The organism is Roseburia inulinivorans DSM 16841 (assembly GCF_000174195.1).
In the GTDB taxonomy this organism is placed as follows: domain Bacteria; phylum Bacillota; class Clostridia; order Lachnospirales; family Lachnospiraceae; genus Roseburia; species Roseburia inulinivorans.
Genome location: NZ_ACFY01000052.1, coordinates 1 through 57,671 on the forward strand (window position 1 = coordinate 1; position 57,671 = coordinate 57,671).

The following is a 57,671-nucleotide window of genomic DNA, read 5'->3' on the forward strand; positions in this document are numbered from 1 at the left end:
AATGTTCTTCCCTGGCGGCTTTCAGAAGATCAAGCAGTCCTTTTTCCTTGATCAGCGCAATGCCCTGCCCCTCATCACCAAGCACAATGAGATTATCTCCGGGCTTGATATCGAATATCTTTCTGGCTTTTGCCGGGATCACGATCTGACCTTTCTCACCTACTTTTACCATGCCGAAAATGTGTTTTCCCTTCGGTGGAACTTCTAAGCCAAGAGAATCCTTTTTTTCATAATTGATCAGGTCATCCACCGTCACGCCAAAGACATCTGCGAGCCTTTTGCACCTTTCGATATCCGGCAGGGATTCCCCTGTCTCATATTTCGAGAGTGTCTGTCTCGACACACCGATCTGATCTGCCAGTTCATCCTGTGACATATGATTTAGTTTTCGAAGCTGAATGAGATTTTCTGCAAACATTATTTTTTCTTTCCTCAAATTCCACAGACGGTCCACCGGAGCACCGGAATACGGCGGATGATCTCATAAGCCAGATATGCACCGGCAAATCCCGCTGCTGCCACAAAAAGATAAAGAAGCACTGCCGGCAATTTTGTATACATGGTCAGATAATATGCTGTCATCGCAATGAAAAGGTAATGGAATAAATAAAGTCCCCATGATTTCGCTGCCATCCATCTTGTCAATGTGTTGGAAATATCCCCCATTTTTTCATGAAAGCCAAAGCTGCAATAACCGCGATCCATGCAAACAGGCTGCATAGCGATGTGTCTAAAACTGAATGCTCGGCGTATGGTCTGCCCCAGTATAACACTGTAAATGCAGCCGCTAAAATTACGGCACACACCGCAAGCGGCAGCCAACATTTTTCCAGACGATCCATCACTTCATCATGAGACAAAACAAAATATCCCACAAAAAATCCAGCCCCATAGATACCGAAACGGTATACCACAACCACTGGTGTGTTCAAAATCTGAGCTGCGCCCCAGATCACAATTGCAAACAGCACAAGAAATGGAATGTCCGCTTTCTCTCCCAGCTTCCACCATCTGTCTTTTTCCACTCTGCGGATCCATACGAGCAATACCGAAAAAATCCATAACATCTGGATATACCATAGCGGTCCTATGCCGCTGACTGCCATGATGATAAATATAACCGGTTTTGGAACTGCTGCCATCTGCTCTAATCCACCGCCGATCAGCAGATTGTAGTATCCTAAAATCCACCAGAACACCCAAAGCCCAAGGGTGGATGGAACCAATAATTTTCCCGTCCTTTTTTTTATAAATTCTTTTTCTGAGCGATGTTCCAGCTCATACCTTGCGCTCATTCCTGATATTACAAACAACAACAGCATAAACCATGGGTATACGATATACTGAAATGCATCCTGATATTGCACATCCGAAAATGGTCCGATCACTCCAAATGTTTCAATTCCATTGAACATATAAATAATATGATACAAAACCACAAGCACAACTGTGATCCATCTGATATTGTCTATGTATAACTTTCTCATATTTTTACCACCTTTGCAATTATTTTTAACATTATTATAAATTGCAGAAAATGGAAAATCCACCAGGTATACTTAACAATACCGGATGGATTTTGTTAAAAACGAGGGCAGTTTTTGTTATCTTATAATTTTTTCATCATCCAGTCCGCAGACGCATAATGTCCATCCGCATATTTCATGTTATCTGGAAATGTGCCATATTTCTGGAATCCCAGTTTTTCATACAATGTAATTGCATTTTGATTATCCGAGATCACTTCAAGCTCCGCCTGTTCAAATCCAATCTCTTTTGCTGCTTTCAGCACTGTTTCCATCATGATTTTTCCAATACCATATCCGCAGAATTCCTGATATAAAGCAATTGCCACTTCGCATCTGTGCCGATATCTCTTATAGTTTCCAACCGGATTGAAAGAACAGTTTCCGATATGTTTTCCATCCAACGTTGCAATTAACATTAAGGATCTGTCCGAATTCAGGCAATTATTGATAAACGCTGTCTCCTGCTCCTGTGTCATGATAACTTCTTCCGGTTCCCGGATCAGATATGGTGTTTCCGCTGTGGTGACTTTTAAGTACGTGATTAAATCTTCTGCATCTTCCGGCGTTGCATTTCTCAGTACGATCGTCCGATTACTTTTATCCTTGATTTCAATCGGTCCAAATTTCATGTCCAAACCACCTTTCCAAAGTATCCTTTGCACCATTATGATATCATACAGCATAAGATGCAAATCTTTCCCCCAAAATTTTCACTAATTATAATTTTATTATTTTACTCTACAAAAAAGTTGAAGTAAACAGCCAATTTTTCTTGCTTCCAATATAATTTCTGTGTTACAATGACTAAAAGCATATTTTACAAAATCTTCATGACATTTTTGTCATCTATATTCTAAGAACGACAGATTAACCCAAAATAATCTGCGTACTTCATTCGTATCTATGCTTTTTGTTACCCATCAACAATTGAAAAGCAGGAGACGAAATGAACTTGGAATCATAAACAGTTGTTATTCTCCTGCAAGCAGAGAACCGTTTTAAACATAGGCTGTTCTGCCACATATCAGGAGGAAACGATTATGGCAAAATGTAAAAGAAACCGTAACAGGTCAAAGAGAAACTTCACCGTTAAAACACCGACAACAAACCGGAACTACAAGGACACCATTTTCCGGATGTTATTTTCTGACCGGAAGAATCTGCTCTCACTTTACAATGCGGTCAATCAAAGTGATTTTATCGAGTTTTACAATGGTTCAACTGCGATATCTGACCGTACAGAGCTTCGGCTTTCCTCAGCATTTGAACATCTGTCAGGTAAACCAAAGCTCGAATTAATTGTTACTGTTTTGAATGTCAATGAAGGACACAATGCAGAGTTGATGCAGCATTGCAGTATGTTAAAAGAATATGCACAGTATGTTGCCAGAGTGCGCCACTATGCGTCAGACATGCCTTTAAATCAGGCTGTAAAACGTGCTGTGGACGAATGCATCCGGGAAGGGATTCTGGCGGAATTTCTTGCCCGAAACCGAAATGAGGTTATCAGTATGAGTATTTTTGAGTATGATAAAGAATTGGAAGAAAAGAAGTTACGGAAAGCTGAATATGAATACGGTTTTGCAGAGGGTGAAAAACATGCGGCAATTGAAACCGCCAAACGTATGTTAAAAACTAACAACTTTTCCCTGGAAGAAATTGCTGCTTTCTCTGGTGTATCTTTGGATGATATAAAAATTCTCAAAGCCAATCAATAGTATAGCAAAGCTACAGGGGCACGCAGATTCACGCCGCCCCTCTCTCTTCAGAGGGATATTGTCAAGTGTGTATGTAAGATTTTATGAAAGTGTTGCCTGTGCAGGGGATTTTCCTGTCTCTGCAGTCTCTCTTGTAACATCATCAAGTGCTCCAGCTTTGATTGGCTTACCAATTTCCCAGTTAGGATCAGCCTTTTTTGCGGCATCATAAAAAGCCTGTCTGTAAATTCTCTCATATTTTTCAAGGGTGTACCCGGCAGCCAGCCTGTCCTTTTTGGACATTTTGCGATACAAATTGTTATACACATCTGTTCGTTTTGTTGTATCACCATTGCATACACCATTTTCACGCAGAAATTCTTTTTTTGTCAGTTCATACATTTCTTCTTTGCTGCTATCCAGAATTGATATGATCCTTCTTCTCGAATTCTCGTTGTCATCTGTCACCAAAAGTCCTGCCAATCCATTTACAGGATTAATATAATCTCCATCCTTATCATAATGACTCATCAGATTTTTTATTCCCTGAATATTGCCATACATCGCACCATTTCCGGCAGACATCATCTTCTTAACAGCTGCTTTATACTGTTTACTGTTCGTATTAATTCCAGCAGCTTTTAGCTGTGATTGAACAGAACTGCTATTAAGTTGTGACAACTGAAAACTACCTATTGCATTTACTCCTGATGTTCCAAATGATTTCTGAAATAAAAAAGCATAATCCGTTATCCTTGACATAAAACAGCCTCCCTATTTTTTAAACTTTTATCTTTTAACTTATCGGAATACTACTTTTATCTAGAGTAGTAGTAATTTATGAACTCAATGCTGCTACCAGCGATGAATATCTTTCCGTTCTTTTCTTAATATCATCTTCACTAACACCATAATAAAGATACAAATCCTTTGAAATCTTCTCAAATTTTTTCATTACTTTCCTGTTTCCAGAATAGGATATACCAAATATATTCCAAATGTAATCAATCTCCATTTCAAGAACATCATCACCTATTCTTATTTCATATAAATGAAAGTTCATAGGAATGATATCATCTGACATTTCGGCAATCATTTCACCTCGAGCCTTTATTTTATTCAAATATTGTCTGACAGATTCTTCATTAGAAATATCCGGCTTTGGAATATCCTTCATTTCTCCTAAAACTTCCGGCTTATGCTGTAAAATCAAGCTCTCCCTCAAATTTATTCGTTGTTCAATACATTTTCTTTCCGCCACATTAATTTCAACTAAATCATATTTATTCAGTGCATATTGCACCAATTCATTCAGTGTATGTGCACCTGCAACTATTTTTTTCTCTGCTCTTTTGTGTTTATGTTTGTAGATGGCATTTCGTATTTTAACTTTTAGAGATTTTTTCTGTATTTTGCCAGCTATAAAAATACTGGTTGGACCATCGGCACCACCTATTATTGAAACTCCACTTTTACTTTTTTCTATCATAAGTTTTCATGTTTCTCCACAACGACACACTTTATCACATTTTCTGACTGCGAAATACCTTTCATAAAACATCAAGCGAATTATATACTAAATCTGCAAATCAATATTACTTTGTACCAGAGTTTTCCGTTATTATGTAACGATTTTTCAATATCTTCCCTTGATACATTATCCAACAAACTTGCCGAAAACGGCTTCCCTAAATCCCATTCCGGATCTGCTCTTTGACCGTTGCAATAAATGCCTGCCTGTAAGCCGTTTCATACTGTTGTAGTGTATTTCCTGCGGCTAATCAATCTTTCATAGACATCTTTTTATAGAGATTATTATAAACATCGCCTCTTTTTGTCGTATCGCCATTTTGAATTCCATTATTTTGCAGGAATTCCCGCTTGGTCAGCTCATACATTTCTTCACGACTGCTTTCTGGAATAGAGATAATTTTGTGTTTCTGTGCAATATTCTCATCGGTCTGATATTTGAAAATAGCTGATGCATGACATCGGAAAAGTCTGCATCTTCATTTAGGTATTTCAGTGCCAGATTTGTAGCATTCACATTGTTTCCATTCTTCTTTTGTTCTGCATATGTAGCCGCAGCTTTCTTCATAATGCCAGATAGTTTTTCTTCATAATTATCCGGCAAAGACAGTTCAGGTGCTTTCTGTCCACCAAATAATTCATTAATCTTTAACTGGCTTTCACATCCATTTGCTGTAAAGCCCAAGCTGTCTGCAATACGATCAAATGCCTGATTTAAAAATGTCACGTCTTCTCCCTTTGATACCTTATGGTACTGTAGCTTTCCCTCCGCATTGGAACCATCGCATATGTAAATATCCCGACTGTCATCCTCATACGACTTTTGCAAAGCGTTATACTGTCTGGTGTATGCATCCATCCGGATGGAAATCAGGTCATCTAATGTATAATTCCCCTTTGACTGCTTGATTGCATCAAGTGAATTCTGCATATCCTCTCTCATTGCCCAATAGAAATCATCCTCTGGATTCAGTTTCAATTTCGGAAGAATTTCTCTCATCTGCATCATTTCTTCCATATCAATACGTCCCGGCATGCTCTGTACTCTTCCACGTAGTGCCGCCATACCTTCCTTTGACAGTTCCAGACTGTCAATTCTAATTTTCCGCCCTTTTAATTCCGGCACCGCATCCTGCATCTGTTTTGATTTTTCTCCATTGTTTACAGTTGACCAATCGAGCAGATTCCATATATCAAAACTGTTTCCTGTATTACTTATTTTTGTCATAACATTATGCTCCCTTACACTTTTATATCAAAGTTCCTATGCCAAAGCATCAAATGCCGAAACTCCATTTTCTGTCACTCCTATAGAAGTTGAAGTACCTAGCAATTCCACCATTTTTCCTGTCAGGTCATCTACATCTTTTCCATCAATTTTCAGATTATATTGCCGTTCTTCCTGCTCCTGTTTTTCGGCACGCTGTTTTTCCAGTCTTTCCTCTGTCTCTTTCTTTTCTGCTTTCCTTTTCTCGAGTCTTTCTTCAAGTTCTTTCCTTGCTTTTTCTGTTCCCGGATCAACTTCATCTTGAGTACACATTACAGAACTCATGCTATCATATCCATTTATAGTAATACTATAACTCAGTATCTTTGCTCCTCTTGCTGCCACATAAGCTCTTGACTGTTCTATTGTTTTTGGTATTAGCGATAAATTGTACTCCAACCATTGTTTTGTCTTTTCATCTCCCATAGCCTTTGACAAAAGAGAACTGTTTATATTTACGGAATAATCCCTGCTTCGTAAACATTCGTATTTTTGTGTTAAATAGTTCTTATATTCATGAGCATTCTTATATGTCCTGCCCGTTTTGTTTCCAGCATTTTGTGTATTGCCATAACTATTCGTATATGACGCATATGTTCCTATTCCTGTAACCGCCATATTAACATATCTCCTTTCATTATTTGGAGTCCTTCCAACTATGCCACCTGTTGGATTTCTCTCAGAATCAATATAATATTGATTACACTCTAGCTTCAAACATACTTTGGCTAACACCTTTCATCCACATATTCTGTGCTGCTCCATATCCTTTTTCCTGCCCTATATCATACAATCCACTGCTGTCAAATCCTATTTTCAATACTAAATCATTTTCTTTTTTCCAGCCATTCTTAGCATATTCCAACCATCTATTAGAATAAAGTTCATACCCTGCGCCATTTTTAGCCTTTTCCTTAAACAAGGCAAGTAAATCTGTGCCATCCTCTGCAATAAAAGTACCATTTCTATATGTCGCATTGCGTGCATCATACCCTGTTGTCTCATACACTTCATGCCATAAAGAATATTGGTTCGCCTTTTTCATATTTGCTTGCGAATTAACAATTTCATTGTCTGCATCATGCATACAAATCCACGCATGTGTCCATATATTTTTCGCATTATCCCCTTCATTCAGTAATGTTTCTATCTGCGATAATGTATCTCTATCTGCATTTCCCGACACCGTTAGTTGATATGTATATGGGTCAATAGAAAATACCAAATCTGCCTGTTTTGATATTGATATCCCATTCTTTGAAAGTAGATTTGAAATTTGCTGATTTACAACACTTCTGGCATACTGTTTTTCCCTGTCAGTATTGCGTACATAACCAACACTTCTTGAACCACCTGTATATACATCCTTGTAATTCCTTAATGCATAATCATACCGTGCAAATCCACCCACAGGTTTTCCTCCGGATTGTAACATTCTTTTCTCTGTACGGTAAGCTATGGAACGCTGGTCTTCTGTCATATATGAGCAAAAGTTAGGTGAAGTCACATCACAATATTTCGATATGACATATGCCATTGGATCAGAATGCGACATATTTTCTTTGTACATTTTATCATAATGCTCCCGCAAAACTTTTTGTACGAAACGATCCTCCTCTGTAAGTCCATCATATTGATATCCTACAGTTGTACCGGCGCTGGAATTATTGGGCAGCTTGTTTAAATCCCTGCCCGCTGGAATGTTATTATAATAGTCAGAATTATTTACAGTAACCATATTATCCCCCTGCCTTATATAAGTCTTATAATCTGTATCATGTAAATCATACTGAAACCCTATCGATAAACTTTTTTCATTTTATTTTCCACATTTTTTCTTCATTATTCGGAGTTCTTCCGACTATGTCACCTATTAGATTTCTCTCAGCCTCAATATGATATGTAATCCAAGTTCTCTTTTTTTCCTATGTTCAAATGACTAAGCACTATTTATACTTACTATTTGCATTTGGCAAATTAAGATATGTATCCATACTTTTCGTCCAAAGCAACGATAAGTCAAACCTTCCCAATTTGTTTAAATCTTCTATGCTTTTTTTGAACATTGCGATAAAATCTCTTCTGTCGTTAAGTCCCATATTACCAGCTTCAAGCGGCAGAGACGTGAAACCTCCCTGCTTTTCCACTTTGTAATGTGCCTCCAATGCACGCATTTCGACTACTGTAGCATTTGATGGATTAACATCATTGATATAAATTCTTTGCTCAAACTCTTTCCCGTTTTCATCCACACCTTTCGCTAACACCACAGGATTTTCATCCGTCGAATCATCCGCATATTTAAGACAATAAGAAAGACCTGTACCATTACCTCCTGTCCACAACATATTATCTGTTGTGAATATCTGGTATACCTTTGGTGTTTCAGCCGTATAAAATGTCTTTTCCGCAGATGCAGGGGCTTTCATATTATTGCCTTTTTGTTGGCGGTACATTGAAGATACCGTATTTAGACCAGAACCAATGTGCATACTTCTATTCCTCCAATTTCAATATCATTTTTGCATCATGCATAAAATTATTCTCCTATTTTAGATGCCAACACTGTATAAAATTCTTTTTCCTGTTGCAGATATGCTGCCCTTTCCTCTGTCATTGCTGCCAATGGATTTTCTATTCTCTCCAATATTTTGTTGATAGCTGCCAAACAGCTTTCTTTCGTTTCTCCAAAAATATTGTCATTACCACCTGTCTGAAAATCCTGCTCCACAGATAGCTGCGTTAATGTACTGGATAAATCAGTCTGAAATGGATTAACCCCCGTTTCTTCTAATGTTTCCTGCCACGCCGCTTTTACACTCTCCGGTACTGTTTGAAGGTAATAATCACTAATATAAGCAATCTGTTTTTTGGTTTTTCGTCTGCAAACTGATAGGTTCTGTTATTCGCTTTTAACTGTTCATATGCCGTCTGCGCCTCACTATTCGCTTCTGACTCATACCAGCCATCTTTATTTTTGCTATATTTCATACCATTGACCGTAAAATCTTTGGAAGTGTCTATACCCAGATAAGACATAACATCCGTAATTCCTTCTGTATACCGGGCATATTCCTCCTTTGAATGTGCTACAGTAGTCATTGTCCCACCTGCATTTCGCAGCATGGATGCCAATGCATCTGCCATTCTCTGTGCTTTTACATAAGATTCTGTATCATACGGATTATCTCCACCAGAAACCTCTACTCCATGCGTCGTAACCGTAAGCACATGACCTCCATTAACACGAATACTTTGTCCTTCTGCAATATTAACAGAATTATTCTGTCTGCTAAGTGAAGCACCTTTCGCCAATTTTATTGGTGTTTTTAACGCTTGTGCCAGATCCTCTACCGGATTTAGTAAGTGCTGCGACATCGCCCCGTTATATGCTTCCTTATCTTTAATAACTGTATTTTTATAATTAGATGTAAGTGCTCTTGTATTGGGATTAATATAACTTGATATTGATTGCATCATCTCAACCTCCTACATACTTCTACGCTTCAATGCCAACAACATGGCTACTTTGTTTTTTAATTTCATTATCTTTTCTCTCCTTCCATTTACACAGTAATATTTTCATTACCTATTTCAGTTTTTTAGGTCTTTTAGGCTGATGCAAAATAACCGGGCAATAGCGAGAAGCTTCATTTCCATTCTTCTCTACCTCAAGTTTTACAGCTTTTTGCATTAAGCCTAATAACTCTTTCTTAATATTATTACTCATCACATTTCACCTCCTGTCCCGTTATTTTTCCCAGTGTTAATAAAATTGCACATAAAATCATTCCAAAGCTCATAAACAGAATATATTTTTCTACCATTCCAAGATATGTAAGTGCAATAACAACTAGCAATTCCACAAATACTGTTATTCTGGCAAGTTTCTTATTTTCCTCGAATTCTTCCTTATTCCAATCCATGCCAGGATGATTTACTGCTCCTAATACAAAAATAGCCATTGCCGATACAAGAAAAATAATCATATTTATCTTCATATTATTAAGAAGATATGGGTATATCAATTTTATATATATAAGATAAATACTTACCGTTCCAATAAAACAGCCTCTAAAACTGTTTGCATGATACCCACCTGTGCACTTTCTTAAATTTGATAAAGATATAGTAAATAAAACAGTTTCAAAAAAATATCCTTGAAATAACGCTATCATATAAATAGCCGAAAATCCTATTATCTTTTCAACAATAAGTTGTATGGAATATGAATAAATACTCTCTTCGCTTTCTTTAATCAGACCATCCATATACATGTTCTTTGTCAACATATTTGCAATATATTCTGTCATGACTTCATCATCTCCAGTTCACTTTATCTTTTTATTCGTCATTTCCTGTCTAATTCTGTATATCCATTGCAGAATTGGAAATTTTAAAGCAGAATTGGAAATAAAAAAAGTAGATACAACTATAAATCGCATCTACTTTTCCTGATTATGTATTAAAATTGCAACCTTAAAATTATCATCATCATGTTTTATCACGCAGGAACCGTCATATTTTCCAACGGTTTCCTTTATATTTTCCAGTCCGATCCCATGTCTGTCTGCTTCCTTAGTTTTTGTTGTTATGTATCTTTTCCCAACGATTACCGGGGTGACTGAAAATGTATTTGCAACAGACAGGACAATCTGATGTTCTTCTTTTACAAATTTCATTTTTATGATTGGTTTTTCGCACTGCTCACATGCTTCTATCGCATTATTTAATAAATTTGACAATATCAGAACAATATCCTCATCTTTTATTCTCAAATCCGACAGGTCATTTACCTTTACAACAAATACAATGCCTTTTTCCCTTGTCTCCTGATACTTTGAGTTTAATATTGCATTGACAATTACATTATTTGTATCAATGAAATCTGTGTGCTGCATGATTTCATGATTGTATTGCTTCAGATAATGATTGATCTCGTCTACTCTGTTTTCACTGGCTAACGCTGCAATGAGTGCAAGCTGGTTTTTATACTCATGTTCTCTTTTTTTCTGTTTATCATAATTTTCTGAAATCGTCCGGTACATTCCGGTTTCATTTTTAACCCGCTCCAGCAATAAGCGTTTCTCTGTTATCTGTACTTCCCGCTTCAATATATCATTGATCAGGCAAAAAACAATAATATTCATCACCAGCAACCCAAACGCGATACAGATCAATATATTTTTCTGATGATCACTTTCCGGAATTTCAAAATTTGTCAGAAGTGCAATCAGGACAATGATTGTATAAATCGGAAAGATTGTAAATCTTACCCATTCTAATGTGGTAAGCATTTCCGAGGATTTTTTTACAACATATCTTCGCAGCACCATAATAAAACAGACCTGCAGCATCTGGCTTAAAATTCCTAGCATTGCATTTATCAGTGGTTCCGATAAACGTTCCATCGTAATTGTCGGAAAACATTTAGACAGCATTATAATAGAAATATAATCCGTCACAAAACAGATTCCCTGATATAACAAAACAAAGATTGCTGTTTTTATCCACCGCTGTCTGAAACACAAACACATAAAAAGCGTTCCAGTCACAATGATTGCTATTTCTTTCAGTATAATGTCACCATCCAGTTTTACGGAAATAAAGTAGTCTGCCAAAATCATAGCTCCGATGACAGCATAGCGACACCATTTACCCGACAGGTCTCTTTTTTCTGAAAAAGTCCCGATAAACATCACACACAATATTACAAAAAGCACTGTATACAGCACTCCAAAAATATGCATTTCCATTAAATTTCACCTCTGTAACAAGCAAATTCGTTTCTTGTATCTAAAAATCTCGCCTTTGATATTGCAAGACTTTTTCCATTTGAAAGCACAGCCCTGTAACGCTCCACACTTTCTACATATTTCAAATTTACCAGATAACTTTTATGAATCCGGCAAAAGCCTTTATTCTGCAGTGATTCTGCTACATCATCCAGTTTCGTATATATTGTATAATGAACTGCATCTTCACCCACCATGTAAAATATCAGTCGATGCAGATTGCTTTCTATATAAAGAATATTTTCCAGACTGATTGTTGTTTTCCCCTCCTGAAAATCAAAAGTCATTTCGTTTTCTTCATAATCCATTTTTTCAAGGATTGTATCCATACACTCTGTCATTGCTTTTTCAAGGCTTTCATGATCCTTTATGAGATACCTTACTGCATCCACCTTGTATCCTTCCAACGCATATGTAATAAAAGCCGTCACAAAAACAATAAAAACATCTTTTGTTATTTTCCGTATTTCCTTTGCTGTCTCTATTCCATCAATTTCTTCCATATTCACATCAAGAAAAATAATATGATATTGGGAAATTGCTGACTTTAATGCTAATAATTCTTTTCCAGACTCATACATGTCAATCATACATTCGCAGTTTTTCCCTGCCATATATTTTAATATAAGCTGCTTTTCGGTTATTCTAAAATATTCTTCATCATCGCATATTGCAATCGATAACACCGCATTCACCTCCTCATATCATAGTCCACTCTGTGTGTATATCGGCAGGTCATCTACATTTTCATATATTATCCCATAATTATTATCCGTGTCTTGCAGTAAAGTTCAAGTGCTATTGCAGAATTGGAAATTTACGAGCAGAATCAGGAAATATTTTGCACCATATCGGCACTTTTTATAATTGCCGATATGGTACGATCATCAAAATTATTTTCACCTTTCCCCTCTATCACGCTTCCTTGTGCTCTGTCTGCCATATGCTTTCGTTCCATGGTATTTCTTTCTGGCTTCCAGTTCCTCTAAGAATTCATCATATACACTCATCTTATAACGGATACTCTTCATCTTAGCCGCATCATATCCCATCCTGTTCTTATATGCTTCAAATTCCTGTGAAGTATCATCTGTTGGCGTTGGGAGCTGTCTGACACGCTCCTGTATGGACATCTTCGTATAATCTGGTGGTATCTCCTGCTCTTCTTTATGGGAAGCCGGTTCTGTCTGTTCTTCCGCTGCTATTCCCTGCCACTCCCGGTTAAATTCATCAAACGCAGCACCATAGAATACTTCCTCCTCGTCATCACGAATGTTCTCTTTCTCACAGAACCGGTCAAAGCCCTCATATACACTGATATTCCCTTCTGTCTTTTCATATTCCTTTTGAACACTCCCTGCTGTATCTATACTGACACTTTCCTTAACATCAGATATATCCCATTCCGCATAATCATCATATCTTCCAGATTCCTGTTCAATATCTGCTTTTTTCCTTCTTTTTCAGATATTCAGTTATCCCTGCGACAGTAAATCTTGCACCAAGCCTGCTCTCTCTGACCGCCATCGGCTTTCCTTTTTATCCGTCCTGTATTTCAGGGCATAGGATATGGTATTGCCCCGGAGCCGAACATCCATCAGATAATACTTCTTCGCATAATCAATCACATCCTGCAAAGTCTTATTCTTCGGTCTGTTCATGGCATTTCGCAGAAGCACCTTTATCTCCTCCCGAAACGACAGCTTATCCCGCTTTTTCATCTGATATTCTGCAAAGTTCTGACGTTCCCTGTCTTTGTCCTTTACATAGTAGCTGTCACGATACGAATGTGTCAGTCCATATTCCCTGCACTGTTCCCCGAAATATCTGCACATTTCCTTCAGCTCTGCCGGTCCCCGTCTGAAGGACTTTCCATCTTTTACATTGCAGTTGCTTACCAGAAAATGCACATGTGTATGTGCTGTATCTGTATGCACTGCAAACAATACTTCATATCCTTTTGACCAGAAGAACTCCCTCGCAAAATCTTCTGCTATTTTATATGCCTGCTCATAGGTCAGTCTGTCATTATCCTCCGGGTGGAAGGATATTGAAAGCTTCTGTGCCAGTATCTCCTTCTGCTTATATCTGCTGTACTTTTTGTCATGCATCTTTCTTGTCATAAGCAGGCTGTTTGCAAAGTTATCCCGGTTACTGCCGAAAGCTTTATACAGGTGTGGTTCTGTCTTTACCACACCATCTTCCACCTGTTCTTTTCTTCTGCCCAAAATCAGTACCACCCGTCAAATGGGTGGTTTGCTCAGCGGCTATAAGCCTTTGTTACCGGCCAGCGCCTAAAGACGCTGGCTTTCACTTTCGTTCAAGCTACTAATGCCTTTGACTCGTCGCTGCCCTTAAAAGGGCATTTGTATTACCAGCAACCCTTAAAAGGGTCTTCGTATTCTTTTACACTTAATTTATCCAAAGCTATATCATGTTTTTCCTGCTCTTGGATATATTTCTTTATTGTTGCTTCATTTAATCCTACTGTACTCACATAGTATCCTTCTGCCCAGAAATGTCTATTTCCATATTTATACTTTAAGTTTGCGTGCTTGTCATATATCATTAGTGCACTTTTTCCTTTTAAATATCCCATAAACTGTGATATACTATATTTCGGTGGGATACCTACCAACATATGGATATGATCTGGCATTAAGTGTCCTTCTATTATTTCCACACCTTTGTATTTACACATCCATTTTGTATGTGCCATAGAATTTGTTTGATTTGCCATTAAAATCACCTTTCCTTTCGTTAAATAGTAGCCTGAACAACTCTATTTTAGCGGAAAGGTGATTTTTTTGTATAACAAATTTGTTGCACCACCCGCATAACAGGTGGTTTATTGTTTCGCACATCTCCATTTCTCTGTTGGGAGAAACTCCGATGCACTCAACAGGCTAAAGCCCATAACAAAGACGGCAAATCATCAACAACTTGTTGACGACTTGCCGTCTTATTTTTAGATCTTTTTGGTTAATAAAGCTTACGCCATTGCAGGCTCTTTCTTCTTAATAATCGCTTCAACTTCATCAACACTCACACCAACAGCATCTGCTATCTGATTTGGTGTATAACCTATTTTATACATATTCATCACAATTTTAGCAATTGCTTTGTCTTCAATACCCTGACTCAGATTACACATAATGCTCACATCCTCTCTAAATTCTTGACTGATTGGAATATTATATTCATGTTCTATAATATCCAATTTTTCCTGTTCTTTCAGTTCACTTGAAAGTAATGCTCCAATCAACCGGTGCATTTCATATTTTTCATCATGCTCCGGAATCTCATTTGTGATTCCTATTAACACAATGTTTAACAGGTCGAGATTACCTTTCCAGTTACATGGTTTTAACATCTCATCTTTTGTCAAATGGATATGGCTTAGGCTGTTATCATCCATGTTCATACATATCCATATGCTCAATACCTGCTTAATGTCATCGTAGTTAGTATTTACAAAATCTCTTTCCTTTTGTGACGAAATCAGCCTGCTCACATAAAAGATTGCCCGGTTTAAAATTTTATATTCCGTCGGCTCATCCTTCTGAGCCTCTATATTCACAATAATCTGCGAAAGCCCATTTTTCATACGGACATAAAAAATGATATCAAATCTGACTAATCCTTCATTAATTTCAGCATTTTCCGTATTAAGACCTACTATACGCTGTCCTGTAGCATCTGTTTTTTCCATATTTGCTAATCCCGGCTCAACCGGAACAACGCTAATACTCGGTTCGCCTTCGATGTATTTCACAACATCTTCCGGCTTCATTCCTTTAAATTCATCGACTGTTTTCACCAGAATATGTGCTAATATACTCTTCTGTGCCAGTAACCTTTTAACACGAGTATCATATTGTGCCTTATCTCCTGCTGCATTCACAGCATTTGCTATTTCTGTATTCAAGTCAGCATCCCTCCTTTTGTATTGTGCATAACACTTCTAAGATTCCGCAAAAGGCTCTCTGCCTCAATATCATTATAAGCGAGGAACTTTACGGAATCAACTGAATTTTCTATGAACTTTTTCATATGCCAATACAACATCTGCAATCTATCATTCACCACAAATGAGCCAGCCGCCTATGTTGTGTTATATCCGCGAACAATGAGCCAAGCTGACACGCTGGCGTGTCAATTTGGCGAATGTCGCGAGAGTCAAATGCTTGCATTTGACTAGCAGATGGAGGTTTCCGCTAAAAACACTGTTTTGGGAAATCTGACATCTACACTTCACAACATATCACTTCCCTCTGGGCTGTCCGGGAGATGATACTTCTGTCAACACTTCCTGTTTTTCCCGAAAATAACATCATAATTTACATTTTTATAAAAGATATCTTCCAGATCACCGCTAAGTGCCTCCCGGTTGCCTAACATCCACATCACCTTTGCGATGACAGATTCCAGAGTCATATCATAAGATTCCAGAAAACGGCAATATTTTTTCATATCGTGTCCCACTTCATAGACCGTCATATCGCTGCCCTCGTGTGCGACCTGTGTAGACATTACCACAAGACGGTTCGGGAACTCCTGACAAAGCTTATAAAAATCATCGGCGATCGATTGCGGGATACCACCCACCCCAAAGCTTTCTACAATAATACAGTCGTAATTCTCAAAGACACTGCGCAGAATTCTCGGCTTGATTCCCGGGATCATCTTGATCAGATACACATTTTCATCCAGTTCCTCATAAAACTGTACTTCCTCTTCATACGGAACCGGTGGAATGTAACGCATGATATTGCCATCCTGGATCATGGCGAGACATGGAAAATCAATGCTGGAAAATGCATTGTAGCTTTTTGAACGGACTTTCTTCGCCCTTGTTCCTGCAATGACTTTTCCATCAAAAACGATCTGAACCCCTTGCGAGTTTTCATCGGATGCATATAAAAAACTGTCAAGCAGATTTGATTTTGCATCGGTGATCTCAAGGTCGATCGGTTTCTGTGCGCCGGTGATCACGATCGGTTTTTTTGAATTCTGTATCATATAGGAAAGTGCCGCCGCAGTGTATGCCATTGTGTCCGTACCGTGGGCGATGACGAAGCCATCGTATTTTTCATAATTTTCATGGATAGTATGCACCATCATTTTCCAGTGTTCTGGCTCCATGTTCGAGCTGTCCAGATTTAAAAGCTGGACAGCATGAAAATCACAGATATCTTTCACCTGTGGAATATACTGCATCAGTTCTTCCGGTGAGATCTGTGGTTTTAATCCGTTGTCTGATTTTTTGGATGCAATTGTACCGCCTGTTGCGATGAGTAAGATGTTTTTCCTGGGTGACATGTTAATCATTCTCTCCACTCTTTCATCATATTTTTAATCATCAGCTTTTAACAATTTCTGGATATCGGCAAGCAGCATATCCACATTTTCCTCTTTCGTTGCCCAGCAGGTACAGAAACGGACTGCACTGTGTGTCTCATCCATACGCTCCTGATAAGCAAAACTATATTTCTTTTTCAGTTCCGCAAGCACAGCATCCGGCAGGATTGGGAACTGCTGGTTGGTCGGCGAATTAATATAGAATTTCACTCCCATTTTTATTAATTCGTCCTTTAACTTTTCTGCTAATCGTGCTGCATGTGCGGAAATATCAAAATACCGGTTTTCCTCAAACAAGGTCAGGAACTGGATTCCAAGCAGTCTGCCTTTCGCCAGCATACCGCCACGCTGTTTGATATTGTAACGGAAATCCTTTTTCAGTTCCTCATTGCGGATCACAACTGCCTCTCCAAAAAGTGCTCCCACTTTTGTTCCGCCGATATAGAATACGTCTGTGTTGGCTGTGATATCAGAAAGTGTCAGATCATTTTCCTTGCACATCAGTCCATAGCCAAGTCTCGCCCCATCCATGAAAAGATAGAGCCCACGCTTTTTGCACACCTGATAAATTGCTTCCAGTTCCGCCTTTTTATAAATCGTTCCGATCTCTGTCGGATTGGAAATGTACACCATTTTCGGCTGTACCATATGTTCAAAACTCTCGTCTGCAAAATGTGCATCTGTGTACGCTGCGATCTGCTCAGCCGTCAGCTTTCCATCCGGTGTTTCAATACACAGACATTTATGACCGCATGCCTCCAGAGCGCCTGTCTCATGGACATTGATATGCCCTGTTTTTGCCGTGATCACTCCCTGATAATGCTTTAATGCAGCTGAGATCACAGTGACATTCGTCTGTGTGCCTCCCACCAGGAAATGCACATCCGCACGCTCATCCCCACATGCCTTCCGGATCAGCTCTCTCGCCTGTCCGCAATACTCATCTTCTCCATAGCCTGCTGTCTGCTCCATATTGGTTTCAACTAGCTTCTCTAAAATTGACGTATGGCATCCTTCTGTGTAGTCACTGTTAAATCGAATCATTGTTTGTCCCTCACTTTATCTTTCTTTTCAGCTGTCAGACACAGCTTAATATCTTTTCCTGTTACTTTCGAAATTTTCATCCATGGATATTGTTTCTGAATTGGAATCGCGTATCCCTGCTCTGCAAGTGTCTTGAGATCCGCCGCTGTCACAATCTTGTCGGCATCACATTTTAAAAGTTCTTTTGCATAGTCGACTCTGTGGCACACTTCCCGCAGTGGTTTTCCAATCGCATGTGCCCCCATGACAATGACAACTTCATCCATGTAGGGAAACAGAACCGGCTCATGCTCCGCCGGAGCTTTAACCGGCATATGTGCGGAACCGTCCGCCTCGATCAGAATCTCATCTGCCAGATATAGCAGATCCTCCATCAGCTTTTCCGGCAGCATTCCAAACTTTTCCGTGCCGGGGATCAGGCTCCCTGCGACACAGCAGCCGTATGTGTCAAGGACAGACTGTACCCGCTCTTTCAGTTGCTTTTCTGCTGCCCTGCGCTCCTGCCAGACGGACGCTGTAGCTGATATTACGCTCTCCTGCCCGGTCTGCTCATACGCTGTAAATATCTCCTGCTCCTGTGGCACCATCATTTTAGTTGTCGTAAGGATCAAAACTCTTTTTCCCTCTGCGCGCAATGTCTCGGCACGCTTTCGGATACTTGACGTCTTTCCTCCGGCTCCGACATATGCCGTCACTTTTCCACGGTTTTCCGCTGCAATATCCTGCATCGCCCTGACTGCTTTCTCCACCTCTTCTGTCGTATTAAAACAGGAGAAACTAAATCGTACCATGCCCTGTTTTTCTGTGCCAAAATGGGTGTGCATCAGAGGTGCACAGTGTACCCCCGCCCTTGTCGCAATCCCATAATCTTCTGCAAGGCAGTCACTGACATAAGCGGAATCAAGATCCGCCAGATTACACGATACGATCGCTGCCACCCGTTTTTCACCTCCGTAGAGGTGAATGCCCGGAATTGTTTCAATTCCTCGCTGAAACTGTTCAGCTAACGCCATTTCTTTCTCATGGATAGCTGCGATCCCGGTCTTTTTGATCCAGTCCAGAGCAGCATGGAGTCCTGCGATCCCATGTCCGTTCAGCGTTCCTGCCTCCAGAGCAGCCGGCAGCTCCATGGGATGTTTTCTCTCAAATGAATGTACGCCGCTTCCACCGGATAAAAGCGGTTTCACACACACTCCATCTGCCAGTGCGATCCCACCGGTTCCCTGCGGACCAAACAGTCCTTTATGCCCGGTAAAACAGATTGCAGAAATATGATCCTGCTCCATGTCGATTCCTGCAGCTCCTGCCGTCTGGGAGGCGTCTAAAATAAAATATAGATTATATTTTTCACACAAAGCTCCAATTTGTGCGATATCATTTCCATCACCTGTCACATTGGAAGCATGCGTACACACGATTGCTTTTGTTTTTTTACCGATTGCCTGCTTTATTTTTTCGCAGGAAATTGTTCCATTTTTCTCACAATCAACGATTGTGACACTGACGCCCTTCTCCTCAAGCTCATAAAGCGGACGCAGAACACTGTTGTGTTCCATCTCAGTAGTGATCACATGGTCGCCCGGATGCAATAATCCTTTCAGCACAATATTTAAGCTCTCGGTCGCATTCATGGTAAACACCACACGCTCTGCCGCAGAAGACTGTTCCCCATCTTCCATATGAAACAGCTCTGCGATCTGTTTCCGCGTCTGAAAAATCAATCTGGATGTAAAAAGAGAAGCCTCATTCGCCCCTCTTCCTGCATTGCCTATATAAGAAAATGATTCTTTTACCGCCTGTGCAACCTCCTCTGGTTTCTGCAAAGTAGTTGCGGCATTGTCAAAGTATATCATTGCAACCGTTCCTGCCTTTCCCTCTGTCAGCTTCTCTGAATACCTGCGTTATTTCCATCACTCTGGAAGGATTACCGCATGAAGCAGTGCTTCTAACACACCTCCTGCAATGCATCTTGCCTTATCCGAGATTGTAAAACAGTTTTCATACTCGGATTCTCTCGGATCAATGTCTGCAATTTTAAATCCTTTTGTCACCGGATAACCGTCCCGGATGAGTCCACGGAGAATCCCGGAAATGGTGGCTCTCACAGCAAATGCACCGTCTTTTTTCTCCTGCCCGGAAGCATCCTTCCCCTGCGTATCCGGATAAATGAAGGCGATCACTTCGTCTTTTTGCACGTAATCGGAAATCTTTTTTTCTCCATATAAAATACCTGCGCACTCCGCATGAATCACGCGCTCTTTCGCAACACCTGCGATAGCACCCGGAATCCCGGTATTCGGAATCGCATTTCCCTCATAAATAATTCTGCCAAGCTTATGTCCGCGCATTGTCTCAACAACCGCATGCACGTCCACCCCCGCCGTAAATCCGGGACCTAATGCAACCGTAAACGGTGCCATATCCATTGTAGTCCCAAGATTTTTCTTTGCAAGGATTCCGTCGACCACTGCCGCCGGTTTCACCTCCCGGATCACCGCTCCGTCCGGATCGATCATCAACGCAACTTTCCTCTGCTTCAGGAGTTCATATGCCCGTGTCAAATTCTCTGCAAAATAACATGTAACGCCTTCCACAGTGTAACTTTTCTCATAGACCGCCTCCGAAAATGCAACCTGACGCCGGATTGCAGACGGATTTGCAATTTCGGTCACCAGAACCGGATAACCGCTCTGGTGCAGTTTATAAATTGTGCCCGTGGCGATATCCCCGCCGCCGCGGACGATAATGATATTTTTTTTCATTTTCCTTATCCTTTATGGTTTTACAATGTGATCTGCTTCCATCATTGTCTGCGCGATCACATACATATTGGTCACAGAACCAACCGCCAGTTTTTCGGTCAATCCGTAATGGTTCAGACATGTTCCACAGGTCATGACCTCCACGCCCTGCGCCTCCATGCTCTTTAAATCTTCGACGGAGTCGGAACCTTCACAGCTTAAATATGCACCGGAATTAAAAAGTAAAATCGTCTGTGGCAGTTCCTCCAGCTGCGTCAGCGCATAGACAAATCCTTTCATCAGCATTTTTCCGAGCTTCTCATCCCCCTCGCCCATGTGGTCTGCACCGAGCACAACGACTGTTTTTTTCTTTCGGATGTCCGGAATACAATTTTCCTCAGTGACCGGTGTGGATGAAACATTCCCATCCTTTATATTATTTTTCACAAACTCTTCTGTCACTTCCATCCATACCGTGTATTCCTGATTGGATTTTTTCTCGCTCTTTGCTTTTAACCCTTTGTGGTCTGCCATTTTGGTGAGATTTTGTACTGCAATCTCATTGTCCACAGTCACTTCCACGATTCCTGCCTCTGTCATGCCGGAAATTGCATTTTTTGCCTCGATCACCGGCAATGGGCACTGTTTTCCTTTTGCGTCAATCTGAATATTCATTTTTCATGCCTCCATCTGTTTATTTACATTTTTTCAATCGGCAGCTAATGCTGTATTTTCTTTATTTCAGGACATAGATTTTCTTTTCCTTTTTCTCTGTCACTCTTCCTATTATTCCACAGTCCAGTCCAAGTGCTTCGATCTCCTTCAGCGCCTTTTTGACCTCATTTTCCGGGATTGCCACAAGAAGTCCCCCGGAAGTCTGCGGATCAAATAAAATCTCTTCCATCGCAAAACTGCAATTTTCAAATGCCACCTGTGCACCGATATGGTTGCGGTTGCGCTGTCCTGCGGCTGTGATGTAAAATTCTTCCACATAATCCTCGCACGCCCTGATATAAGGAATCTGTGAAGTCCACACCTCTGCGGAAAAGTTTTCGCCCAGCATTTCACCAAGATGTACCAGCAATCCAAATCCGGTAATGTCCGTGCAGGCATGTATCCCGTACTTTTTAAAAATCTCTGCCGCATATTTATTCAAAGTAGTCATCGATTCCACCGCCTGGTCAAAGGCTTCTTCAGACACTGCTTTCATGCGGGATGCCGTCATGACGATCCCTACTCCTAACGGCTTGGTCAAAAGCAGCAGATCTCCTTCCTTGCAGTGATTGTTTTCCAGAATACGTTTCGGGTGAATCGTTCCCATCACGGACAGTCCATACTTCACATCCACATCATTGATGGAATGACCACCTGCCAACACGCCGCCTGCCTCCGTCACTTTCTCATTTCCACCAAGTAAAATCTGTCCTAAAATGTTGGCGTCCATGCTCTCCGGAAAGCACACAATGTTTAATGCTGTTTTAACTTCTCCTCCCATCGCATAAATATCGCTCAATGCGTTGGTGGCTGCAATTTTTCCAAAGAGATAAGGATCTTCCACCATCGGCGGAAAGAAATCAAGCGTCTGCACCACTGCAAGCTCGTCCGTAAGCTGATACACTGCCGCATCATCGGAATGGTCAAAACCGACCAAAAGCTTCGGATCGGCTTTTTTCGGTATCATTTTCAATACCTTATCCAAAATTCCCGGTCCAAGCTTCGCCGTGCAGCCTCCGCCCTTGCAAAATTCGTTCATCATCTTCTGGTTCTCCTGTCAGAATCGTATTTATGTCTTTTATATTGTACATTAAATTTTTATAAAAATCATCCATTTTATATGGTTAATTTTTTGCGTTCATATTATAATGAATAGACAATTACAAATAAAAACAGGAGCATTTTTATGGAGCAGACCAAAACAGATCCGGGCAGAAAAAAGAAAAAACCTCTTCGCAGATGTGGCATATTTTTTGCATGTCTGCTTTTTCTGTTTCTCTGCAGTTTTGTTTATATTTCTAAGAATCCACGTGCCAGAATGCTTTTGTCTGTCATTTATTTTATGCAGGATACCCTGAAAGATCCGGCTTATATTGCCTACCACATTGACATTATGGAATTATGCCAGGATTACTTCAATGGGGATATCTCATTTGAGGGAAAAGCCTACCTGAACGATATCAAAAATTTTAAATACTCCTCCTCCATGGACATTTCCGGGGAGCGCTCTTTTGCGCAGAAGAAACTTTCCATAATCTCCGATATGGATGTTCTGACGCTGAATGTAGGCGAGATGGATTTTTATATGAATCCTAATACCGTTTATTTCATGGTTCCAATGTTAGACAATCTTTCTTATGCCATGACCACCAGCAATACTTATTTCAAAAAAGCACCGGAGCTGACACATGATATTGATCAGGAATGGTTTCACGACAACTTCTCCAATATTATCGAACTGACCAGACAGATTCAGATTGAGGAAACCGGAAAAACAAGAACAGATTCCGATGATGTAAAAAGCCACGAATACCTCGTCACGATCCCGGAGGGTTCCGGTGGTTTTATCTGGGAGCTTTTAGGCATGGATACGCCGGACTATGACATCCGCGTTTCCCTGTATCTGACCGACCTGTGCCGGATGAGCCGTATGGAGGTCGATTTGTCCGATATCACAGAAGGTGCTTCCATGATCATTGACGGAACAGATGTCGGAACCTGTATTTTAAGTTATGAAATGCCAAATGGAGAACGCTTGACACTCACCTATGTCCGCAATCCGTCTGTCACCCATGTGAATTTTATCTATATGGACTGTCTCTATGAGACAAATCAGGGCGACAATTTTACAGCGAGCGGCTATATCACCACCCAGCCAGACGACAACGGTTGCGAAATAAATGTCAAAAACCTTTCCGTCATGCAGGGCGATGAACTGCTTGGCACTTTTTCCTTTATCGGAACGATCACAAAAGAAAAAAATCTGCCGGATGTCTTCCGTGGCGCCGACCTCGATTCGCCAGACATGGAACACATTGACTGGCAGACCGTCCGCGACGACACAGAAGGCTTCATCCAGGATGTGATCAACGAAGCGAAAAAACGATTGACCGAATGAAAAATTTGGAGGTGCGTTTCTTCCATGGCTTTTAACGTACAATAAAAAATGAAATGGCAAGAGGTGCTCTGTGAAAATAGCTCGGATTGTTTATTTATCCATGGTTCGTTTTAGACTTCTTCGATTGTTTATGTTCATTCAAAAAATGGACGTCTGGCTCTCTGTGTCCGTCTACGGAAAACTCTCTTTGCAACTTTATTGTGCGCAAGTTACATGTCAGAAAATCAGCAGAGAAGTAGGGCAAAAATTATCCGGGTATTTTTTAATTTTTGCCCTACAATAAACGATGCTGATTCTGACATTTACTTGCGCTAAATAAAGTTGCAGAGAATTTTCCGTAGACGGACACAGAGAGCCAGACGTCCATTTATGAATGTACATAAACTTAAAGTCTAAAACGAACCATGGATAAATTTACACAATCCTCACAATATTTTCACAGAGCACCTCTTGTCATTTCATTTCTATCAACACACAGAAGCCATGGAAGAAACGCACCTCTAAATTTTTCACTCCGTCAATCGTTCATCTGCTCCATAAAGTACATCCTGGATGCAAAGTCTGGGAAATGCCTTATCTGTTCATTGTAGCCGGTGCCTCCAAATGCCTGCTTTAATTTTACTCCGGCATACATGAGTGCATCGCCATATGCACAGAAATCTTCTGCCTCACCATCCATTTTCACAAACTTTGCGATCAGATTATGTGCGACAGAATCCTGCCTGATATGCACCGGAGCCACGGTGTTTACCAGATCACCAAACTCTTTTACATTGTATTTTAAACTACGGTTGTAAAAATGATATCTGGCTTCCGGGTTTAACCCATTCGGACGATAATATTCAAACTGCGTGTTCGGCGACACAAGTTTCTGCATCAGAAAGCCAACCGCTTTTTCCCGGTCTTCTGATACACACGTCCACTCCTGGATATTTCCAGCCGATGAACCTAACACGCTGCCCTGATCCGAAAAATTTCTTCCCCGGTAAAAAGAACCGGTCTGCAGCACTTTGCGCCACTCTTTATAAAGTGCGATCTGCGCTTTTACCGCATCGAAATCCTCCTTTTTCATGTCGCAGAAATTACATTCATATCCGCAGATTCCAAACGCTGCCACCTGAAATCTTGTCTCAAGCGGTGTCATTCGGAGCGTCTGGTGATTCGGGCAGGATGAGACATGTGCGCTCACCACGGACATCGGATAACCATAACTGTATCCGGTCTGAATCTCCGCACGGCACAGTGCGTCTGTGTCATCACTCGCCCAGATCTGTGGGAAATACGATAAGATTCCAAGATCAAACCGGTTGCCGCCTGCTGCACATCCCTCAAATAAAATTTCCGGGAATCGCTCTGTCAACTCCTTCATACACCGGTAGAGTCCAAGCACATAACGGTGTGCCACCTCCCCCTGCCGCTCCGGTGGAAGTATCTTTGAATAATAATCGGTCACGATCCGGTTCATATCCCATTTCACATAGGCGATATTGGCAGATGAGAACAGGTCACTCATCTGCCCAATGATATAGTCCTGCACCTCTGCCCGGCTCAGGTCGAGCAGCCGCTGGTTTCTTCCCTCGGAATGATTTTTGCCCGGAATATCCATCGCCCAGTCCGGGTGCGCCTTATAAAGTTCACTGTCCACGTTCACCATCTCCGGCTCTACCCAGATGCCAAAATCCATACCGAGATCGTTGATTTTTTTACAGAGACCAGCCAACCCGTTCGGAAGCTTTTTCGTATTCACCTTCCAGTCTCCAAGCGACGAACGGTCATTGTCCCTGTGACCAAACCATCCATCGTCCATCACAAACAGTTCAATCCCTGCTTCTTTTCCGGCTTTTGCGAGCTGGAGCAGTTTTTTCTCATTGATATCGAAATACGCAGCTTCCCAGCTGTTCAACAATACCGGGCGCACTTTTTTCTTCCACGCACCACGCACAATATGTTCCCGCACAAAGCGGTGCATACACTGGCTCATACCATTGTATCCTGCTCTGGAATAAGCCATCACTGCCTCCGGTGTCTCAAAACTTTCCCCTGCCGGAAGCTGCCAGCAAAAATTCTGCGGATTGATTCCAGAGACAAACCTTGTTTTTCCATAGCTGTTCACTTCGACCGCCTCATAATGGTTTCCGCTGTATACAAGATTGAATCCATAGCAGTCCCCGGTATCCTCCGTGGTTTCTCTCCCACTTAACATCACAAACGGATTCGCTCTGCTTGAGGAAGTTCCGGTATAAGAAGCATTTACGTATTTCCCTGCTGCCACCGGGACATCCCATCTTCGCATCTCCCTCGCCCACGCGCCATGAAAGGAGGTAAACACATGATCCGATGTCGGAAAATCGACCTGACAGCTCATCAGCCGCCGGATCTGCACTGCATTTTCACCGTCATTGATGAGTTTTGCACTTCTTGTGATCACATCACAGTCCTCATAAATATAATAATGAAGTTCTAATTTCAAAGCAGAATTGTTGTCTTTTAACGTCACACATAGATGTTCCACCTGATCTTTCTCATCATAGGAAGCTGGCAATGCATCCTCTGCATCCCTCGCCCCTCTTCCCTCAAACCGGACAGACGATTCATACACAAAATCCGAGGAAAAACTTCCATCTTCATAGATAAGTTCCACAAACGGCTCCCTGATATCTCCCTTTCCATAAGCGGACATTTCCAGACACAGATCCTCTAACGTATAGGCGTCATGTTCCCTGTCGTAGACACAGCTGTTGCCCGGCTGAAAGGTATGTTTTTCGATCAAAGGTGCGACTGCATTTTCATCCAGAGGCTCACACACATGGATTTTTCTTCCATAATATAAATGCTCCAACTGCCCTGTCGGCAATTTGCGGAACGCATAGGTCGTATGTGCTGTATGTAACACAAAAATATCATTAGCTGTCTGAATCATGATTTTCTCCTCTTTTAATTCTGATGTTTTTCTCTAATTCTTTGGAAATCTCCGCTAACTTCCGGTCTGTCAGAATATAACGTTTCTTAAATACGATAAATCCGATCACCAGCACAACGATCGGAATGATCGTCATGGATAAACGCAGTCCCATGCGGGAGGATGCTGCGATCGGTTCCGTTACTACCGCTTCTTTGTTTGAACTGATATGGAACACAAATAAAACCATCGAAGATATAAATCCTGCGATTCCTGAGGCGAGCTTTACAACAAACGTCTGCATGGAAAAAATGACGGATTCGTCTCTCCGGCTATTTTTAAACTCACCATAATCTACTGTGTTTGCCAGAAAGACAGTGATAATTACATTCAGCACACCGACTGCTGACATAATAAATGCCGCCGGGATAAACAGCCATCCAACAGAACTTGTTCCGGTTGCGGAAATGATAATGATCAAAATATATCCGGTCACTGCCATTCCAAAACAGGTATAGAAAATTTTAATCGTGTCCATGAATCTGCGGAGCACCGGAAACAGGATCATCATCGCCAAAATCTGGCATCCGCCGCCGACCATATTAAACAGCGTAAAATCTCCCTGATAAGTACTTGGGCTGAAATCATATTTTAAAAAAAGTAAACCAGCTGCTGGGTGATATATAAGGCCGTATTGATCATTACGATTGCAACTACAACTGTCATTGCCTGATCATTCTGGATCAGCGCCCGAAACATCTCACCGATGGAAGCGTTCTTCATATCGACCGTTGATTTCTCTTTGATGCACAGACAGGTGATCAGAATGAAGATCACAAATAACACCGCAATGATCAGTGCAAATTTACTGTATCCGATACGGTTGATCTCATTGTCTGTCGTTCCACCGAATGCTTTTCCAAGTGCGGCAACACTCATAACCGTGACGATCGATACCAGTGCGGAACCGACACCTGCGCAGGAACGTGCAAATGCAGACAATCCCTCTCTCTCTTTTCCAGCCTCGGTAAATGCCGGAATCATACTCCAGAATGGAATATCCATCATCGTGTAAGTCATGCCCCACAAAATGTAGGTAACAGACGCATATGCCACTAACCCTGCACCGTTTAATTCCGGTGGGATCGTGAACATCAGGTAAAGTACAACTGCATTTGTGACCGTACCGACAAGCAGCCACGGACGGAATTTTCCCCATCTCGTTTTTGTCTTTGCGACCAGCACACCCATGATCGGATCGTTAAATGCATCAAACACGCGGGCTGCCATTAAAAGAACTGCGATCGCTGCTGCGCTGATTCCCATAACATCCAGAAAATAAATGGAAATGTAGCTGGCGGAAAGCATGTAGACCATATCCTTTCCCACTGCCCCGATTCCATAGGCAAATTTCTCTCTGCCGCTCAAACTTCTCTTTGCTTCCATCGTAAAAATCTCCTTTTCTCCATTAAAAATTCATCATTTCTGTTTATTTTTTAATCCCATTGCAAGTTCCACAACTTTGTAAGCACCGTCATAAAGACCTGCCTTTTTATTCGTTACAATGTTCTGACACATATCTGAAAGAAAAGTATCGTCCTGTAAAAATAATTCCAGCATCTGGATCGTGTGCGGAATATCCCGGCACTCTAACGTTCCGTCTCCCACCTCCGCAGAATGGATTGCACCCCACATCTCATGTTTTCCCACGCGGCGGATGAACAGTTTCGGCACCGGATAAAATGCGAGTTCACTCGGTTTTGTCACTAAGACATCACAGCTTCTCATGAGAAGATTCGTGCAGTATACCGCCTCGAAAATATTTTTGTGCCAGAATCCGTGAATCCCTTCGATTTTCTCCTTCCCATCCAATGCTTTTTGTGCAAATGCTTCTGTATCTGCCCAACAATCAAAATGTTCTGCTGCATAGTTTTTCATCTCAGGAATCTCTGCCAGCAGCGCCTCCCAGACATTTCTGTAATCGCCCACATTGACGTATAACGCCGCCTGCTTCTTCTCAATATACGGAAGCAGGAATTTGATGATCGCTGCAAAAATCTCCTTCTGCGCACCAGCTCCGCCGATTGTTAAAAGGAAACGCATAGGCTCACCATTCTCTTTTCTCCGGATACGCGCCTCACAGTCCGCTTCGATGCCCTGCACAATTTCATGGTCAATGTAATGTCCTGTGTATACAAGGCTGTCGGATGGCATTGGTTTATTTACTTTATCTTTATTCATGCCGTTTAAAATGCGGTATCCCATATAGGAATTATGACACTGGATCGTATGCACGCTTCCTTCTGATAAATGTAGTGCCATCGGCCAGTTATCCGGGATCGCGTTCACCACGTATTTCATTCCGGCATGTACGGCTGCCTGCGCCGGCCAGACATGTGTTCCGATCACCGGAATATCCTTCGGCACATTGCGGTACACCGGAGCCATCAGCTCCGCATTTTTCTGGTCTGCCGCATTGTAGGACAATGCCCGGAATCCCTCATAATTCATTGGCTCCCAGACAAGTTTGTTAAAAATCGGATTTTTCGAAAGTCTTGAGCCGAGTGAATACAGATCATTCTGTGCACCGATCACTTTTGTGCAGGTCGTCTCCCCATAGGAATTTAAGTCCATCCAGTAAGGCGTATAGCCCATCGCCTTCGCCGCAGACGCCATCGCCATGGAAATGCGGTAGTGTCCAAATCCCATACGGATATTTCCGACAATGATCCCTTTTTCTGTGTCAAATGTACCTTTTCCCGCATGTGCATTCTCTGCCGGATTTCCAACCAGAATATTATAAACCCCCAGGGAATCTCCGATATAACGGTTCTTCTCGACCGACACCTCATAATTTTTCCGGGAGTCATCTCCAAATTTTTTTATATATTTCTTTTTGGACTTCACTGCCTTTTTATAAACCTTGTCCGGCATTTTATTTCCAAAAATCACGCTTGATCTGTCTGTCATGTTTTCATTCTCTCCAAACTTTAAATATTTCTCTCACTTTGAACCGTAAAACCGATTTTTTATCTCCGTGTCACAATCCCGTATGATAAGTGCCGCATTCTGCTTTTCTCCTGGCTGAAGCCTTTTGCTCTTCACATAAGCGCCACCCATTCCTCCCTGCAAAGCCACCGTCTTTGGTCCGATGATTTCAATCGGTCCCTCTGTCTCAAAGGTAAGTGGTTCATTGTAAAATGGAAGGATATTGCCGTGTTCGTCCTGTGCCTGAATCCGAACCTCAGCCACATCATAACTCTCTGCGTCGATCAGATTCTCATGATCCGCCACTGCTGAAATCTTCCGCTCTGTCATCGGTTCTTTGATGATTGTTTTCACCACCCGCTCCTGCCTTGTAGATACATCCACCATCACCGCCTCAAAACGATACGTTGTGGAGGTGCCACCCCAGTCGCCAATGTATTTGTTATACAACCGGACTGCCTCTTCCATATTCATATGATAGCGAAGAATCAGCCATATTCCCGTCGCATAAATGGACTTTGGAAGCTTTGCGAACCCAAACCTGGTAAACGCATTCAAAGCTTTTTTCACACCGGCTTCCTGTCCCGGTTTCATATGTTCTTCCTGCAGGGCATCTCCGATAAAATCATCGATAAGAATCGGACCGTGTTTCAGATGTGTGTACGGAGAATCTGCGGCACTGTACTCCTTAATGAACCGATCATTTTTATACATCCGCACCTTATCCGCATTCGTAAAAATATAGGTTTCCCCGCGGTTACATCCCGGATGTTCCCCAATATCCATGGAAGAACTTAATTCCAGCACCGGCTCTTTCTCCTGCTGACAAGCATAGACCGCCGCTGCCAGTTTCGGATTGCGGAACATATCCATGACTCCGTGATAACAGATGCGGTCACCACTTCCGAAATCCTTGTGAGTGTTGTAATCAAACATGCACCAGCCAAAGCATCCTGCAATGTCCTCCTCGGCTGCCACCGCATCCAAAACATTTGCATGGCGGAGCGCATGCTCTGCCCGGTGTTCTTCCCAGTCAAAAGTCTTCGTCGGATACATATGCCCATTGTATTCACTGATGAGGTATGGTTTTTCCATATCCGATGTCACATTCTTTTTTGGCTCACATCCCTTTGCTTTTCCATCATGCACAAAATCATTGTAGGTATACACATCTTCCAACAGACTGCTTTTTCTGTTTGCACGCACACCACCTGTCGATCTCGAATCATCGAATTCATGCGCCGCCTCATTTGTTCTTCTGTAAAATGCATCATCATCCTGCGATTCATTAATACGCACGCCCCAGAGGATGATCGACGTGTGATTCCGGTACTGTTTTACCATATCCCTGACATTTTCCACCGCCTGATCTTTCCATGCAGCGTCACCGATATGCTGCCACCCTGGAATTTCTGTGAAAACAAGAAGTCCTATTTCGTCACACCGCTCTATAAAATAATGGGACTGTGGATAGTGGGAGGTGCGCACTGCATTCACCCCCAGCTCCCTCTTTAAAATATCCGCATCCAGCTGCTGCATAGATTTTGGCATCGCATATCCCGCATACGGATAACTCTGGTGACGGTTTAAACCTCTCAGTTTTATTTTTTTGCCGTTCAGATAGAATCCGTCTTTTTTGAATTCTGCCCTTCGGAATCCGATTCGGTCTATCCTCTCATCCATTAACTTTCCATCACAGATTAATTCTGTCTTAACTTCATAAAGTTCCGGATGTTCCAGCTCCCACAGAATCACATTTTCTACCAGATAGGAAAGCTGCATGGAAGTGCCGGAGATTTCACTCTCCCCTAATGGCTGATACTCTCCTGTCTTTTTATTTTTAAGACTCTGTTTTAAAAACAATCCCTCCTGCGTTCTTTGCACCGTCACCTCAGAGATGAGTTCCGCATTCTGGTCATCCATTTGTCCAATGTTTGTCCTGATAAAAATATCTTCGATGTAGTCTTTATTTTTAATATCCAGATAGACATCCCGGTAAATGCCGCCGTATGTCATATAGTCGATCACATAACCAAACGGTGGAATATTCAAGTCCTCCCTGCTGTCTACTTTCACGACAAGGATATTTTTTTCTCCATAGCGGAGTACTCCGCTGATATCCATCGTAAAAGCTGTGTATCCACAGTGATGTTCTCCCACTTTCTCCCCATTTAAAAATACTTCGCTGTCATGGGCGGCACCATCGATTGTCAGTAATATCTTTTTTCCTTCCCACGCTTTCTCTGCCTCGATGACTCTTCGATAACCGCTGATCATCTGATAGCAGTGTTCATCAAAATAGTGAAGCGGCGTTTCCTTACAAGTATGTGGAATCCTGACATTCTGCATTGTACTGTCATCATAAGCTGCCTCTGTCATAGAAGCTTCAAACTGTTCTGCAAACTTCCAGTCATCATTCAAATAAATACGTTCTGACATCATCCTCACCCTCTCTGTTCTCCTGTGTAACGAACTCCATGCTATCTTTTACCTTGTAATTCCATCCACCAGTATATTGACTACTTCCTCTAACGCCTCGTTGTAGGAAATCTGATTTGTGATCAGAATATCTCTCTGGAAAAACTGCTCAAGCGTTGCCTCCATCATGGTTTTCAAAATTGGAATCTGAATCGGCCGGACCGTGCCCTCATGAATTCCCTGCTGGATCAACGCGATCGTTGTCTCCCAGCCTGTCTCTAACCGCTGCTCCACTTTTTTATAAATTTTTGGATATTTATCTTTCAATAAATATAGCTGCCGAAAATCAATGTCTTTATAACCCTCCGGGAGCACTCCTAAAATTGCCCGAATCTTCCCAACCGTATCAAGCGAAGTATCCGAGAGTACTTTCTGCTCGCTCTCTTTGATGGAATCAAAACAGTAATCCACCATCTCTGACACCAGTGTATTCTTATCCTGAAATACGGTATAAATCGTTTTCTTACTGATTCCAAGCAGGGCGGCGATATCATCCATCGTAAACTTCAATCCCTTTTTATTAAATGCCTGAATCGTTCCCTCTAAAATGGTCTCCCGTAACTCCATATCCGCTCCCCTTCTCTGCTTTTTATTTGGAAACTATTTTTCACATTTCCGTTTCCATTATTGTAACATGTTCCAGTTTTTCTCACAAGAAACTACTTTCACAAAAATAGTTTCCATTTTTTGTAGAAATGTACCAACAGGAATCCCTGCTTGCATACTATGAAAATGTCGATTAAAATAAAATAAGTCAGGCATATTCCGTTACCTCTTTTTACATAACAGGTAACCGGATTCTGACCTTTGTTTTTACTATCAGAAAGGAATTTTATCTATGAAAACATTATATTTTGAATGTAAGATGGGTGCTGCCGGAGACATGCTCATGGCTGCCCTTTATGAAATATGCGACCAGAAAGAATTATTTTTGCAGACGATGAATCAGGCTTTCTCGGAATATGGGATTCAGATTTCTGCGGAGGAATCAAAAAAGTGCGGCATTTCCGGCACACATATGCATGTTATGATAAACGGAGAAGAGGAAGGCGTGCATGTACATGAACATGTACATACACATACCCATGATCACACAGAAGCAGAACATGTACACACGAACGAGCATGAGGCAGCGGAACATCATCATGATGAATCTTCCCATGCGCACACGCATCACAGTTACCAGTCTGTCCTCGCACAGATCGAACACTTACAGCTTCCTGCCCAGGTAAAAGCAGATGCCGCTGCTATCTATCGCCTGATTGGAGAAGCAGAATCTGCCGTACACAACACCACATTAGAACAGATTCATTTTCATGAGGTTGGAACTTTGGATGCGCTGGCTGATGTCTGTGGCTGTGCTCTTCTCATGTATCTGATTACACCGGAAAAAGTATTCGCTTCCCCGCTTCATGTCGGAAGTGGTTTTGTAAAATGCGCCCACGGTATCCTCCCTGTTCCAGCTCCTGCGACCGCGGAGCTTTTAAAAGGAATCCCTTTTTATACCGGTTCCATCAAGGGCGAACTTCTGACGCCAACCGGTGCCGCTATCCTTCGCCATTATGTGGAAGGTTTTGAAGAAATGCCTGTTATGACTTTAGAACATATCGGCTGCGGCATGGGACAAAAAGACTTTGAAACCGCCAACTGTGTCCGGACATTTCTCGGTGATGTTCAGGCGAACGGTTATGATGATAAAATTTTAAGTATCTCCTGCAATCTGGATGATATGACAGGCGAAGATATAAGCTTTGCTGCGGAAACCCTTTTAAACGCCGGCGCACTCGATGTATATACGATCCCGATCCAGATGAAAAAAGGCAGACCAGGGATTATCCTGACCTGCCTCTGTGCGCTGTCTGAAAAAGAAAACTTCACAAACCTTTTCTTTCAGCACACAACCACCCGCGGCATCCGTTATGCTGTTTACGAACGTGTGAAACTCGTCTCCACGTTTGAGACAAAAGAAACTCCTTACGGAAAAATCCGCATAAAAAAAGTTCCGGTTATCATGTAGACCATGAAAAACCGGAATTTGAAGATTTAAAAGCAATTGCTTTCAAACAGGGCTGTTCCCTGAAAGATGTACGAAATCTGCTCGACTGATATGCAAATAAATCCCAATAGGATTTTATCCTGAACACTCTATTTATTATTATGTTATGTGTATATCTGCAGACTACACGGTACCTATTTATACATTTGCAGTCTGATTCATATGTGCATACATCTGCGTTGTTGAAATATCGGAATGTCCTAATATCTCCTGCACGCTCTTTAAGTCTGCCCCGCTGCACACAAGATGTGCAGCAAAAGAATGTCGCAGCATATGCGGAGTGATCTCGGACTCTATTCCTGCCCGCTTTCCATAGGACTTGATCAGCTTCCAGAATCCCTGACGGCTCATCGCATCCCCGGAACAATTGGTGAACAACCAGATGGAATTCTCATCCTTCACCAACTGTGGACGTCCATCCCTGATATACCTGACAAGTGCGTCCTTTGCCACCGGAGTCATTGGAATCATACGCCCCTTGTGTGAATCTACACATGTAATATACCCGGTATCAAAATTCACATCTGTTAATTTCAAAGAGATCAATTCAGAAACACGGATTCCTGTTGCATACAACAATTCAAGCATTGCTTTATCACGCAGACCTTTCGCCGAATTATCCTTCGGCTGGGCTAACAGGCGGTTTGTTTGCTCTGTTGTCAGAATAGTTGGGGCTTTCTTCTCCACCTTTGGAGCTTTCAGTTCAAAAGCTGGATCTGCGCTTGTCCTTTGTTCTAACTCTTCATAGTGAAAGAATGCTTTCATGGACGCAACACTTCTGGATACTGTTGCAGGCTTTAATCCTGACTGTTCTAACTCTATCACATAAGAATTCAGAACTTCTGGGGTAACAGCGTCAATTCTATCCACTCCATGTGCTGTTAAATACAAAATCATCTTCTTTAAGTCTCGCTCATAAGATACTTCTGTATTCTCTGAAGTTTGTTTTTCCTGATGAAGATATTGGATAAAATTATGTATATCCTGTTTCATGCTCATTACCTGCCCCGATTCTTTTCTCTCAATGTAAACTCTTTCAAGCCGAAAAAATACCTCATTTCGAGGTATATTCCCTATTATAATGATTCAGAAATCAAAATGCAATCAGTATTTTTGCCTGTTGTTTTGTTTCTTTTTGTCCATATACAACATGTCGTTTTTTGTAATTTCTGTCTTACCATATGTTGTAATTATTCATTACAATTTTTTTACATACATATTACATAATCTGCCCCATTTTCGCTGTCATAGTACTTTTTTCAGGAAAAACGGTGAAATATACCCCTCTGCAAGACACCCCAGCACAACGAGCAAAGCACAGACAAATATTACTTTTCTTTCTCTTCCTCTCTCATACACGGTGAACGCCAGTAAATAGAAAATCCACTGCGGAAGCATTGCCAGTAAAACTGCTGCGATTCCAGACAGTCCCCGTTCTATCACTGACATTGTGATAAATATTCCTGTCAGGAACAGAAACAGTGCCAGAAAAACCCTTGTCACGATCCTCCTGCCAAATACTGTGCCAAGCAGCAGGATCACAATCAGTCCTTTCATCCGCATGAAAAAAATATACCAGAAATACTGGTCATAGGACATGCTCCAGAAAGTGACAGCTGACTGATCCCAGAAGGAAGTCACACCATAGGTGTTCAACAAACCGCTTCCCATAAGATTGACAAGCAATATTCCGGCAAGGAAACATAATGCATAGATGATCTTATTTTTTTGAATCACAATTTTCTACCAAAAATCAATCTTACTAATAATCTATGCTTTTCCGGAATCCTTATTCAGCAAATTCTTATAGGCGAGGATTGCAGAAACCGTCTTGGAATCCTGTATTTTACCTGCATAGATCATTTCACACAATTCGTCTACATCATGTGCTTCCACGTCTATCGCTTCTCCCTCGTCCAGATGCTGTGTACTCTTCACTAAATCTCTTGCAAGGTACACATCAATAAATTCATCACAAAATGCAACCGTCGTTCGAAGTGAAAGCAAAAATGACAGATTCTCACTCCGGTATCCGGTCTCCTCTTCGAGTTCCCTTGCAGCACACACTTTGGTATCTTCTGTCACACTGTCTCTCGCTCCGGCAGGAATCTCTAACGTCATACGCTCTAAAGCATTCCGGTACTGTCTCACCATTAGCAGTTTTCCATCCTCACGCACTGCAACAACTGCCGCAGCTCCCTTTCTATGTGAGACAAAATCCCATTCTTCTGTTTTGCCATTTGGAAGTTCCATTGTATCTTTGTACACATCAAGAATAGTGCCTTTCATCACCAATTCCCGTTTAATTCTTTTTGCATGTTCACTCATCTTTCTTTCCTCCTGCCTCTTCTGGTTCTAGGATTATTCTATAACAATCGAACGCTTTTTCATATAAAAAAGAAGATTCGAAACAGGATCCATCCTCTTCAAATCTTCTTTTATGCTCTCTTTGTCAAGCTATTTCGCAAAATCCGTTACACGTGACTCGCGAATCACATTTACTTTAATCTGTCCAGGGTATTCCAATTCAGACTCAATCTGTTTTGCAATATTGCGTGCCAATAATACCATGTCAGCATCGCTGATCTGTTCTGGAACTACCATAATTCGAATCTCTCTACCTGCCTGAATAGCAAATGATTTTTCTACTCCCTTAAATCCGTTTGAAATATCTTCTAATTGTTTTAATCTGTTGGTATAAGTATCAAGTGTCTCTCTTCTTGCACCAGGTCTTGCCGCACTGATCGTATCAGCAGCCTGTACGATACAAGCAATCAGGGACTCAGGTTCTACATCACCATGATGAGCCTCAACTGCATTGATGATAATTGGTGATTCTTTGTATTTTCTACATAAATCAACACCAATCTGAATATGAGATCCTTCCATATCATGATCCACAGATTTACCAATATCATGTAAAAGACCTGCACGTTTCGCAGTTCTTACGTCTACACCAATTTCCGCTGCCAATAATCCGGAAAGCTGTGCTACTTCAATAGAATGCTTTAATGCATTCTGTCCGTAACTTGTCCTGAACTTCATTCTGCCGAGTAAGCGAACGAGTTCCGGATGAATTCCGTGAACACCAACTTCTAATGTTGCTGCTTCACCTTCCTCACGGATCATTGTTTCAACTTCTTTTTGTGCCTTTTCTACCATTTCTTCGATTCTAGCCGGATGAATACGTCCATCTACAATCAATTTTTCCAAAGCAATGCGGGCAACTTCTCTTCTGATTGGATCAAATCCAGACAAAATAACTGCTTCCGGTGTATCATCAATAATTAAATCCACACCTGTCATCGTCTCTAACGTACGAATATTACGTCCCTCTCGTCCGATGATTCTACCTTTCATCTCGTCATTCGGAAGCTGTACAACAGAAATTGTTGTCTCTGCCACATGGTCTGCTGCACATTTCTGAATGGCAGTTACCACATAATCTTTGGCCTTCTTATCAGCTTCTTCCTTTGCCTTGTTTTCCATTTCTTTGATTAATTTTGCGGTATCAAGTTTAACATCTTCTTCAACGGTTTTTAAGAGATATTCCTTTGCTTGTTCGGAGGTTAATCCAGAGATTCTTTCCAGTTCCTGTAAACGCTCTTCATTGAGCTTTGCAATCTGAGCTTTCTGCTTGTTGATTTCTTCTTCTTTTGCAGCAAAACCGGCTTCGCGTCTCTCGATGGATTCCAACTTCTTGTCTAAGTTTTCTTCCTTCTGTACGACTCTGCGTTCACTACGCTGAATCTCTGCTCTGCGCTCTTTTACTTCTTTGTCCAGATCATTTTTGACTCTGATGGACTCTTCCTTTGCTTCGAGCATTGCTTCACGTTTTTTGGTTTCTGCTGTCTTTACCGCTTCATCGATAATCTCACGTGCTCTATCTTCCGCATTACCAATCTTAGCATTTGCTACGTTCTTGTGGTAAGCAGTTGTGATAAAGTATGTCAGAACCGCAGTAACGATAAGTGTTATAACAACAGCGATCACTATCTGCAGCACAGGAGCACCTCCTTTATGAAATTTTCATTGTACATATAACATATAATTAGATTAATTTTCTGTCATAATTAACAACAGGTTAATTTTATTCTATTTTCATACTTATGTCAAGTCAATTACTGTTCAATATGCATAATATTGAATGACTCAAAAATAAGAATACAACATATTGTACAAATTTGTCAGATTTTCTCTGAAACAAAATTTTTCTCTCCGGCCTGCTCCTACTGCCGTTCCTGCTTCATGACATGAAGGATATCACTGCTTTTGAATCCCCTGCGGAGTAAAAACTGATAATTCTTCCGCTGTTCGCTGACATCTGCATCCTCAAAAGAATAATGCCGCTTCTGCAGTAACTCTGCAATCTTCTTCTGATCATCCGAAACATACTCTTCTTCTAATGCTGCATCAACCAGATCTCTTCCAATCCCTTTTGCCATCAGTTCCATCTTAAGTTTTTGTCTACTTTTCTTCTCCTGATGATAACGGATGTAGGTAGAAGCATAACGAAAATCGTCGATATAATGATAACTTTTTACATAGGCAATTGCGGATTCAATACAACTTTCCGGATATCCGTTCTGTTTCAGTTTGTCATAAAGCTGACGCTCTGTCCGGTCCTGCTTTTCCAACAGATGCATTGCCCTCTTGATTGCACGCTTTCCAAGGATTTCATTCAGAATCTTATCATAGACAGCCTCTGTGACAACACAGCCCTCCTCTATCCCAAGCTTTCGAATCTCTCCTTTATAAAGAACAACTTCTGTCCCATCATCAAACCGGATTCTTGCTTTTCCCTTCTCAAGAGGTACGACCGACATGACCTGAAGACTCATTTTTATTCCTCATCCTCTAATACTTCTGGCTCTCCCTCAGCATCCGTCTCTTCTGCAGTACCATCTAACTGGAATTTTTCTCTGACTTTTGCCTCAACCTCTTCACATACGAGTGGATTCTCTCTCAGATAAGTTTTCGCATTCTCACGTCCCTGACCAATCTTATCTCCGTTATAGGCATACCATGCACCGGACTTCACAATAATGCCACAGTCTGCAGCAAGGTCTAAAATATCTCCCTCTTTGGAAATTCCCTTACCAAACATAATGTCAAACTCAGCCTCTTTGAATGGAGGTGCCACTTTATTCTTTACGATCTTCACACGGGTACGGTTACCGACAACCTCTCCTGCCTGTTTCAGAGATTCAATTCTACGGACATCCATACGCACAGATGAGTAGAATTTCAATGCACGTCCGCCGGTTGTTGTTTCTGGATTACCGAACATCACACCAACTTTTTCACGCAGCTGGTTAATAAAAATAACAATACAGTTCGACTTGCTGATGACTGCAGTTAATTTACGGAGAGCCTGGCTCATAAGTCTTGCCTGAAGTCCCACATGGGAATCTCCCATATCTCCATCAATCTCTGCTTTCGGAACAAGTGCTGCAACAGAGTCAACAATCACGATATCCACTGCCCCGGAGCGAACCATCGTCTCTGTGATCTCAAGCGCCTGCTCTCCACAGTCCGGCTGTGAAATATACAACTCATCAATATTCACACCGATATTCTTGGCATAAGCCGGATCAAGTGCATGCTCCGCATCAATAAATCCTGCGATTCCGCCCCTTTTCTGTACCTCGGCAACCGCATGCAGGGCAACCGTTGTCTTACCACTGGATTCCGGACCATAGATCTCAATAATTCTTCCCTTTGGAAGTCCTCCAAGACCAAGTGCAATATCAAGACTCAAAGATCCAGTTGGAATTGTCTCAACATTCATATGTGCTGAATTATCACCCAGCTTCATAATAGATCCCTTACCATACTGTTTCTCAATCTGTGAAATTGCAGCATCTAACGCTTTTAATTTATCTTCTCTTGCCATTTTCTTTCCTCCAATACGAACTTATGTTCGTTTTCTTGCTCTTATAGTATTATACTTTGCCCTAAATGTCAACTACGAACATGAAACAATTCTGTCCCTGTTCATCCTTTTAAGATAGTTTTCCCCCCTATTTAAACCATCACTTTCTATTTTTTGCCGGGATTTCATGCCGATCTGGCTGAAATAATTACTCTTGTAACATTTTATTTGATAAAAAAAGATTCTGCTATCTGCAAGATTGACTGTAACTGATAGATAGAAATTTGTCAAGGTGTTTTACAAAACACCCTGAAGCATTTCACGGATCGCATCTTTGCCCTGCACGCCGATTGCTTTTCCCTGAAACAGACCATAATGCATCACAACCAATGTCGGGATACTCATGATCTGATAATTCAGTGCCAGAGAAGCCTCTTCGTCCACATTCACCTTACCGAATTTTACTTTTCCATCCAACTCTGCGGCAAGCTCTTCTATAACCGTAGACTGCATTTTACATGGTTCACACCATTCTGCCCAGAAGTCAAGCACAACCGGGATCTTACATCCCAATACTTCTGCCTCAAAATTATCCTTTGTAATCGTTACAACTGCCATCTTTCTCTCCTTGTTTTTAATAGTTATCGGACAATTCGAAACTCATAAAAACCTAAATTGAATTGTGAAAAATTGACAAAAGACATGAAAGACACTGGGTGAGCCAAAATCGAACAAGTTCGATTGGTACTTAGAAGGCTGGTACAACGGTAAGTTGTGCCTGGCTTCTTAGTACCGCTGCGAGCGACACGTAGCGAGAGCGTGTCTTGAATGTTTTTGTTAATTTTGAACAATTTAAAGAAGATTATGAAGAGTTTCGTAGCTATCTGATAACAGTGAATTTATTCGCGTCCGAACTCTGACAATACAAGTCCTTCATTTCGGTCAAGTACCATGCCGACACTCCATGAATTGACAAACAGTAATAATGGACGTCCTTTGAGATCCTGGATCTTCTTCATATCGGAAGTTCCAACGATCTTATCCATATTGATATCCTCATTTTCAATCCAACGGATATGCTCATACGGAAGGTTGTCCATACGGATCTCAACGTTATATTCATTCTCCAGACGATATTTTAAAACGTCAAACTGAAGCACACCGACAACGCCGACGATGACTTCCTCCATACCCATGTTATATTCCTGGAAAATCTGGATTGCACCTTCCTGTGCGATCTGCTGCATTCCCTTCATGAACTGCTTACGCTTCATGGTATCCACCTGACGCACTCGCGCAAAATGTTCCGGTGCAAAGGTTGGGATTCCCTCAAACTTGAAAGGTTTTGCTGTTGTCAGGGTATCACCGATGGAGAAAATACCCGGATCGAACACACCGATAATATCTCCGGCATAAGCCTCATCCACGATGTGGCGCTCCTGCGCCATCATCTGCTGTGGCTGGGAAAGCTTGATCTTTTTATTGCCACCCTGTACGTGGGTAACTTCCATGCCCGCCTCAAATTTTCCGGAACAGATACGCATAAACGCGATACGGTCACGGTGCGCTTTGTTCATATTCGCCTGAATCTTGAACACAAACGCAGAGAAATCTTCCTGAAACGGATCGATCTCCCCGATATCTGCTTTTCTCGGAAGCGGAGAGTACGTCATTTTCAAAAAGTGCTGTAAAAATGTCTCCACACCAAAGTTTGTTAACGCGGAACCAAAAAATACAGGGGACAACTCACCTTTTGACACCAGATCCATATCAAACTCTGCACTTGCTCCGTCAAGCAGCTCGATTTCCTCTAACAGCTTTTCTTTTGCTGCCTCACCGATTTCATCTACAAGCGCCGGATCATCAATGTGAATGTGTCTCTCCGTTCCCTCTTTTGTTCCTTTTAACGTATCAGAGAACGTCATAACCTCTTTTGTATTGCGGTCATAAACACCTTTAAATCCTTTTCCGGAACCGATCGGCCAGTTGACCGGGCAGGTTGCGATTCCAAGCTCTTTCTCGATCTCATCCAACAGATCAAACGTGTCGTTCGCATCGCGGTCCATTTTGTTGATAAACGTAAAAATAGGGATATGGCGCATCACACAGACCTTAAACAGTTTTCTTGTCTGCGCCTCAACACCCTTTGATCCGTCGATGACCATGACGGCGGAATCTGCTGCCATCAAAGTACGGTAGGTATCCTCCGAGAAATCCTGATGTCCCGGCGTATCCAGAATATTGATACAGTAACCGCCATAATTAAACTGCAATACAGAGGAAGTGACGGAAATACCTCTCTCCTTCTCAATCTCCATCCAGTCAGAAACAGCGTGACGGGCAGTTGCCTTTCCCTTTACAGATCCGGCAAGATTGATCGCACCTCCGTAAAGCAGGAACTTCTCTGTCAATGTCGTCTTACCTGCATCCGGGTGGGAAATGATCGCAAAGGTACGTCTTTTTTCTATTTCTTTTCTTAAATCAGCCAAAATATATCCTCCAAATATAAAAAGCACAGCGGTTCTCAAAAAGAACCTGTAATGTGTAAATAAAGTCCCAAGAGACCGCTGTCATGTCTCATTGTAACACCGCACAGCCTGCTTTGCAGACTGCCGCCTTATAAGGATATAACGATAGCCGAAGAAAATCAAGGAAAATCTGATATTATTCCGTGTCCACCTCGCCTACTACAATTGGCGTAATGATCACATTTTCCGCGGAAACATTTGTTTTGCGTTTCACAATATCCTCCACCTGTGCGCGCTTTGCATCCGTCACTTCTCCCATATTTAAGACAACATCACAGCTGTCCTCGGTGATACTTACCACCACATCTGTGAATCCTTTTGCCTCCAAAAGCATTTCTGCCGCATTCTCGCGCTCCGCGATATCCGTCATCGCGATCATTTTATTGATCGCATCCTGTTTTAATTCATCGGAAATCGCATTATTGTTTACAATCTCCAGCAGAGTCTCCTTATTTTTTGAGCGGATCTGTTCACGGTTTAATTTCATTTCCGAAGCATAGTCGATATTGGCAACGGTCGTACTGGTGAGCACCGCCTCTCCCGGATTGACGACTTCCTCTGCCCCTGCTGTTCCATCTGCCACTGTCTGCCCTGTTCCTTCCGCTGCAGGTTCTCCCTCCGTGCCCGCCGCTGTCTCTGCGCTTCCATCCGTTACTGCCGCTGTCTCCGTCCCGTCCGGTTCCTCCGCCGTAAAAATCTCATTCTGCAAAACATCTTCATCCGAAATGTCGTAATCCTCTTCCAGTTCCCCTGCACTCACCTCTGCGTTTGCCGCCTCCGCCGCTGTCTGAAGTTTTCCGTCATCCATATTGTTATTCATGTAACTGAAATACCCTGCAACAGCGATCATAAGTGCCAGTGCCGTGATCACCAGCTGATTTTTTCGAAATATTTTCTTCATGTGATTCCTCCTTGTTTACTCCCTGGAACTACTCATCTTCACTACTTTTATTTTATGTGCCTCCACCCGGAATAATGCCATTACTGTATCGGAAATATCAGAAATTACCCTGGGATCATCCCCGCCCTCTGCCACCACCAGAACGCCCTCCACTTTGGGAAGCACTTCTTTTGTCACATAAGGCTGTTTTTCACTTCCGTTTTCCACATACACCGTTGTCTCCTCCGTCTCCTGCTCCGTCGTTGTACGGGTTCCTCCACCGGCATCACTTTCCTCGATACGGTTTCTCTGTTCTTTCTGATCTTTCTCCACGATCGTTTCACCGGAATCTGATAGCGTGATCATCACCTCTGTCTCTCCTACCCCCTCCATCTGCCCAAGCACATGCTTCAGCCTCTTTTCCATCGCAGCCGCATATACATTCTGGCTGTCCTGCGTGCTCCCGGGATCCAGAACCGCTGCAGCTGTCTCCTGCTCCGCCGTACTCTCACTATCTGACTGCTTTGGTGATAACGGCATTGCAATGATCAGGATCAGCACACCTGTAAGTGCAATTGCGATCCAGTCACTTTTTTTGAGTTGCCGCAGTCTATTCATACAGGATATCCAACTGTTCTTCCGATAATTGATAATAACTCACCAGCTTTTCTTTTAATTTTTTATATGCGCTATCCTCAGAAGCCTGTTTTTTCTGTCCATCCTCCAGCACAACTTTTCCGATTACAATCCCTTCCTTTACCGGATTAGTCAGCGTCATGCGGATACATTTGATCTCATAATTTTCTGTCATCTCCACTGCAATCTCCTTCACTGCAAAATTTTCATCCTGTGCCATCTGTGTAACATCAAGCGCAATGGTATCCTCGTACTTTTTCACATAGTGATCATTGTCCAGATAAGTGATTTTTTCTGCATCTGACTGTACCTCCTCCATCTTCTGTAAAAAAGACTGATATTCAATTTTTTCCAGAAAAGCGTCACTCTCTCCCATCCAGCCCAAAACCGGATAGAGCAGTCCAAAGACCAGGATCATCTGCGAAAAAAAACGGATATACTTCTGCATGCCCGCCTTCGGAACCATCTCAAGCAGTATCGTGAGCACAAGAAAAAGAATGACATAGCTTTTCAGATAACTAAAAATCCCGTTCATCGGCTCCTTCCCATTATCCTCAATAAATAAATCCCGACGCTGCCGCCGTCAGTGCGATCGTCACAAAAAACAACAGCACACTGTATCCCAGCAGTTTTACATAGAGCATACCTCCGTTTGCCAGACCTTTTAAGCAGCCGGAGATCCGCTTATCCGACACGGGCTCAGTCACTGCCGCTGCCAGTTTGTAAAAGAATGCAAGGCACAGCGCCTTGAGCAGGGGAACAAGACTGATCAGGACAAGCACCACAAGTCCCGCTGTCCCCACACAGCTTTTCATGACGATCCCTGCGCCAATTAGCAGCTCGGTCACGCTGCCCACCGCATTTCCAAGCCCCGGGATCACAGAAGCCGTTTTTGCAAAAATCCCATGCCCCATCCGGTCTTTTGCCGGGCCAATCAGGTTCTGTACTACATTCAGCCCCAATACGAGCACTCCTGCGATTTTTATCCCCCAGTTGATCACCTCAGAAAACAGTTCCGTCAGATTTGAAAAGCGCTCCTCCGGCACAAAATGACCGAACATTTCCAACAGCACATAAATATGGATCAGAGGCATCAGCAGATTTAAAAACAGCCACTCCACCAGATAGATCACAAGAAATGCGGTCTGGTAAAATCCCGCAGCACTGCTCACATTTGAGGCAAACATCATGCTGAGACAAAACGTCGGCACCATGACTCTCATAAATTCCACACAGCTTTCCAATGACTTTGACACGACCTCCTGAAAGAGAAGAAATGTCTGCAAAAGCATGACTGCCATGACACAATACACCAGCAGAAAACATAGCTCCGAGATATACGACGCATGAAATGCACCCGCAAAGTTTTTCAGAACCGAAAAACAGAACGCCAGCAGTACAATTTCCAAAAGCATCTTCCGGTTAGCTGCTATCTCCCCAACGAGTGATGTTTTTATCGCAGAAAACACATGTTCTCCCCACGCTGTGCTCACCCCATCCTGCATCAATTCTTCCACCAGACCGGAAAAAGAAACCTGCTCCACGCCATAGTTTTCTAAAAATGTATCCAATTTTCCATAGTCCATCTCATCCGAAAGTTCACTCAGATAACTACCTGTCTCTTCTGCATGAACCTTCACCGGACAAAAGAGCCCTGCGAACATCAGAAACAGTATGATCTTCCACTGCCATCTCACTTTTCTCATAAAAGGCTCCCTATCGTATCAATAAATGCCATCAGTACCGGGAGACTCACCACAAGGATCGACATTTTGGCAAAGTTTTCAATCTGTCCTGCGATTGCTCCATAGCCGGCATCTTTGCACACATTTACTGCAAATTCTGCCGCGTAGGTAATGCCCACCATTTTGATCACCAGACCAATATAAGTACTGTCAATGGCGATCATCCCCTCTAACTTCTCCACAAATTCCAACACGATCTGAACCTTTGTGATAATATAAATAAAAATGCAGATACAGACTGCCATGCTTAAAAACATGCTGTATTCCTGCTTCTCTTTACGCAGCGGAATCGCTAGAAAAACCGCTGCGACACCTAAAATCCCCACTTTTATGATATCCATGTCTTTTTCACTCCCTGCCAGATTGTAACTGCTATATGATCTATAACATAAAAAGCGACTGCATCGTCTCAAACAGTTCATAAATATAAGGCACGATCCAGAACAGCACGATGATAAGTCCTGCCAGACTGGTCAAAAAAGCATGTTCTTCCCGTCCACTGTGTTTTAACACCTGACTCAGCACGGTCACTAAAATCCCAACCGCAGCAATTTTAAAAATCAAATTTACACTCATAAAGTTCCTGCCTTTCCACAGCTTTCGGAGCTTTTACAAAAACAGAAGAATGACGATCAGCCCACACATCACACTGACGGTCTGATACACTTTCTGTTTTTCCTTTTGTTCTCCCCTCACCTGATCGATCACATAATCCAGACGTTTCAGATAATGTTCCAGGCTTTTTTCATTTTCTCCCATGCTTTTTCCGAAAAAGGCGCATCCTGCCCCTGCAAAAATTTCTTTTTCCTCCAAAGAGAGCCCCAGCCTTTTCTGCCACGCTTCAATCCGCTCCTGCCAGAGTTCCTGTCCGCATCCTCTTTCCTTCTTCTGTAATCCCTCACCCATCTCCTTGCAGATCTCATTCAGATACGGGTTTCTGCTGTGTATCGCATGTTCCAGCACTACCTCCATGGAATCCATCGTATACGCTGTTTCATTTGCAATGTCAAAGAGCAGTTTTCGTATGTCATAAAGCAGCCGCAGATGATTTTTCAGATCCATTTGGATCTGAAATCCAAAACCAACGCTTGCCAGAAGAATCAACATACTTCCCAGCACTTTTAACATGTGATCCGCTCCATATGCTCGTCATAAACCTGCATTTTTCTCCTCCCGTCGGCTTCTTTTTCCAGAAATATAAACCGCTGAAAAAGTCTTCGCTCCATCCACCGTTTCAGATACGGTTTTTCCGACAGTTCTTTCATATTCCCTGCATGGATCGTGCCAAGCACTCTGCTCCCACAGTTTAATGCCTGCTCTACCGCATAAAAATCTGACTCGGCTCCAAGTTCATCCACCGCAATGATCTGCGGTGACATGGAACGGATCAGAAGCTGCATTCCCTCTGCCTTTCCACAGCCGTCCATCACATCGGTTCTCGGTCCCATGTCATTCTGTGGCACACCGTGAAAACTTGCCGCAATCTCCGAGCGTTCATCCACCACACACACCTTCAGCCTGATCCCATATGCCTCCCCATTCGACAATGCCCGGATGGAATCACGCAAAAGTGTTGTTTTCCCGGCTCCCGGCATTGACAGGATCAACGTGTTATAAATGCTGTCTCTCTGCCGGATCAGCGGCAGTATTTTTCTGGCACATCCACACTTTTCATGGGCGATCCTGATATTTAAGAACATGATCGGACTGATCCCTGCAATTTTTCCATCCACCAGAACGGTCTGCCCTGCCACACCAACCCGGTGTCCTCCCTCGATCGTGATGTACCCCTGCTTAATCTCCTCTTTGTAGGCGTACAGCGAATAATTGCTGATATAATTCAACATTTCCCGCAGATCTGCCTCGGTCGCATGGTACAGATCTTTTTCCCATCTTCTGTAGTCCTTTTCGCTACAGAACATTTGTTCTTTTTCTTTGCCGGTCAGATAACAGTTGTCGCTTCCATAGCAAAACTCGATTGGTTGTCCGACTCTCACCCGGATCTCCTCCAACCCGCTCTGCCATGTATCGTCCTGAAAAAATGTTCTCATATGTACCGGAAACAACAATCTTATTTCACACAAGGCGGCACCTCACTTTCTGTTCCATCCTCACGGAATTCTTTTTTTAAAGAAAAAAAAGCCATGGGAGTTTGTTTTCTCCCATGACTAATTCTATGACTTGTCTTTCTTTTTATGACTGTTATTCTATTCTTTTCTTACATTCTCTCCGGTGCAGAAAATCCTAATACATCGATACAGGTCTCAAGAACGGACTTTGTAAGCTCTAACAGACGGATGTACGATTTCTGGACTGTCTCATTCTCCTCGGACATGATCTTGGTTCCATGATAGAAACTGTTGAATGCATTGGCGAGGTCATAAATATAGGAACAGATCTTATGAGGTGCTGTCTCCTCAAAAGCGCTCTCCATCACTGCATTGAACTTGGAGAGTTCTAACATTAAATCTTTCTCGCTCTTAGAGTGCGCCGACTCGATGACTGCACCGCTGTCATCTTTTCCAAGACCGTGATATTTGTTTAAGATCGATTTGATACGGACGATCGTATACAGGATGTATGGACCTGTATTTCCTTCAAAAGAAGTAAAGCGGTCAATATCAAAGATGTAATCTTTGCTTGCCTGATTGCTCAGATCACCGTATTTGATCGCTGCAAGTGCGACCATTTTTGCAGTGTTCTCTGCTTCCTCTGTGCTGATTCCAAGGTTCTCCTTTGTTTTCTGGTTCTCCTGGATCTTTGCAAGCATCTCCTCATTAATACCGGAGATCAGATGCTCTAAACGCATCACACCGCCATCGCGGGTCTTAAATGGTCTTCCGTCCTTGCCATTCATCGTACCAAAACCTAAAAACTTCAGTTCTGTTTCCGGTTTTACGATACCTGTTTTTCTTGCGCAGCGGAATACCTGTGTGAAATATAACTCCTGACGCTTGTCTACCACGTAAATAATCTCGTCCGGGTTATAGTCTTTCATTCTCCATACCATAGTTGCAAGGTCTGTTGTATTGTAAAGGGAAGCTCCGTCTGATTTTAAGATCATACATGGAGGAATCTCTTTCGTGTCGGTATCCTCTTTGACATCCACGACAAGAGCGCCGTCGCTGATGTATGCAAAGCCATCGTCCTTCATCTTCTGAACCATATCCGGAATATATGGCTGTGCGTCAGACTCGCCCTTCCACAACTCAAAGGAAACATTTAAGTTTGCATAGTTTCTCTTTAAGTCTGTCACGGACACATTTAAAATATGTTTTAAAAGTGCCTGATAACCGCGTTTTCCGTGCTGCAGTTCAAAAGTCGCCTGCATGGCCGCTTCCTTATACGCCTCATCCTCTTTGGATTTCTTGCTGGCAGTCGGATAAATCTCCTCTAACTCAGAGATTGTAAATGGTGCTTCTTCTGGATACTCTCCGGTGTGAGCATCATCAAAATAAACGAGTTCCGGTCTTCTTAACTTTAACTCTGTGATGATCAGTCCCATCTGAAGTCCCCAGTCGCCCAAATGCACGTCACCGATCACATTGTGTCCCATAAATTTGCCGATACGCTTCACACTCTCACCAATGATTGCAGAACGCAGATGTCCTACATGGAGAGGTTTTGCAACGTTTGGTCCGCCATAGTCGATCATGATGGTCTTTGGCGCTTCTGTCTTTTCACATCCAAAACGTCCCTCATCTTCCTGCATTTTTGCAACATAATCTGCAAGGTATGCCTCATCAATTTTCAGATTGAGGAAGCCCGGTTTTACAGATTCTGCCATCGCAAAAATCGGGTTTGCAGCAAGTTTTTCCACCACTTCGTCTGCGATCATAAATGGGGCTTTTTTGTATTCCTTGGCGGCTGCCATGGCGCCGTTACACTGGTATTCACAAAGATCAGGTCTGTTTGATAAAGTAACCTTTGCATATTTTGCATCATATCCGCATTCTGTAAATGCTTTTGTCACTTCATCTGTGATCAAATCCAAGATTTTCTTCATAACTTTTTCCTTTCGTTCTCTCTTATAGATACTGCTAACTATATAGTTTACTTGCGTTTTCAGAAATCGTCAATATTTTCTTAAAAATTATTAAAATGCCATGAGAAAGAGAGTTTTATCTCTTTGACATGGCATTTTTATAACCTTCACATTTATTCATTCTTAAAAATAACATTTCTCATTTTTGCCAATGCATTCAATAAGATAGAGCCAAGAATACAGCAGCAGATCACTTCTCCCGCGCCGACGGTCAGCATGTAAAAAGGAATTGCGACATCATGTCCACCAACTTCCATCGCAAGTCCGTATCCGTAGCGCAATACAAATGGAATGATCACCATATTTGCGATCACCGGAGGAAGCGTGCACAAAAACTTATGTTTCCGCAGTAAATACGTTCCGACTGCACCGAGTAATGTTGCAAGGCTTCCGAACACGACATCATAAACCGCTGCCCCTGTCAGCAGATTGCTCAACAGACAACCGATCGCCAGTCCCGGAATCGCTGCCGGTGTAAAAAATGGTAAAATGGTAAGTGCTTCGGAAATTCGTACCTGAATGGCACCGGAAGCTAAGTTAAATGCACTGATAAAAATAGTCAGCACAACGTAGATCGCTGCGATCACTGCAGCCTGGGTAAGAAATAATACCTTTTTGTTTCTCATATGTTTTTCTCCTTTAGTTTTGTTTTTCGTCAGGAAGGTTCCGAACTGACGTTTGTTTTTGCAGAATTGTACCTCTGCATGAAAAAATCGTTGTGTTCCTCACACAACGATTTATAAACTATCATATTCTGCCTGCAATTGCAAGACTTTTTTATAATGGTTTCCATATGTTCCCATATTCCCTGCTGCTGTGCGGTATTCATAACACCAAGAAATTTTCCAATTTAAGCAAAAAAATTTTCCGCCAGCGTAATACTTCCGATATAAACCACAGGTCCTGTCATAAACACGCGGTCGTCCTCTGCAAATTCCACAAGCAGATCTCCGCCCTGCATATGAACCTGCACACGGTTTCCCACCAGTCCGAGTTTATGTGCTGCAGATGCCGCCGCACAGGCTCCCGTGCCTGACGCATATGTGTACCCGGCTCCCCGCTCATAGATTTCAATCTGAATATTTTCCCGGTCAACTACGTGACAGAGCTGCATATTGATCCGGTTTGGAAAATATTTTGAATTTTCCACATATGGTCCTAAATGCAACGCTTTATTCTTGCTGATTTCTTCCATCATCACGACACAGTTTGGGTTTCCCATGGACACGCAGGTGATATTGTAAAAATTATCACAGAAGAAAACGGATTCATTGATCATATCTCCCTCAAATCCTACTGCATGGATACTGTCTGCTCCAAATGCGGCATATCCCATATCGACTTTCATGCGCGATGCATCCTCATCTAAAAACTCCACCTGTACCGGTCCTGCCTTTGTCCAAAGCTCATAGCACTTTTCTTTCACATATCCGGCATCTTTCAGATACTTTGAAAAAATCCGGATGCCGTTGCCGCTTCTCTCAGCTTCACTTCCATCCGGATTAAAAATACGTACTTTTATTTTTTCATTCTCCAACACAGGACCAGATAAAATACCATCTGCTCCCACTCCGGTATTGCGCCTGCACAACAGCTGTATCTGCCGTTCCTGTAATAATTCACGGTTCTGATTCGGATCATAGATCAGATAATCATTCCCAAGACCGTGATACTTTTTTAATGTAACCAAAACGATCCCACCATCGCCTGTTCTTACTATTACATTATGTGGCAGACTACAAAATGTGCATCTGCCCGCAACCCTGCCAAAACAGCTTCAGGATTCCTATCCCTCATGCTGCTCATGTTCGATCAGGTTCTGTAATCTGTCATCTTTCTCATGCAGGATCTGTTGGATTTTTGTCTGTGACACTTCATCGATTGCCTCGATCTCTGCCTGTTTTAACTCTGACTCTTCGTCATAGACATGATTTTCCTGTGGATATATGCCGACGGCATGTTCCCGCTCTTTTTCTTCCTCTTCGCCGCCAATTGCTTCCGGGGAACCATAGGAAACATTCCAGTATTTTATGATACTTCTTTTCATTTTTTCCTGTCTGTTCTTCTCATCGATCAAATCTTTCATATATGCACCAGCCTCTTGTTGTATTCTTCGTATCCCATTTGATTCTGCTTTTTTTAACAATCCGTCTCTACTGAAACGATTTTCTTACCGTGTATAGTATAGCATTTTTTTCCTAATAAAAAAAAAGTTTCTTTCTGTATAATTTTTTCTTAAATGCCACATCCTCATTAATAGCATCCGACATCGACAGACCTCGGAGCTGATCCTGATTTTAGAAAAGACCGGAGGATAGCAACATGCCTGCATATAAAGTAGAAATCTGTGGCGTCAATACCGCCAAACTCCCAATTTTAAAAGAAACCGAAAAAGAAGCCCTGTTTGCACGGATCCGGCAGGGCGATCAGGAAGCAAGAGAGATGTATATCAAAGGCAACCTGCGCCTTGTGTTAAGTGTGATCAAGCGTTTCTCCGGCAGCCATGAAAATCTTGATGACCTGTTCCAGATCGGCTGTATCGGACTGATCAAATCCATTGACAACTTTAATCCAGATCTGCAGGTAAAATTTTCCACTTATGCGGTACCTATGATCATCGGGGAGATCCGCAGATATCTGCGTGACAACAACAGTATCCGTGTGAGCCGCTCCCTCCGCGACACTGCCTACAAAGCGATCCATGCCAAGGAAGTTCTGTCCAAAAATTCATTTAAGGAACCTACACTGCAGGAAATCGCAGAGGAATCCGGGGTTGCCGCAGAAGACATTTTATACGCACTGGATGCGATTCAGAGTCCGGTAAGCCTCTATGATCCGGTCTACACCGATGGGGGCGATACCCTCTATGTCATGGATCAGATCAGTGATAAGAAAAATAAAGAAGAAAACTGGGTGGAAAAGCTCTCTCTAAGTGATGCCATGAACCACCTGTCAGAACGCGAAAACTTCATTATCAACCTCCGCTTTTTTGAAGGAAAAACACAGATGGAAGTGGCGGATGAGATCCATATTTCCCAGGCACAGGTCAGCCGTCTGGAAAAGTCTGCATTGAAAACCATCCGCCAATATCTTACCCTATAATATTATCTCGACCATTTATCACATAATGCATTAATCTGATCTGCAAATTTTGCAAGTTCCTTGTTCGGCAGACCCTCGCACTTATTAATAACCTCAAGCAGCCTCTGTCCTGCCGCAAGAAGTCTTGCAAATACGTTGCTGGAAGCTTTTGATGATCCATTTTTCTTCTTCTCAATCATCTCTCTGCTTCCGTCCGCAATCTGCTCTCCCGTCACAAGATCAAACGTATCGCCGCTATATGGTGCATACGTGTCATACCCATATACTTCATGCACATGCGCCGCAAAATTCTCCGTCACTTTGTCGTCCCCATGTACAATAAACACTTTTTTCGGTGGTGTCTCAAATGCCCCAATCCACTTTGTCAGATTATTCCGGTCTGCGTGACCGCTGATTCCCGGAAGATTCTCAATCTTCGCATGTACCTCGATGGTCTCACCAAAAAGTTTTACCTGCTTTGCCCCATTTAAAAGAGAATTTCCAAGTGTTCCGGGAACCTGATAACCAACAAATAAAATCGTGGAATCCTTTCGCCAGAGGTTGTGTTTTAAATGGTGACGGATACGTCCTGCCTCACACATACCGGATGCGGAAATAATAACTTTCGGCTGCTCGTCGAAATTGATCATCTTGGATTCATCACTCGTGATCGCCATGCGCAGTCCCGGAAAACCGATTGGGTTAATTCCCTGATGCACAAGATCCAACGCTTCCTCGCTGAAACAGTCCTCCACGTTCTTATTAAAGATCGTAGTTGCCTCCACTGCCAGCGGACTATCGACAAACACCGGGAAATTTTCAAACTCCGGCAACAGATGTTCCGTCTTGATCCTTCGGATAAAGTAAAGCATCTCCTGCGTTCTTCCTACGGAAAATGCAGGGATCACAAGATTTCCACCTCTTGTAAAGGTATCCTTCAATACCCCTGCAAGTGCGACTGCATAGTCCGGCGGTGTCTCATGCTCTTTGTCACCGTACGTGGACTCCATTACAACATAATCCGCGTCTTTGATATACTGTGGATCTTTGATCAGTGGACGATTACCATTTCCGATATCCCCCGAAAATACAACTTTGACTTCTTCATCATCCTCTCTGATCCACATCTCAATGCTTGATGAGCCGAGCAGATGTCCTGCATCCACAAACCGTACCTTTAATCCGTCACAGATCTCCACAATGCTGTTATATTCACACGGCACAAAGTGTGTCAGCACCCCCATTGCGTCATTCATATCGTACATTGGTACCACTTCCGGTTTTCCGGCCCGTTTTGCTTTCCGGTTTCTCCATTCTGCCTCAAACATCTGGATATGTGCGCTGTCTTTTAACATGATATTACAGAGCTGCGTTGTTGCCTCTGTCGCAAAAATCTGTCCCCGGAATCCATGATTATACAATAGCGGCAGCAGACCGGAATGATCAATGTGTGCGTGTGTCACGAACACATAATCCACCGCTGCTGCATTCACCGGAATCTCCTGATTCACATACAGATCCGGTCCCTGCTCCATACCACAATCCACCAGTACATGTTTATCCCCGAATGTTACATAATGACAGCTTCCTGTCACCTCATGCGCTGCACCCAAAAATTCTATCTGCATCTGTCCTTCCCCCTGTCTGTAAATTCCAGTCCGTTTTCATCTGATCCCCATGCAGTCATCTGCTGCATGTTGTCTCATCTGTCCACTGTCTGTTCCCATTGTCAAATAGTTCGACTTTTCCTTTAATTTATAACACAATTATACTCCTGTTATTCAAATCGTACAATTTCTTTTTTCAATCTTCCCATAATTTTTTTCTCAAGTCTTGAGATATAGGACTGGGAGATTCCAAGCATATCTGCCACCTCTTTCTGTGTCTTCTCCTCCCCATCAGAAGTATTCAGTCCGAACCTCAGTTCGATGATCATCCGTTCCCTTCCAGACAGCTTTTCGATCGCAGTCTTTAACAGTTTCCGCTCTACATCCGTTTCCATGTCTTTCCCCACGACATCCTCATCCGTCCCCAGAATATCCGATAAGAGCAGTTCATTTCCATCCCAGTCCACATTTAAGGGTTCATCGATGGAAACCTCCAGTTTTGTCTTGCTGTTTCTCCTCAGATACATTAAAATCTCATTTTCAATGCAGCGCGATGCGTAAGTGGCCAATTTAATATTTTTGTCCGGATTAAAGGTATTGATCCCTTTGATGAGACCGATCGTTCCTATGGAGATAAGATCCTCCACTCCGACCCCTGTGTTATCAAACTTTTTTGCTATGTATACGACCAGCCGCAGGTTGTGTTCGATCAGCTCCTTTCTCGCCCGCTCTGCATGCACACCATCGAGCATCCGGATACAGTATGCTTCCCGCTCTCCCTCCAACGGTGGCGGCAAAATCTCTGCACCTCCAATATAGTGCACCTCATCTTCCTTTCGCAAAAAAAGGCTGCAAATCCCGGACAGAAAATGAACCTTTTCATATCTTGGCAGTACAAGTCTCATGATCATGTTTTGTTCCTCTTTCCTGACACTCCAGCATAGATGCATGAAGAATCATATCATATTCTTTTCCTTCCAATAATCCTTCATTTGCAATTCCAACCGTTGCCGGTCTTATCTCGACTTCGTGCCTTCCATTCTGAATTTTTATGCATGTGATCTCTGTCACCGGCAAAAGCCCCTCCTTCTGCCCCAGGGAACAATAAGGGATAAAATGTACCCTGTCCTTTTTCGGATTTAAGATCTTTGCGGCCACTTTTTACTTAAAATACATACTGGTCTATGATTATATGGATCTCTCAACTGATTTCCACTGTCCCAGTATCCCATAGTTTCCATCGCATGCCCCCGATGCACCAATGTCACTGGGAAAAGCTGATTTCCAAACTGTTTTCTACGTCCCAGATACCATGTGACAACCGACAGAACCAGTGCCGCAATGACCGCCTGAATCCAGAAAAATGTCATTCCTGTTGCACTGCTTCTCAATAATTCCATAACCCCGCCAAGGAAAATGACCATCAGATAAATGACTGCCCAGTTTTCTAAAAACGTACGCCACGAACTTTTTCCAAAACACAGGACGACCATTCCTGTATTGAGCAGGAAGTGAATCAGGATCGCCCTGCAGAAAGGCTCTGTGACAGTCAGTGTAATGATCAGACTTCCCACAGATGACAGAAATGCGATAAACCACAGTCTTCTTCCCTTTACCTTGCGCCGCAAAAGGCAATTTGCGCCTGCGAGCGCAATAAAATCCATCCACAGATTCTGTAACAGATAAACATCTGCATAAAAAATATATATTTGGAACCACTCCCTCCTTTTCCTTCTCCATAGTCACATTATATTTTTTTAGAACCATCTTTTTTGTCAAAACACTTCCTCTACTTTCAGAAGTTCATCCCGTTTTTCTGACAAAAAAGACCGTTACATGAAAACCTTATGATCTTCATGTAACGATCCTGTCATATTCTTATGTAATTATCTTCTGGAATTCTTAAGGAAATCCGGAATCTTGATATCCATCTGCTGTACAGAACTTTCTGGCTGGCGTGGTTTCTGGATACCAGAGAAAGTTGGTGCCGGGTTTGGCTGTACCGGAGTTGTATAACCAGCCTGTGCTGCTGGTCTTGGTGTTACAGGTGCTGTTGGTCTTGGAACAGTTCCCATGTTCTGATACTGCATCTTAGGAACAATTTTGCTTGCTGCGTTTGCACCGGCAGTCTCAAGTCCTGTTGCAATAACCGTAATGGTTGCCTCATCTGTCATAGACTCATCAAACTTCGCACCGAAGATAATATTGGCATCATCTCCTGCAAGATCCTGTACATAGCTTGCTGCATCATTTGCATCCATTAAGGAGATATCTCCGGAAATATTAATAATAACGTGTGTTGCACCGTTAATAGTTGTCTCAAGCAATGGGCTGGCAACTGCAAGTTTTACAGCTTCGATCGCCTTGTCGTCTCCCTTGGCAGAACCAATACCGATATGTGCAAGTCCCTTGTCCTTCATAACGGTGGAAACATCCGCAAAGTCAAGGTTAATGAGTGCAGGTAAATTGATAAGGTCTGTGATTCCCTGTACTGCCTGCTGTAATACTTCATCTGCCTTCTTCAATGCATCCGGCATTGTAGTACGTCTGTCTACGATCTCTAATAATTTATCATTTGGAATGACAATCAGTGTATCTACGCTCTCTTTTAAACGTTCAATACCACCGGTTGCGTTCAACATACGCTGTTTTGCTTCGAATTTGAAAGGTTTTGTAACAACACCTACGGTTAAGATTCCCTGCTCTTTTGCGATCTTGGCAACGACTGGTGCTGCACCTGTACCGGTTCCGCCACCCATACCACAGGTAACGAAAAC

Annotated in this window: 63 protein-coding genes and 1 pseudogene (1 of these 64 running past the window's edge); 4 read left to right on the plus strand and 60 right to left on the minus strand. The window is 42.3% G+C overall.

What is annotated here, in order from left to right; genetic code table 11:
* From ROSEINA2194_RS05155 to ROSEINA2194_RS05165, 4 genes are all read right to left on the minus strand, one after another.
* On the minus strand, positions 1 to 418 hold a 418-nt coding region (locus ROSEINA2194_RS05155), incomplete at its 3' end, for a helix-turn-helix domain-containing protein (protein WP_044927258.1).
* Positions 419 to 432: 14 nt separating this feature from the next.
* Positions 433 to 645: a hypothetical protein gene (locus ROSEINA2194_RS21805; protein WP_252832554.1), complete on the minus strand. Its 213-nt coding sequence runs from the start codon at positions 643 to 645 to the stop codon at positions 433 to 435.
* Positions 642 to 1,487: an acyltransferase family protein gene (locus ROSEINA2194_RS05160; RefSeq protein WP_252832555.1), complete on the minus strand. Its 846-nt coding sequence runs from the start codon at positions 1,485 to 1,487 to the stop codon at positions 642 to 644. Before ROSEINA2194_RS05160 ends, ROSEINA2194_RS21805 begins: the two co-directional genes overlap by 4 nt.
* Before the next feature lie 122 nt (positions 1,488 to 1,609).
* Positions 1,610 to 2,158: a GNAT family N-acetyltransferase gene (locus ROSEINA2194_RS05165; RefSeq protein WP_044927259.1), complete on the minus strand. Its 549-nt coding sequence runs from the start codon at positions 2,156 to 2,158 to the stop codon at positions 1,610 to 1,612.
* Positions 2,159 to 2,569: 411 nt separating this feature from the next.
* Between ROSEINA2194_RS05165 and ROSEINA2194_RS05170 the strand changes: the two genes are divergently transcribed.
* Entirely contained in the window at positions 2,570 to 3,247 is a 678-nt protein-coding gene (locus tag ROSEINA2194_RS05170) for an RpnC/YadD family protein (RefSeq protein ID WP_044927261.1), read from the plus strand.
* Between the two features lie 81 nt (positions 3,248 to 3,328).
* Here the strand turns inward: ROSEINA2194_RS05170 and ROSEINA2194_RS05175 are convergent, their stop codons facing one another.
* From ROSEINA2194_RS05175 to selD, 25 genes and pseudogenes are all read right to left on the minus strand, one after another.
* Positions 3,329 to 3,988, minus strand: coding sequence for a DUF3879 family protein (locus tag ROSEINA2194_RS05175; protein ID WP_007884203.1), 660 nt, complete (start codon positions 3,986 to 3,988; stop codon positions 3,329 to 3,331).
* A gap of 76 nt (positions 3,989 to 4,064) precedes the next feature.
* Positions 4,065 to 4,715 carry a hypothetical protein gene (locus tag ROSEINA2194_RS05180; RefSeq protein ID WP_007884205.1) on the minus strand — a complete coding sequence of 217 codons (651 nt, stop codon included), beginning with the start codon at positions 4,713 to 4,715 and terminating at the stop codon, positions 4,065 to 4,067.
* An 80-nt stretch (positions 4,716 to 4,795) separates the two neighbouring features.
* The gene (locus ROSEINA2194_RS24030) at positions 4,796 to 4,894 is read right to left on the minus strand and encodes a hypothetical protein (protein ID WP_465226991.1); all 99 of its coding nucleotides are present in this window, start codon (positions 4,892 to 4,894) and stop codon (positions 4,796 to 4,798) included.
* 113 nt (positions 4,895 to 5,007) lie between these two features.
* Entirely contained in the window at positions 5,008 to 5,202 is a 195-nt protein-coding gene (locus tag ROSEINA2194_RS23755) for a DUF3879 family protein (RefSeq protein ID WP_081453879.1), read from the minus strand.
* Positions 5,112 to 5,984, minus strand: a complete 873-nt coding sequence (locus tag ROSEINA2194_RS05190) for a hypothetical protein (protein ID WP_007884206.1) — start codon at positions 5,982 to 5,984, stop codon at positions 5,112 to 5,114. The genes ROSEINA2194_RS23755 and ROSEINA2194_RS05190 overlap by 91 nt, the downstream gene beginning before the upstream one ends.
* A 36-nt stretch (positions 5,985 to 6,020) precedes the next feature.
* Positions 6,021 to 6,740: a DUF6033 family protein gene (locus tag ROSEINA2194_RS05195; protein ID WP_007884207.1), complete on the minus strand. Its 720-nt coding sequence runs from the start codon at positions 6,738 to 6,740 to the stop codon at positions 6,021 to 6,023.
* The gene (locus tag ROSEINA2194_RS05200) at positions 6,724 to 7,761 is read right to left on the minus strand and encodes a DUF4885 family protein (protein ID WP_007884208.1); all 1,038 of its coding nucleotides are present in this window, start codon (positions 7,759 to 7,761) and stop codon (positions 6,724 to 6,726) included. The genes ROSEINA2194_RS05195 and ROSEINA2194_RS05200 overlap by 17 nt, the downstream gene beginning before the upstream one ends.
* 208 nt (positions 7,762 to 7,969) lie before the next feature.
* Positions 7,970 to 8,515 (minus strand): hypothetical protein, encoded by a 546-nt coding sequence (locus tag ROSEINA2194_RS05205; protein WP_044927262.1) that lies wholly within the window; start codon positions 8,513 to 8,515, stop codon positions 7,970 to 7,972.
* Between the two features lie 47 nt (positions 8,516 to 8,562).
* Positions 8,563 to 8,754 (minus strand): hypothetical protein, encoded by a 192-nt coding sequence (locus ROSEINA2194_RS21810; protein ID WP_007884210.1) that lies wholly within the window; start codon positions 8,752 to 8,754, stop codon positions 8,563 to 8,565.
* 83 nt (positions 8,755 to 8,837) lie between these two features.
* The gene (locus tag ROSEINA2194_RS05210; RefSeq protein ID WP_007884212.1) at positions 8,838 to 9,503 is read right to left on the minus strand and encodes a hypothetical protein; all 666 of its coding nucleotides are present in this window, start codon (positions 9,501 to 9,503) and stop codon (positions 8,838 to 8,840) included.
* A 109-nt stretch (positions 9,504 to 9,612) separates the two neighbouring features.
* Positions 9,613 to 9,753, minus strand: a complete 141-nt coding sequence (locus ROSEINA2194_RS20230; RefSeq protein WP_007884217.1) for a cyclic lactone autoinducer peptide — start codon at positions 9,751 to 9,753, stop codon at positions 9,613 to 9,615.
* Positions 9,746 to 10,336, minus strand: coding sequence for an accessory gene regulator B family protein (locus ROSEINA2194_RS05215; protein WP_007884220.1), 591 nt, complete (start codon positions 10,334 to 10,336; stop codon positions 9,746 to 9,748). Before ROSEINA2194_RS05215 ends, ROSEINA2194_RS20230 begins: the two co-directional genes overlap by 8 nt.
* A gap of 132 nt (positions 10,337 to 10,468) precedes the next feature.
* Complete coding sequence (locus ROSEINA2194_RS05220; RefSeq protein WP_007884221.1) at positions 10,469 to 11,779, minus strand: sensor histidine kinase; 1,311 nt, start codon at positions 11,777 to 11,779, stop codon at positions 10,469 to 10,471.
* A complete protein-coding gene (locus tag ROSEINA2194_RS05225; RefSeq protein WP_044927263.1) occupies positions 11,779 to 12,504 on the minus strand; it encodes a LytR/AlgR family response regulator transcription factor in 726 nt (241 codons plus the stop codon). Before ROSEINA2194_RS05225 ends, ROSEINA2194_RS05220 begins: the two co-directional genes overlap by 1 nt.
* Positions 12,505 to 12,717: 213 nt before the next feature.
* Positions 12,718 to 12,951, minus strand: coding sequence for a hypothetical protein (locus ROSEINA2194_RS20910; RefSeq protein WP_007884223.1), 234 nt, complete (start codon positions 12,949 to 12,951; stop codon positions 12,718 to 12,720).
* Positions 12,952 to 13,293: 342 nt separating this feature from the next.
* On the minus strand, positions 13,294 to 14,046 hold the full coding sequence (locus ROSEINA2194_RS19615) for a relaxase/mobilization nuclease domain-containing protein (RefSeq protein ID WP_049887979.1): 753 nt from the start codon (positions 14,044 to 14,046) through the stop codon (positions 13,294 to 13,296).
* Positions 14,047 to 14,189: 143 nt separating this feature from the next.
* Positions 14,190 to 14,558 carry an IS200/IS605 family transposase gene (gene tnpA / locus ROSEINA2194_RS05235; protein WP_007884226.1) on the minus strand — a complete coding sequence of 123 codons (369 nt, stop codon included), beginning with the start codon at positions 14,556 to 14,558 and terminating at the stop codon, positions 14,190 to 14,192.
* A gap of 252 nt (positions 14,559 to 14,810) precedes the next feature.
* The gene (locus ROSEINA2194_RS05240) at positions 14,811 to 15,746 is read right to left on the minus strand and encodes a hypothetical protein (RefSeq protein WP_007884227.1); all 936 of its coding nucleotides are present in this window, start codon (positions 15,744 to 15,746) and stop codon (positions 14,811 to 14,813) included.
* Positions 15,747 to 16,120: 374 nt separating this feature from the next.
* Complete coding sequence (locus ROSEINA2194_RS05245; protein WP_044927264.1) at positions 16,121 to 17,140, minus strand: asparaginase; 1,020 nt, start codon at positions 17,138 to 17,140, stop codon at positions 16,121 to 16,123.
* Positions 17,141 to 17,173: 33 nt separating this feature from the next.
* Positions 17,174 to 18,223 (minus strand): threonine aldolase family protein, encoded by a 1,050-nt coding sequence (locus ROSEINA2194_RS05250; RefSeq protein ID WP_007884231.1) that lies wholly within the window; start codon positions 18,221 to 18,223, stop codon positions 17,174 to 17,176.
* The gene (gene yqeC, locus ROSEINA2194_RS23480) at positions 18,220 to 18,951 is read right to left on the minus strand and encodes a selenium cofactor biosynthesis protein YqeC (RefSeq protein WP_227970787.1); all 732 of its coding nucleotides are present in this window, start codon (positions 18,949 to 18,951) and stop codon (positions 18,220 to 18,222) included. Before yqeC ends, ROSEINA2194_RS05250 begins: the two co-directional genes overlap by 4 nt.
* Positions 18,931 to 20,076: pseudogene (locus ROSEINA2194_RS23485) on the minus strand (aminotransferase class V-fold PLP-dependent enzyme); the annotation flags it as partial. The gene yqeC and the pseudogene ROSEINA2194_RS23485, both read right to left, overlap by 21 nt.
* Before the next feature lie 57 nt (positions 20,077 to 20,133).
* The gene (yqeB, locus tag ROSEINA2194_RS05260; protein ID WP_007884235.1) at positions 20,134 to 20,985 is read right to left on the minus strand and encodes a selenium-dependent molybdenum cofactor biosynthesis protein YqeB; all 852 of its coding nucleotides are present in this window, start codon (positions 20,983 to 20,985) and stop codon (positions 20,134 to 20,136) included.
* Positions 20,986 to 20,997: 12 nt separating this feature from the next.
* On the minus strand, positions 20,998 to 21,639 hold the full coding sequence (gene yedF / locus ROSEINA2194_RS05265) for a sulfurtransferase-like selenium metabolism protein YedF (protein WP_007884237.1): 642 nt from the start codon (positions 21,637 to 21,639) through the stop codon (positions 20,998 to 21,000).
* 61 nt (positions 21,640 to 21,700) lie between these two features.
* Complete coding sequence (gene selD / locus ROSEINA2194_RS05270) at positions 21,701 to 22,720, minus strand: selenide, water dikinase SelD (RefSeq protein WP_007884241.1); 1,020 nt, start codon at positions 22,718 to 22,720, stop codon at positions 21,701 to 21,703.
* Positions 22,721 to 22,864: 144 nt separating this feature from the next.
* Here selD and ROSEINA2194_RS05275 point away from each other — a divergent pair, with 144 nt between their 5' ends.
* Positions 22,865 to 24,076, plus strand: a complete 1,212-nt coding sequence (locus tag ROSEINA2194_RS05275; RefSeq protein WP_007884244.1) for a hypothetical protein — start codon at positions 22,865 to 22,867, stop codon at positions 24,074 to 24,076.
* Between the two features lie 517 nt (positions 24,077 to 24,593).
* On the opposite strand, the gene ROSEINA2194_RS05280 is transcribed toward ROSEINA2194_RS05275, so the two are convergent.
* From ROSEINA2194_RS05280 to ROSEINA2194_RS05300, 6 genes are all read right to left on the minus strand, one after another.
* On the minus strand, positions 24,594 to 26,996 hold the full coding sequence (locus ROSEINA2194_RS05280) for an alpha-galactosidase (protein WP_007884248.1): 2,403 nt from the start codon (positions 26,994 to 26,996) through the stop codon (positions 24,594 to 24,596).
* The gene (locus tag ROSEINA2194_RS22830; protein WP_334292510.1) at positions 26,980 to 27,546 is read right to left on the minus strand and encodes an MFS transporter; all 567 of its coding nucleotides are present in this window, start codon (positions 27,544 to 27,546) and stop codon (positions 26,980 to 26,982) included. Before ROSEINA2194_RS22830 ends, ROSEINA2194_RS05280 begins: the two co-directional genes overlap by 17 nt.
* Positions 27,547 to 27,626: 80 nt before the next feature.
* Complete coding sequence (locus ROSEINA2194_RS22835; protein ID WP_007884250.1) at positions 27,627 to 28,421, minus strand: glycoside-pentoside-hexuronide (GPH):cation symporter; 795 nt, start codon at positions 28,419 to 28,421, stop codon at positions 27,627 to 27,629.
* Positions 28,422 to 28,454: 33 nt separating this feature from the next.
* Positions 28,455 to 29,945, minus strand: a complete 1,491-nt coding sequence (locus tag ROSEINA2194_RS05290; RefSeq protein WP_007884251.1) for a DUF6937 domain-containing protein — start codon at positions 29,943 to 29,945, stop codon at positions 28,455 to 28,457.
* Between the two features lie 33 nt (positions 29,946 to 29,978).
* Positions 29,979 to 32,405 (minus strand): glycoside hydrolase family 2 protein, encoded by a 2,427-nt coding sequence (locus ROSEINA2194_RS05295; RefSeq protein ID WP_007884253.1) that lies wholly within the window; start codon positions 32,403 to 32,405, stop codon positions 29,979 to 29,981.
* Positions 32,406 to 32,450: 45 nt separating this feature from the next.
* Complete coding sequence (locus ROSEINA2194_RS05300; protein ID WP_007884255.1) at positions 32,451 to 33,008, minus strand: TetR/AcrR family transcriptional regulator; 558 nt, start codon at positions 33,006 to 33,008, stop codon at positions 32,451 to 32,453.
* Positions 33,009 to 33,279: 271 nt separating this feature from the next.
* Between ROSEINA2194_RS05300 and larC the strand changes: the two genes are divergently transcribed.
* The gene (gene larC / locus ROSEINA2194_RS05305; protein ID WP_007884258.1) at positions 33,280 to 34,458 is read left to right on the plus strand and encodes a nickel pincer cofactor biosynthesis protein LarC; all 1,179 of its coding nucleotides are present in this window, start codon (positions 33,280 to 33,282) and stop codon (positions 34,456 to 34,458) included.
* 177 nt (positions 34,459 to 34,635) lie between these two features.
* Here larC and ROSEINA2194_RS05310 read toward each other — a convergent pair whose 3' ends face one another.
* From ROSEINA2194_RS05310 to ROSEINA2194_RS05405, 20 genes are all read right to left on the minus strand, one after another.
* Positions 34,636 to 35,490 (minus strand): tyrosine recombinase, encoded by an 855-nt coding sequence (locus ROSEINA2194_RS05310; protein ID WP_044927266.1) that lies wholly within the window; start codon positions 35,488 to 35,490, stop codon positions 34,636 to 34,638.
* A 252-nt stretch (positions 35,491 to 35,742) separates the two neighbouring features.
* Positions 35,743 to 36,234: a hypothetical protein gene (locus tag ROSEINA2194_RS05315; RefSeq protein WP_007884263.1), complete on the minus strand. Its 492-nt coding sequence runs from the start codon at positions 36,232 to 36,234 to the stop codon at positions 35,743 to 35,745.
* Between the two features lie 33 nt (positions 36,235 to 36,267).
* Complete coding sequence (locus ROSEINA2194_RS05320; RefSeq protein WP_007884264.1) at positions 36,268 to 36,825, minus strand: NUDIX hydrolase; 558 nt, start codon at positions 36,823 to 36,825, stop codon at positions 36,268 to 36,270.
* A gap of 129 nt (positions 36,826 to 36,954) precedes the next feature.
* Entirely contained in the window at positions 36,955 to 38,502 is a 1,548-nt protein-coding gene (rny, locus tag ROSEINA2194_RS05325) for a ribonuclease Y (RefSeq protein WP_007884265.1), read from the minus strand.
* A 224-nt stretch (positions 38,503 to 38,726) separates the two neighbouring features.
* The gene (locus ROSEINA2194_RS05330; RefSeq protein WP_007884266.1) at positions 38,727 to 39,338 is read right to left on the minus strand and encodes a regulatory protein RecX; all 612 of its coding nucleotides are present in this window, start codon (positions 39,336 to 39,338) and stop codon (positions 38,727 to 38,729) included.
* A gap of 2 nt (positions 39,339 to 39,340) precedes the next feature.
* On the minus strand, positions 39,341 to 40,393 hold the full coding sequence (gene recA, locus ROSEINA2194_RS05335; protein WP_007884267.1) for a recombinase RecA: 1,053 nt from the start codon (positions 40,391 to 40,393) through the stop codon (positions 39,341 to 39,343).
* A 276-nt stretch (positions 40,394 to 40,669) separates the two neighbouring features.
* A complete protein-coding gene (gene trxA, locus ROSEINA2194_RS05340) occupies positions 40,670 to 40,990 on the minus strand; it encodes a thioredoxin (RefSeq protein WP_007884268.1) in 321 nt (106 codons plus the stop codon).
* 281 nt (positions 40,991 to 41,271) lie between these two features.
* Complete coding sequence (locus tag ROSEINA2194_RS05345) at positions 41,272 to 42,861, minus strand: peptide chain release factor 3 (RefSeq protein WP_044927268.1); 1,590 nt, start codon at positions 42,859 to 42,861, stop codon at positions 41,272 to 41,274.
* Between the two features lie 175 nt (positions 42,862 to 43,036).
* Positions 43,037 to 43,801 carry a SpoIIIAH-like family protein gene (locus ROSEINA2194_RS05350; protein ID WP_007884274.1) on the minus strand — a complete coding sequence of 255 codons (765 nt, stop codon included), beginning with the start codon at positions 43,799 to 43,801 and terminating at the stop codon, positions 43,037 to 43,039.
* A gap of 15 nt (positions 43,802 to 43,816) precedes the next feature.
* The gene (locus tag ROSEINA2194_RS05355; protein WP_007884275.1) at positions 43,817 to 44,398 is read right to left on the minus strand and encodes a SpoIIIAG-related protein; all 582 of its coding nucleotides are present in this window, start codon (positions 44,396 to 44,398) and stop codon (positions 43,817 to 43,819) included.
* Positions 44,391 to 44,951 (minus strand): stage III sporulation protein AF, encoded by a 561-nt coding sequence (locus ROSEINA2194_RS05360; protein ID WP_007884282.1) that lies wholly within the window; start codon positions 44,949 to 44,951, stop codon positions 44,391 to 44,393. The genes ROSEINA2194_RS05355 and ROSEINA2194_RS05360 overlap by 8 nt, the downstream gene beginning before the upstream one ends.
* Positions 44,952 to 44,970: 19 nt before the next feature.
* Entirely contained in the window at positions 44,971 to 46,122 is a 1,152-nt protein-coding gene (locus ROSEINA2194_RS05365) for a stage III sporulation protein AE (protein WP_007884283.1), read from the minus strand.
* A complete protein-coding gene (locus ROSEINA2194_RS05370) occupies positions 46,119 to 46,502 on the minus strand; it encodes a SpoIIIAC/SpoIIIAD family protein (protein ID WP_007884284.1) in 384 nt (127 codons plus the stop codon). Before ROSEINA2194_RS05370 ends, ROSEINA2194_RS05365 begins: the two co-directional genes overlap by 4 nt.
* A gap of 40 nt (positions 46,503 to 46,542) precedes the next feature.
* On the minus strand, positions 46,543 to 46,737 hold the full coding sequence (gene spoIIIAC / locus ROSEINA2194_RS05375) for a stage III sporulation protein AC (RefSeq protein ID WP_007884285.1): 195 nt from the start codon (positions 46,735 to 46,737) through the stop codon (positions 46,543 to 46,545).
* A 33-nt stretch (positions 46,738 to 46,770) separates the two neighbouring features.
* Positions 46,771 to 47,289, minus strand: coding sequence for a stage III sporulation protein AB (locus tag ROSEINA2194_RS05380; RefSeq protein ID WP_007884286.1), 519 nt, complete (start codon positions 47,287 to 47,289; stop codon positions 46,771 to 46,773).
* Positions 47,283 to 48,245 (minus strand): stage III sporulation protein AA, encoded by a 963-nt coding sequence (gene spoIIIAA, locus ROSEINA2194_RS05385; protein ID WP_227970724.1) that lies wholly within the window; start codon positions 48,243 to 48,245, stop codon positions 47,283 to 47,285. The genes ROSEINA2194_RS05380 and spoIIIAA overlap by 7 nt, the downstream gene beginning before the upstream one ends.
* Before the next feature lie 134 nt (positions 48,246 to 48,379).
* A complete protein-coding gene (argS, locus tag ROSEINA2194_RS05390) occupies positions 48,380 to 50,167 on the minus strand; it encodes an arginine--tRNA ligase (RefSeq protein ID WP_007884290.1) in 1,788 nt (595 codons plus the stop codon).
* A gap of 152 nt (positions 50,168 to 50,319) precedes the next feature.
* Positions 50,320 to 50,832, minus strand: coding sequence for a QueT transporter family protein (locus tag ROSEINA2194_RS05395; RefSeq protein ID WP_007884296.1), 513 nt, complete (start codon positions 50,830 to 50,832; stop codon positions 50,320 to 50,322).
* A gap of 224 nt (positions 50,833 to 51,056) precedes the next feature.
* Positions 51,057 to 51,896, minus strand: a complete 840-nt coding sequence (dapF, locus tag ROSEINA2194_RS05400) for a diaminopimelate epimerase (protein WP_007884298.1) — start codon at positions 51,894 to 51,896, stop codon at positions 51,057 to 51,059.
* A 96-nt stretch (positions 51,897 to 51,992) separates the two neighbouring features.
* Positions 51,993 to 52,292, minus strand: coding sequence for a hypothetical protein (locus ROSEINA2194_RS05405; RefSeq protein ID WP_044927273.1), 300 nt, complete (start codon positions 52,290 to 52,292; stop codon positions 51,993 to 51,995).
* Between the two features lie 236 nt (positions 52,293 to 52,528).
* Between ROSEINA2194_RS05405 and sigG the strand changes: the two genes are divergently transcribed.
* The gene (sigG, locus tag ROSEINA2194_RS05410; protein WP_007884301.1) at positions 52,529 to 53,308 is read left to right on the plus strand and encodes an RNA polymerase sporulation sigma factor SigG; all 780 of its coding nucleotides are present in this window, start codon (positions 52,529 to 52,531) and stop codon (positions 53,306 to 53,308) included.
* A 2-nt stretch (positions 53,309 to 53,310) separates the two neighbouring features.
* Here sigG and ROSEINA2194_RS05415 read toward each other — a convergent pair whose 3' ends face one another.
* The 5 genes from ROSEINA2194_RS05415 to ftsZ form a co-directional block, all read right to left on the minus strand.
* The gene (locus tag ROSEINA2194_RS05415) at positions 53,311 to 54,915 is read right to left on the minus strand and encodes an MBL fold metallo-hydrolase RNA specificity domain-containing protein (RefSeq protein ID WP_007884303.1); all 1,605 of its coding nucleotides are present in this window, start codon (positions 54,913 to 54,915) and stop codon (positions 53,311 to 53,313) included.
* A gap of 149 nt (positions 54,916 to 55,064) precedes the next feature.
* Positions 55,065 to 55,799 (minus strand): RNA polymerase sporulation sigma factor SigE, encoded by a 735-nt coding sequence (gene sigE / locus ROSEINA2194_RS05420; RefSeq protein WP_007884305.1) that lies wholly within the window; start codon positions 55,797 to 55,799, stop codon positions 55,065 to 55,067.
* A complete protein-coding gene (locus tag ROSEINA2194_RS05425) occupies positions 55,774 to 56,052 on the minus strand; it encodes a sigma-E processing peptidase SpoIIGA (RefSeq protein ID WP_007884307.1) in 279 nt (92 codons plus the stop codon). The genes sigE and ROSEINA2194_RS05425 overlap by 26 nt, the downstream gene beginning before the upstream one ends.
* Positions 56,034 to 56,603, minus strand: a complete 570-nt coding sequence (locus tag ROSEINA2194_RS05430; protein ID WP_330370283.1) for a sigma-E processing peptidase SpoIIGA — start codon at positions 56,601 to 56,603, stop codon at positions 56,034 to 56,036. Before ROSEINA2194_RS05430 ends, ROSEINA2194_RS05425 begins: the two co-directional genes overlap by 19 nt.
* A 177-nt stretch (positions 56,604 to 56,780) precedes the next feature.
* Positions 56,781 to 57,671, minus strand: the 3' portion of a protein-coding gene (ftsZ, locus tag ROSEINA2194_RS05435) for a cell division protein FtsZ (protein ID WP_007884310.1). It continues 297 nt past the right edge of the window; only the last 891 of its 1,188 coding nucleotides appear in the window; its start codon lies beyond the right edge, outside the window; it ends in the stop codon at positions 56,781 to 56,783.

Coding starts and splice junctions, on each gene's coding strand:
- ROSEINA2194_RS05160 (WP_252832555.1), bottom strand. CDS start 1,487: ATGAGAAAGTTATACATAGACAATATCAGATGGATCACAGTTGTGCTT.
- ROSEINA2194_RS05165 (WP_044927259.1), bottom strand. CDS start 2,158: ATGAAATTTGGACCGATTGAAATCAAGGATAAAAGTAATCGGACGATC.
- ROSEINA2194_RS05170 (WP_044927261.1), top strand. CDS start 2,570: ATGGCAAAATGTAAAAGAAACCGTAACAGGTCAAAGAGAAACTTCACC.
- ROSEINA2194_RS05175 (WP_007884203.1), bottom strand. CDS start 3,988: ATGTCAAGGATAACGGATTATGCTTTTTTATTTCAGAAATCATTTGGA.
- ROSEINA2194_RS05180 (WP_007884205.1), bottom strand. CDS start 4,715: ATGATAGAAAAAAGTAAAAGTGGAGTTTCAATAATAGGTGGTGCCGAT.
- ROSEINA2194_RS05190 (WP_007884206.1), bottom strand. CDS start 5,984: ATGACAAAAATAAGTAATACAGGAAACAGTTTTGATATATGGAATCTG.
- ROSEINA2194_RS05200 (WP_007884208.1), bottom strand. CDS start 7,761: ATGGTTACTGTAAATAATTCTGACTATTATAATAACATTCCAGCGGGC.
- ROSEINA2194_RS05205 (WP_044927262.1), bottom strand. CDS start 8,515: ATGCACATTGGTTCTGGTCTAAATACGGTATCTTCAATGTACCGCCAA.
- ROSEINA2194_RS05210 (WP_007884212.1), bottom strand. CDS start 9,503: ATGATGCAATCAATATCAAGTTATATTAATCCCAATACAAGAGCACTT.
- ROSEINA2194_RS20230 (WP_007884217.1), bottom strand. CDS start 9,753: ATGAGTAATAATATTAAGAAAGAGTTATTAGGCTTAATGCAAAAAGCT.
- ROSEINA2194_RS05215 (WP_007884220.1), bottom strand. CDS start 10,336: ATGACAGAATATATTGCAAATATGTTGACAAAGAACATGTATATGGAT.
- ROSEINA2194_RS05220 (WP_007884221.1), bottom strand. CDS start 11,779: ATGGAAATGCATATTTTTGGAGTGCTGTATACAGTGCTTTTTGTAATA.
- ROSEINA2194_RS20910 (WP_007884223.1), bottom strand. CDS start 12,951: ATGTCCATACAGGAGCGTGTCAGACAGCTCCCAACGCCAACAGATGAT.
- tnpA (WP_007884226.1), bottom strand. CDS start 14,558: ATGGCAAATCAAACAAATTCTATGGCACATACAAAATGGATGTGTAAA.
- ROSEINA2194_RS05245 (WP_044927264.1), bottom strand. CDS start 17,140: ATGTCACCCAGGAAAAACATCTTACTCATCGCAACAGGCGGTACAATT.
- ROSEINA2194_RS05250 (WP_007884231.1), bottom strand. CDS start 18,223: ATGATTCGATTTAACAGTGACTACACAGAAGGATGCCATACGTCAATT.
- yqeC (WP_227970787.1), bottom strand. CDS start 18,951: ATGCAGGATATTGCAGCGGAAAACCGTGGAAAAGTGACGGCATATGTC.
- yqeB (WP_007884235.1), bottom strand. CDS start 20,985: ATGAAAAAAAATATCATTATCGTCCGCGGCGGCGGGGATATCGCCACG.
- yedF (WP_007884237.1), bottom strand. CDS start 21,639: ATGAATATTCAGATTGACGCAAAAGGAAAACAGTGCCCATTGCCGGTG.
- selD (WP_007884241.1), bottom strand. CDS start 22,720: ATGATGAACGAATTTTGCAAGGGCGGAGGCTGCACGGCGAAGCTTGGA.
- ROSEINA2194_RS05275 (WP_007884244.1), top strand. CDS start 22,865: ATGGAGCAGACCAAAACAGATCCGGGCAGAAAAAAGAAAAAACCTCTT.
- ROSEINA2194_RS05280 (WP_007884248.1), bottom strand. CDS start 26,996: ATGATTCAGACAGCTAATGATATTTTTGTGTTACATACAGCACATACG.
- ROSEINA2194_RS22830 (WP_334292510.1), bottom strand. CDS start 27,546: ATGATGATCCTGTTTCCGGTGCTCCGCAGATTCATGGACACGATTAAA.
- ROSEINA2194_RS22835 (WP_007884250.1), bottom strand. CDS start 28,421: ATGGAAGCAAAGAGAAGTTTGAGCGGCAGAGAGAAATTTGCCTATGGA.
- ROSEINA2194_RS05290 (WP_007884251.1), bottom strand. CDS start 29,945: ATGACAGACAGATCAAGCGTGATTTTTGGAAATAAAATGCCGGACAAG.
- ROSEINA2194_RS05295 (WP_007884253.1), bottom strand. CDS start 32,405: ATGATGTCAGAACGTATTTATTTGAATGATGACTGGAAGTTTGCAGAA.
- ROSEINA2194_RS05300 (WP_007884255.1), bottom strand. CDS start 33,008: ATGGAGTTACGGGAGACCATTTTAGAGGGAACGATTCAGGCATTTAAT.
- larC (WP_007884258.1), top strand. CDS start 33,280: ATGAAAACATTATATTTTGAATGTAAGATGGGTGCTGCCGGAGACATG.
- ROSEINA2194_RS05310 (WP_044927266.1), bottom strand. CDS start 35,490: ATGAAACAGGATATACATAATTTTATCCAATATCTTCATCAGGAAAAA.
- ROSEINA2194_RS05320 (WP_007884264.1), bottom strand. CDS start 36,825: ATGAGTGAACATGCAAAAAGAATTAAACGGGAATTGGTGATGAAAGGC.
- ROSEINA2194_RS05330 (WP_007884266.1), bottom strand. CDS start 39,338: ATGAGTCTTCAGGTCATGTCGGTCGTACCTCTTGAGAAGGGAAAAGCA.
- recA (WP_007884267.1), bottom strand. CDS start 40,393: ATGGCAAGAGAAGATAAATTAAAAGCGTTAGATGCTGCAATTTCACAG.
- trxA (WP_007884268.1), bottom strand. CDS start 40,990: ATGGCAGTTGTAACGATTACAAAGGATAATTTTGAGGCAGAAGTATTG.
- ROSEINA2194_RS05350 (WP_007884274.1), bottom strand. CDS start 43,801: ATGAAGAAAATATTTCGAAAAAATCAGCTGGTGATCACGGCACTGGCA.
- ROSEINA2194_RS05355 (WP_007884275.1), bottom strand. CDS start 44,398: ATGAATAGACTGCGGCAACTCAAAAAAAGTGACTGGATCGCAATTGCA.
- ROSEINA2194_RS05360 (WP_007884282.1), bottom strand. CDS start 44,951: ATGAACGGGATTTTTAGTTATCTGAAAAGCTATGTCATTCTTTTTCTT.
- ROSEINA2194_RS05365 (WP_007884283.1), bottom strand. CDS start 46,122: ATGAGAAAAGTGAGATGGCAGTGGAAGATCATACTGTTTCTGATGTTC.
- ROSEINA2194_RS05370 (WP_007884284.1), bottom strand. CDS start 46,502: ATGGATATCATAAAAGTGGGGATTTTAGGTGTCGCAGCGGTTTTTCTA.
- spoIIIAC (WP_007884285.1), bottom strand. CDS start 46,737: ATGAGTGTAAATTTGATTTTTAAAATTGCTGCGGTTGGGATTTTAGTG.
- ROSEINA2194_RS05380 (WP_007884286.1), bottom strand. CDS start 47,289: ATGTTAAAAGTGCTGGGAAGTATGTTGATTCTTCTGGCAAGCGTTGGT.
- argS (WP_007884290.1), bottom strand. CDS start 50,167: ATGAAGAAAATCTTGGATTTGATCACAGATGAAGTGACAAAAGCATTT.
- ROSEINA2194_RS05395 (WP_007884296.1), bottom strand. CDS start 50,832: ATGAGAAACAAAAAGGTATTATTTCTTACCCAGGCTGCAGTGATCGCA.
- ROSEINA2194_RS05405 (WP_044927273.1), bottom strand. CDS start 52,292: ATGAAAGATTTGATCGATGAGAAGAACAGACAGGAAAAAATGAAAAGA.
- sigG (WP_007884301.1), top strand. CDS start 52,529: ATGCCTGCATATAAAGTAGAAATCTGTGGCGTCAATACCGCCAAACTC.
- ROSEINA2194_RS05415 (WP_007884303.1), bottom strand. CDS start 54,915: ATGCAGATAGAATTTTTGGGTGCAGCGCATGAGGTGACAGGAAGCTGT.
- sigE (WP_007884305.1), bottom strand. CDS start 55,799: ATGAGACTTGTACTGCCAAGATATGAAAAGGTTCATTTTCTGTCCGGG.